Genomic DNA, 57,671 nt, shown 5'->3' on the forward strand with positions numbered 1-57,671 from the left:
AAAGACCTTTATAAAATGGACTGTTTTGTAAAATGAATCAAATCGTATTTTTCTATCGAATCAATCGATTTAAAACCATGTTCAAGATTTAGCTTTATTTATGTAGTGCTCCTATAGTTTTAAACAACAGGAACTTTTGAGTTATTAGTTATTCAAAACCAATAGAAATCTTTATTTATGATGATGCTAAGTAAACTAGCTTTCGTCGTATTTTAAGCTTATGAGGAGCAAGCAATGAGTAATGGAAAAACGGGCCAGTGCCCAGTAATGCATGGTAGTAACACTGTCACCGCTCAATCAAATACTGACTGGTGGCCAAACGCACTCAATTTCGACATTCTTCACCAACACGACAGCAAAACGAACCCTTACGGCAAAGATTTTAATTACGCTAAAGCATTCAAATCTCTTGATCTTGAAGCCGTTAAAACCGACTTAAAAAGCTTAATGACCGAAAGCCAAGAATGGTGGCCAGCTGATTGGGGCCATTACGGTGGTTTAATGATCCGTATGGCGTGGCACTCAGCGGGTTCATACCGTTTAGAGGATGGACGCGGTGGCGGCGGTACAGGTAACCAACGCTTTGCACCATTAAATTCATGGCCAGACAACGCAAACTTAGACAAAGCACGTCGTTTACTTTGGCCAATTAAAAAGAAATACGGTAACAAGCTTTCTTGGGCCGATTTAATGATCCTAGCCGGTAATATGGCTTATGAGTCAATGGGTTTAAAAACCTTTGGTTTCGCGGGAGGCCGTGAAGATATCTGGCATCCTGAAAAAGACGTTTACTGGGGCGCTGAAAAAGAATGGCTAGCACCAAGTGACGAGCGTTACTCGAATGTTGAAAAACCAGATACCATGGAAAACCCATTAGCAGCGGTACAAATGGGCTTAATTTACGTAAACCCAGAAGGGGTGAATGGTAACCCTGATCCACTTAAAACAGCAGAACAAGTTCGCGAAACTTTTGCCCGTATGGCAATGGATGACGAAGAAACTGCCGCACTTACAGTTGGTGGTCATACTGTGGGTAAAACCCATGGTAATGGTAGCGAAGAAAACGTTATCCCTGAGCCAGAAGCCGCGGATGTGTTTGAACAAGGTCTTGGTTGGAACAACCACAACTCACGCGGTATTGGCCGCGATACCATGACCTCGGGCATCGAAGGCGCGTGGACTACTCATCCAACTAAGTGGGATAACGGTTATTGCTACTTATTGCTTAACTACGAATGGGAACTTAAGAAGAGCCCTGCAGGTGCGTGGCAGTGGGAACCAATCGATATTAAAGAAGAAGACAAACCAGTTGATGTTGAAGATCCATCAATTCGTTTAAACCCCATCATGACCGACGCCGATATGGCGATGAAGATGGACCCAACCTATCGTAAAATTATCGAGCGATTTAACGATGATTTTGAATACTTTAGTGATGTGTTTGCACGCGCATGGTTCAAACTGACGCACCGTGACCTAGGCCCTAAATCACGTTATTTGGGTGCCGATGTACCAAGCGAAGATCTGATCTGGCAAGATCCGATCCCTGCGGTTGATTACACATTATCTGACAGCGAAATTAGCGAACTTAAAACCAAGCTACTTAACTGTGGTGTAAGCCAAGCAGATTTAATCGCAACAGCATGGGATAGTGCCCGTACTTACCGTGGCTCAGACCATCGCGGTGGTGCAAACGGTGCTCGTATTCGTTTAGCACCGCAAAAAGATTGGCAAGGTAACGAGCCAGAGCGTTTAGCTAAAGTATTAAGCGCACTGGAATCAGTGCAAGCGGGTTTAAGCAAACCAGTAAGCCTCGCCGATTTAATTGTACTTGGTGGGTCAGCAGCGGTTGAACAAGCAGCAAAAGCAGCGGGCGTTGACATCACCGTGCCATTTGCGCCGGGTCGTGGTGATGCCACAGACGAGATGACAGATGCAGACTCGTTCGACGTACTTGAGCCAATTCATGATGGTTTCCGTAACTGGTTGAAGAAAGATTACGCGGTATCAGCAGAAGAGCTAATGTTAGAGCGTACGCAATTAATGGGCTTAACAGCACCAGAAATGACCGCTCTTGTTGGTGGTATGCGTGTACTTGGCACTAACCACGGCGGCTCTAAGCATGGCGTGTTTACAGATAATGTAGGCACACTTAGCACCGACTTTTTCGTAAACCTAACCGATATGGCTTACACATGGAAGCCAACAAGTAAGGGTCTTTATGATATTGTTGAGCGCAGCACAGGTGCAACTAAATGGACAGCAACACGTGTTGATTTAGTGTTTGGTTCAAACTCAATCCTTCGCTCTTATGCAGAGTTTTACGCACAAGACGACAACAATGAACGTTTTGTAAAAGACTTTGTCGACGCATGGGTGAAAGTAATGAACGCCGACCGCTTCGACATTTAATTTAAAATTCCGTTAAGTACAAAGGCCACACAGTTTAACTGTGTGGCCTTTTTTATTTAGAGAAGTTAGCGAGTTACAAGGGGAAAGTGACGAGATGTAGGTGGCGTTTTAACGCCGAACAAGTAGCAGCGATTTCACATCGCGTCCTAGCGCCCATAACCTAGCACCTAATGTTTCCCTTGTAGGTCGGGCTTTAGCCCGTCAGACTTTAAAATCGGAATGGTACTGATTTGTGAAGCAGCGATTTCATATCGCGTCCTAGCGCCCAGAACTCGCTGATGACGCGGGATAAACCCGCTTCTACAACGTAGGCGTGAAACTTGTTTCGCGCACCGCTGTAAGCTACTTTATTTCTCAATCCCAAACCAATAGCTATTTTGAAAAATACTCTCTTTTAATTCTCTTTCGCTGTAAGCATACGTACTTTGCCAAAACAGGCGGTCAAAAAGGTATTTATTACCGTCTTTAGCAAGAATTTTGAAATTAAATAATGATGAATAGGCAACTTCTTGATTTGCTAATACTTCATCTTTACAGCTAGCGTAATCAACTGCATTTGGGCACTGCGACATCATTGCAAAGCTAATGCTGTTGTCAGCTTCTAATTGCCAATAGCTACTTGGTGTAAAGTCAGCTCTATTTTCAAGGCCATATTGGTCAGCATAATAGAAGCTGCCTTTACCATCATCATTTATATACCAGTATATTTTCTGGCTACTGCTGGTATAATTTTGACGTAAGTAGCTAAATAGATGCTTATAATCATCGAGTGTGATGCTTGAATCATCAACTACTTCTATGAACTCATACCCTAAGCGAGCTTGGCGCTGCTCTTTATTACGCTCGCGTGCCATGATCATTTTGCCATCAGGCTGAGTGAAAAATTGTAAGCTCGTTTCTATGTCATTACCCATTACTTTAACGGTTTCGCCGTTATTGTCTAAGTTGTAATGCCATTTAAATGAGTCAGTACTTTTAGGTGTATTGAATGTGACCGTTGCTGTGTCGGCTGCAGTGATTGTAAAAAATGTGGGTACATAACGGAACGTTAAACCTTCGCCCGTATCTGAATTTTTATTATTTAAACGACCAGTATATGATTTACCTACTGTCAGCTCAGGAACTGTAACAGGGGTAAGTTTTCGAAGTGCGCTAATCGATGTTTTTTCTAGCAGAGCTTCAGCCAGTTCGGTTGATTCATTAATAATATTCTGTGCACTTTCATCTTTATAAGTTAAAACATGACGTAGTTTTAGCACTAAAAAGTCATCAAACTGAGCAATAACTTCTGCATCAATTAGATTAAAGATCAAATGCGACATCTACTTCATGACCAAGGTTACTCAATTGCTTTGTGTTTTGAGTCGTAACTAATGTATCACTGTTAATTTTTAATGCTTTACCCTCTAACGTTGCCGAAAAGTCAGCATAAGTATACGACGTAGTGCTTCCTGAAGCCGTTGGAATATAGCTTGCTAGCGATACTTCAAAGTAACTTTCCTCGCCCGTTGTACTTAAATAATTAACAGAGTGGAACGAGCTTTGATCCACATCAGCGTAGTACTCAGAGCTAAACTCTGCATTTGATTTATAAAGGGTGACAACTTCGCCTTTATCGGTTGAAACATTAAATAGCTCAACACGAATAGCATCATCGCGCTTAGCTAACACTTCCATTTCAAGTAAGGCTTGTTGATTACACTCATGCAAGCAATCAATCGCTTGGGTATTTAACGCAATGACATCAGGGTTCGACCATTCAAAACGACTTAACTCACCATTTTGAGCGATTACACCTGCATCTTCGCTAGCAAATACCAACCGTACACTGCCATCGCTTGATTGCCAGTTACCTATCACTTCGTTATTGCTAAGCTCAATAGGTTGCCATGCTGCACGGTTTTCAGCGACATTTACGGTTAAAGTGTATTGATTACTTGCTTTACCGTCAGACACTTCTACAGTAAAAGAATGGTTAGCTACTTCAAATAGGCTCGGCTCAGCATTAAAAGTCACTTGATTGCTGCTGGTCGTGACACTTAGCCACTCTGGCTTATCAATAATCGTGGTTGTCACACTGTCGTTTTGCTCATCTTTAATATCAACAACTAAGCTGGCTGATTCAAGTGCTTTGGTAGAGAGTGTGAGTGATCCAGATAGAGTAGGGGCGGTATTTTTTGTCGTTTCTGCATCTGGCTTTTTGTCTGTTGATGACCCGCCACCACAGGCTGTTAGAGCCAGAGTCAATGCCGATACGCTAAGTAGCTTATTCATTTACATCCTTTAAAATGTTGTTTTCTGTGTAAAAGAAATGCAAATTACCCAAATAAGGTAAGTCAGTCAAAGGTATTATGTAACTGAACGTAAACAAAAAGGGTGAGCAAACTTGCTCACCTATTTGAAGAGGGGGTTATTGCGCTTGTTGCGCGACATGATCCATATATTCGTCAAACGTGCCCTGAAAATCGATAAGCTGTTGATCTTTAATATCGATGATGCGAGTAGCTAATGACGATACAAACTCACGGTCGTGGCTCACAAAAATAAGTGTGCCTTGGTAATCTTTTAATGCGTTATTGAGTGCTTCAATGGCTTCCATATCCATGTGGTTGGTTGGCTCGTCCATAATGAGCACGTTGATGTCTTGCATCATGAGCTTACCAAACAATAGGCGGTTCTTTTCACCACCCGAGCAGTTACGTGCTTTTTTGTTAGCGTCGTCTGCGGTGAATAATAAACGCCCTAACATAGCACGTACCATTAAATCGTTGTGCTTAGCGGTGCGCCACTGCGACATCCAATCAAATAAAGTTAAGTCGTTATCAAAGTCTTTACTGCTATCTTGTGGGCAATAACCAATGCTGGCATTTTCAGACCACTTAACCACACCTTCGTTACTTTGTAATTCATTCACTAGGCAGCGTAATAGGGTGGTTTTACCAACACCGTTTTCACCAATAACCGCAAGCTTAGCGCCGGCTTCTAGTAATAAGTCACCACCGCTGAACAGGGTTTCACCCTCAAAACCATGACCTAGCTTGGTAAGCTCTAATGCTTGGCGATACATCTTTTTGCCTTCGTCAAAACGAAGTGATGGGCTAATACGGCTTGATGCTTTTACTTCATCAAGCTTAATTTTATCCATGCGCTTAGCACGAGAGCTGGCTAATTTTGCTTTTGATGCATTGGCACCAAAGCGATTTACGAACTCTTGTAGCTCGTCTATTTCAGCGCTCTTCTTTGCGTTTTCAGCAAGCAGTTGTTCGCGTTGCAAGCTTGAAGCTTCAATCCACTTTTCGTAGTTACCAGGATAAATTCGTAGCTCACCGTAATCTATATCGGTCATATGTGTACATACCGAGTTTAAGAAGTGACGGTCGTGCGAGATAATAATCATCGTACACTTACGCTGGTTAAGCTCGTTAGCTAGCCAAGTAATGGTATGAATATCAAGGTTATTGGTTGGCTCATCAAGTAGCAAAATATCTGGGTTTGCAAACAGCGCTTGTGCTAAAAGCACACGAAGCTTCCAGCCCGGCGCAACGTTTGCCATGAAGCCGTAATGAAACTCTTGCTCAATACCCGCTTGGATCAAAATTTCTTCTGCACGGCTTTCTGCTGTGTAGCCATCCATTTCGGCAAAAATGCTTTCAAGTTCAGCGACTTTCATGCCGTCTTCTTCACTCATTTCTGGCAGCGAATAGATACGGTCGCGCTCTTGTTTAACTTTCCAAAGTTCTGCATCACCCATGATCACCGCATCAACCACAGTGTATTGCTCAAACGCAAACTGGTCTTGGCTTAGCGTACCTAGCTTTAAACCCGGTGCAATCGACACATTGCCAGACGTTGGCACAAGCGCACCACTTAGAATTTTCATAAAGGTCGATTTGCCGCAGCCATTCGCGCCAATTAGACCATAGCGGTTACCGTTACCAAATTTAGCTGAAATGTTCTCAAACAGAGGCTCTGCACCAAATTGCATGGTGATATTTGCGGTTGAAATCAACGAATTATTCCTAGAAAAATACTGACAGGGTTATGGGCGCAGCAACTGCGAAAATAAACAAGCAATAGGGTAAATAATAGGCTGCGGATTATACAGTTCAGCCCCTAATAACGCTATTAAAAAAGAGAAAGTTGCAAGGGAAAGGGTAAAGTTACGACAATGTTTGGCCAGGAATGGTTTAAGTTAGCGAATCTCAAGTTACTAGATGCGAGGTAGCAGTGATTTCACATCGCGCCCTAAAACCTAATGTTTCCCCGTAGGACTGGCTTTAGCCGGGAAATGACTAAGTTAGCGAGTTTCAAGTTATGAGGGGAAAGGTGCGAGTAACGAGATGTGAGGTAGCAGCGATTTCACATCGCGTCCTAGCGCCTAGAACTCAGATCCTAGCGCCCATGTTTCATTCGTAGGCGTGAAACTTGTTTCGCGCGTCTGAGAGCTGAAGGTTGAAAGCTCATTATTTTTGGTTCGGCACTGAAGTACCTCCTACAAGACTTCCACAAACTGAACGAATTACGAAAAAAACCTGAAAATATATAAATATAGTTAATACTTTAGGGAAATCGGGCGATAATACTAAGTAATATGACAGCAAAGGTGGATTCAATGTCTGCAGGTATTTCTTTCAATAACTTGAGCATCACAAAAAAAATACACGCCATAACATGTATTGCCATTACGGCATTCGTGATCATAGTAGTAACCAATTTTATAGCCATGAATGACAACAAGATCTCGCTCGACGAGCTGGAAAAGTCATCATATCAGGTCGTTAAACTCACTTCAGCAAACGTTGCGCTACTCGAAAAACTAGATGAGTTATACACTCAAGCGGTAACATTTGGTGAGTCAGATTTAGTTGATAGTGCAGCGCAAACGTATAAAACGATTAATGAAAATCTACAAAATATCATCAGTATCAACGACAGCTACGTGCATGCCGATACCAAAAAACAATTAGAGCTTTATGCACAAACCTCGTCAAGCATAGCAACTTCAATGATCGACGGCACCGCTGACTTTAGTAAAATTCAGCAACAAGCACAGCAAAAAACGCAGCAGTATGAGGCCGTTCTAGCTGGCTTTAAACGAGCACAAACCCGCGCAGACGACCGCTTTTTTGAACTTGTACAAGCAACCAAAGCGCGTTCAGACAACGCACTACACTTAATGCTTGTAGTGTCTGTAGTATCACTTATTTTATTGGTGGTTACCTCAATTTGGATTGCCCGTGGGATTGGCTCATCAGCTAGCGCTGCGGCAGATAACTTACGCCTATTAGCAGACGGCAAAGGCTCTCTAAGCACACAACTAGAAGTACACGCTAAAGATGAAATCGGTCAAGTTTCGATTAACTTCAACGCGTTTATACAGCTGTTAAAAGCTGCTGTACTTGAGGTTATAGCGGTTTGTGAGCCATTAATGGAGAACTCAACACGACTTGTACAAGGCATGGAGCGTGCCGAGCGTGCCACAACTAAACAAACATCAGATGCTGAAATAGTTAAGCAATCAATGGAAGAAATGCGCCAGAGTGTCGCTGATATTTCTCATTCAGCAGCAAATGCATCACAAGCTGCGCAAACAGCCGAGCGAGAAGTTGAGCAAAGTCGAACGCAAATACAGCGTTCTGTGACAGAATCAAAAACACTAAGTGAAGAGATAAATCAAGCAGCATCAACTATTAATCAACTGGCCACTGACACCAAGAATGTGACGCAAATTTTAAACGTTATTACCTCGATTGCAGAACAAACTAACTTACTCGCGTTAAATGCTGCGATTGAAGCTGCACGTGCAGGTGAACAAGGCCGAGGCTTTGCGGTTGTAGCTGACGAAGTGCGTGAGCTTGCTTCAAGAACATCGCAGTCGACGAATGAAATCAGAGAGCTGCTTTCTACATTAACCACAGCAGCAAGCCATGCAGTAAATGCAATGAACTCAGCCCGAGATATGGCTACAAATAATGCAGAGGCCGCTGAAAATACAGGGCAATCGATTGATAAAATCTCTGAACAGATATTAGAAATTAACGGTATGAATTCGCAAATTGCCGCAGCTACCGAAGAGCAAACATCTGTTGCTAGTATGGTAGTTGATAATGTGACGAATATGCATATGTCGTTTGAAGAAACAATGGATTCATTATCGGCAGTACGTGATGTAGCGAAGAACCTTCATTACCTCTCTGATTCGTTACTCGACGCCACAGCTAAATTTAAAGTCGAGTAATTTTAGCGCATAAAAAACCAGGCATCGCCTGGTTTTTTATTAACCGTAGTCGAACTTAAAAAGTACCAACCACTTTAACTTTATCAGTTACTTTTGCTGCATCGATATAACCAATACCATCAGCATTACCTGCAACAAAGTCAATCACAGCTTGATCGTTTGCTAGTTTCTCAGGCGGAGTACCTTTACCAGTAAACACCAGTTTTGACCAATAAGCATTTAGCTGGCTGCTCGATTTACCAACCACCTTATCGTTAAACTCATCGCTTACGCTGGTGCCATCTTGGTTTACTGGGTTTACTTTTGTGCCATCATCAAACGACTTTGCCTTACCAAGGTAAATCTTTTTGATCATACCTTCGTCAATAGCACTGCTATTTGCTGGGTTCACAATAACTGCAACATCAGCAAGTACAGCGTGCGAGCATAGCGTTAGTGCTGTCGCGATTAACAATTTTTTCATTATGAACTCCAATTAAAAAACTAAATCAACAGCAACAGCTACAACGTCGGTTTCTGTATCTGAAATGTCATCTTTAAAACGGCTGAAATCTACTTTTAAAGCAGCAGATGGGTGGAAGTCATAACGCGTACCAATGGTATACACGTTGCTTTTTGCTTTCACGCCCTCAAGCACTTGATTAATACCCGCATTTAAAGCTGGTACTGCAGGTAGCGCGTTGTAGCGGTTGCTATCGTGTTTGTCGTCATTATTTTCGTAAGTTAAGTGCACAATCCACTCATCCATACGGTAACCAATAGACGTGTAGTATTGAGTTTGTTTAGCAAGAGCACTGTTTTCTACTTCAAACTCAGTGTATTCAGCATCAAATAGAATGTCGTTGTAATCAATTGAAAAGCCCACAGCGAAGAAAGAGCCATCATCTTCGTTTACAGCAATATCATCGGCTTGATCAACAAAACCGGCTGCTCTAAGAGTCTGCTCAAGGCCATTAAGTGCAACACCTGCATCGGTGTCGTTTTCAATATCAATTGTTGTATCTGCAACAAAGTATGCAGCACGAGCGCTAAACCAGTCATAGCTCATTGTCCAATTGATACCAGCAATATCATTAAGCTCTGTATCGCCATTAACCGATACCACAGCAATGTTGCCATCGAAGCTACCGTAAATAACTTGAACGGTTGAATCCCAATCACCTAATTGTGTGTTGTGTAACAGGCTAAGACCTTCATACGTTGAAAACGGAAGGTTATAAACAGATTGCGGTGGACGAACCCAGCGGTAAGTGTAACCAACGTCTAAGAAGTCTGAATAACGGTAAAAAGGTACACGCATTTTACCAGCACTTACTTGAAGCTCATCGCTGAACTCATAAGTTAGATAAGCCCATTCGAACTCAGCATCAAAATCATCACTACCACGCGCCACAATTTGTGCCGTAGCGCTTAGCTTTTCTTGTAAGTCTGCAGAAAGCTGCAATGCAAACATACTTTCGTTTTTAAATGAAATATCGTCATCGTAGCCGTAAAGGGTTGCGTCGTCGTCAAGGGCTTTACCGCCAACAATAGAAGCAAAGCCGTTTATGCGAACCTCTGCCATTGTGTTTGCAGACACAAAAGCAGCACATAGAGCCAATGCAATAGGAAGTTTTTTCATTGTGTATCCCTAGTATTTAGTATGAAAATGTTGATTTCGCTTAATATTATAGTAGTGCGTAGCGAAATGGGCGACACAAGTTACATATAAATTGTAATTACATCAATGAATAAGTCGTTATTTTTCACAAAAACGGTACTAAAAGTGGATAAAGTTGCTAGATAAAAGCGATAAGGGGAAAGGGAAGTTAAAAGATGCGAGTCTGTAGCAGCGATTTCACATCGCGTCCTAGAGCCTAGAACCCTGACTAATGACGCGGGATAAACCCGCTGCTACACGTAGGCGCGAAACTTGTTTCGCGCGAGCAACATTAAAATGATAAAGCTTTGTCTAATGCGCCTTTGAAGCGGTCAAAATCCTCGATGTGAGGTAAGTGGCCAATATCATCTAATTCAATTAATTGCGATTTTGAGATCATACTTGCCGCGGCTTTGCCTAACTTATCGTAACGGCCAAGCTCATAGTCAATATTTGCTTTTTTCCAATTACGGCCAGGGCCAGTCCTATCGCGTGTGCCTATAATTAATGACACTGGCATGCTTAACTGAGCAAACTCAGTTATTACAGGTTGCGTAAAAATCATATCGTAGGTTTTAGCATTAACCCATGCGACCTGCTTGTGATCAGGGCCTTGAATTTGACCACCGATAAAGTGGGTTAATTGCTCGTAAGTGTCATTCCATTTACCGTCATAATAGTTTTTCTTCTGGTAAGCAATAACCTTATCAGGTGTTTTAGTCAATTCATTTTTATAGAAAAAATCGGTGTCTTTGTATTGCACATAATTTAAATAGTTCTCTAAACCAATTGGGTTTAGCAAAATAAGTTTACTAACTTGGCTAGAAAACATCAGGCTGTAACGACTTGCCAGCATGCCGCCCATTGAGTGACCAAGTACAATAGGGTTTTCAATATTTAAAGATGACACTAGCTGATGAGTGTTATTGGCTAATACAGCAAACGAAAATTGATAATCAGCAGGCTTTGACGATTTACCAAAACCAATTTGATCCGGTATCAATACGCCATAGCCTTTGCTATTAAGGTAGTTGGCAGTATTGGTCCAATAATGGCCATTAAAGTTTTTACCATGCATCAGTATAACGGTTGGCATGTTATTGCTTGGTTTAAGGTAAGAATAAGCCATTTTTAATGGCGTATTTTGTGATGAAAAATTAAAAAATTGAACGGGTAAGTCGTATTGATAATTGCTTAATTCAGCATCAAAACTAAGAGGCTGTTCTTTTGCGATTAAGTTAGCAGAAGAGCATAAAACAAGTGCTGAGACTAACAGTATGCGTAAAAACATCATTATCCTTTCTCAATATGCTTAAAGAATATTCAGCCTAGCATCCTAAATAAAAATTTATAATATAAATACGATTAAATACTAAAAGAAGTTAGCAAGTTTCAAGCATGGAATTCGTAGGACTGGCTTTAGCCGGGAATGGTTTAGGTTAGCAAGAATTCAACGAAAAAGAGTAAAGTTATGAGAAACCAGCGACTTTACATCGCGTCCAAGCGCCTAGAACCTAGCACCTAAAACCTAGATGATGACGCGGGATAAATCCGCTGCTACACGTAGGCGTGAAACTTGTTTCGCGCGTTTGAAAGTTGACAGCTCTTGCCTTGTCTAAATTCGATTCTCGTTATAACCACTTAACCCAACTTACTAAAGTCAACGTCTGGCAAGCTCTCAAACCCAGGGTGGGCGAAAAAATAGCCTTGCATTAAGCTAACACCAGCTTGGCGCAACCACTGGTATTCTTCAACTGTTTCTACGCCTTCTGCAAGAGCAACAATATTGAGCTCTTCAAACATGGCTATACAATGGTTAACAATAATTTGTCTTGCTTTGTGAAGGTGTATATCTCTAATTAAATTCATATCGAGTTTAATTATATTGCTCTGAAAATCAGCCAACAAATTTAACCCAGAATGACCTGACCCAAAGTCATCGGTCGCAGTAATAAACCCCAAAGATTGGTAATAATCAACTACACGTTTGATATGTGTAGTATCTTCAACTTTTTCAACCTCGGTAAACTCGAACATAATCTGTTCTACCGGAAAATCATATTGCTTAGCAGCTTCAAGTGTCGTTTTTATACAACGCTCAGGTTTATAAATTGCATTAGGTAAAATATTAATGCTCACGATTGAATCAATTTTCAGTTGGGCAGCAAGTGAAATAGCTTTAATACGGCAAAGTTGATCGAATGTGTAGCGATTCTCGTCGGTTACTTGCGAAATGACAGAATAAGCCGACTCATTATTAAGGCCTCTAACTAATGCTTCGTAGCCAAAAATATGTTTATCGGTGCAATCAACGATTGGCTGAAAAGCCATTGTAAAATCAAAACCAAGTGCTAAATGGTCTTCGCAATGTTTACAACCTGTTGGCTGACATTGAGTTTGCTCTTTGTGCATTTAGCACCTCTGAATGAAGTCTTAATAACTCAATAGTGCTAGTAAATTATCAATTGTGCAATGTTAAGTGGAATAAAAAGACTCAAGTACATCGAAGTTTAACTTTTCATCATTTTGGTAAATCCAAATGATAAGTAACGATCTACTTTCGTAAATCGTTACTTACTATAATGGCTAGCTAATTACTAATTTATGGACTTAATTAATAAGCGCCCTCACTGTAAGTTAATTCGTAGCTGTGGCTATAAATTTCTAAAATATTGCCAAACGGGTCTTCCATATAAATCATGCGGTATGGTTTTTCACCTGGGTAATAATAACGTGGTTTTTCCATACGTTTCTTACCACCTGCAGCAACAATGCGTTCTGCAAGCTCTTCAACATTAGGCTCTTGAACACAAAAGTGGAAAATACCTGTTTTCCAATACTCAAAGTTATCTTCTGGATTTTGTTGGTTTTTAAACTCAAAAATCTCAACCCCAATTCGATCACCCGTTGATAAGTGAGCAATTCGGAACTTATCCCAGTTAGCACCAAAAACATCAGTACACATCTGGCCAATAGGGCTATCATCTTCGGTAATTTCCGTTGGCTCCATAATAAGATACCAGCCTAATACTTCGGTATAAAACTTAACGGTCGCATCAAGATCCGGAACAGAAATACCAATATGCGAAAAAGTACGTGGGTATGTATTACTCATAATTAACTCTCCTAAATAAGAATGAGTTTATAGTTTACGAGTGCCTAGGTATTAAGTTAAATTATCATTTAACATTCAAATAAGTATATTTTGTTATGATAAATCCGGTTTGGTTAAAAACATTTTGTGAACTAGTCGAAGTCAATCACTTTACAAAAACAGCTGAGCGACTGTTTATGACCCAATCAGGCGTGAGCCAGCATATTAAAAAGCTAGAACAGCAAGTTGGAGCTTTATTGCTAGAGCGACACGGCAAACAATTTACACTTACTCCACAGGGCCAAAGCTTATACAACAGAGGTAGCCAGTTACTAAAAGAATGGCAATTTTTGGAGCAACAAATAAAAAATGATTCACCTTTTGAAGGCCGAGTAAAAATACAATCGCCGGGAAGTTGTGGGCTTAAGTTTTATAACGAATTGTTAAGCTTGCAATCAAAGCACCCAAAACTTTATATAGAATATGCATTTGCGCCTAATTCGGGGGTCGAAAAGGCCATAGCGAGTCATCAAATAGACATTGGTTTTATGAGCCAAGCACCTACAATGCTTGAGGTTACAGGGCACAAAATCGCTAATGAACCCTTGTTATTGATAACGCCTGCCCAGTTCAAAACTTTAGATTGGCAGCAACTTTGCCAATTAGGTTTTATTAATCACCCAGATGGAAAACATCATGCACAACAGTTATTAAGTGCGAACTTTGCAGAGTTTGAATCAATAGCTCAGTTTGAGTGCAGTGGTTTTTCGAATCAAATCAACTTAATTCTAGAGCCAGTAAGTTTAGGGCTTGGCTTCACTGTACTCCCTGCTCATGCTGTTAGTGCGTTTCATAATCAAGAAAAAATACACGTGCACACACTAACGCACCCCGTTTGTGAAGATATATATGCATGCCATCATCGCAATATGTTATTAGCCAAGCGAATGAAAACAGTTATAAATGAAATAAAAAGCCTTTAATCAAGCGATACTAAAATTGATCATCTTTTTTATTCTCGCACCTCGTAACTATAATCTCCTATTTCTCTCCAACTAACTTCTAATGCCTACCCTAAAACCCTTGATTTTTAGCATTTAAAATCACATTTCATCCTTTGCGTTACCTTGCTTTAATGGTATTTTAGCGCCAAGCAATCTTGCCCCTATAAAGGAAGTAAAATGGCATCCAAAACCGTCGAATACTACAACCAAAATGCGCAAGCATTTGTCGATGCCACACTCGATGTAGACCTCAATGAACTTTACGACGAATTCTTACCGCTGATCCCAAAAAAAGGCGCTTTACTCGATGCCGGTTGTGGCTCTGGCCGCGACGCTTTCATCTTTAAAGAGCGTGGTTATAGCGTAGATGCATTCGATATCAGCCCAGCTATGGCAAAGCTGGCGTCAGAATACTTAAACCAAGACGTAGCTGTAAGCAGCTTCATAGAGCTAAACGACGTTGCTAAATACGACGGCATTTGGTGTTGCGCAAGCCTTATTCACGTAGCAAAAAATGACTTAACCGACGCATTCAATAACCTTGCCCGAGCATTAAAGCCACAAGGCATCGTGTATGTATCGTTTAAATACGGCGACGGCGAGCGCGAACACAACGGTCGCGAATTTACCGACCTAAACGAACAAGCCCTTGAAAGCATTGTTAAAGGCACCGACCTATTTATCCTCAAGTCATGGCAAAGCGCCGACCAACGCCCAGAGCGCGCCACAGAAACATGGCTAAACGCCATTTTGCATAGAAGAACGATTTAATAATTTATATGCGGTATAGCAGGCTATACCGCGACTCTCCCAATATTGTATGGGTTTTAGAGTATAGCTCTACCTAAAATCCTATATTTTCAATAGCTTTTCATGCTAGATTGTTCCTAAACTAAATCGCCAATATTCAAGCTACAACAATGCGTTATGAGCATAAGAAGAAAATATGTCGGCGTAAACAGGGAACAGTTCATGAACTTTAAAGCACTTTTCAAAAGTACACATAAGGCTTGATTGATGATGGCCATGCAGCAGCAACTCGATTTTATTGCTTACATCCAGCGTATGCTGGTGGAAGGTGATTTTAGTGCTACCTATAAGTTTGCACTATTGCATGCGTTGGCTGATGTTTGTGTTGAGCAACCAATGATGTATGAAGCTAGCGAGTTAAACATTGACCTTGCTAAGCTAGCTGAAAAGTTAATAGAGCTTTATTGGCACCATGCTGTGCCATTTTCTTCTGCTCATAGTGGTGAAAGTGCTTTACTAAAACAAAATTCGGGTGCGCAATCAAAAGTAATTGCGGTGTTATATGAGTGCCAGCAAAACAATATTCGTAGCTTACGCCAACTCAAATTAAGCCCTTACTGGCACACCACTTACAAAGCAGCTTTAGACACGTTAAAAACAGGCCCGTTGTGGCGCTTACAAATTCTCGCCAAACAAGAAGAGTGCTTTTTATATCCGCACACAAAAGGCAAAAGCTATATCACTCTAAATGCGGGCATAGCCGCTTGCTTTAGACGCTTTTATGATTTAGTTGTCTATTTAGCTAAGAATGCATGGCTACAAAAGATTCAAAGCATTAAGCATAACCAAGCGCTTATTGGCCCTCAAAGCCAACTGCATGACTTTTTATTTGGCTTTGACCGTACAGCACTTAATAAAGCAAAACCAGTTTTAGTCGAAATACAAAAAGGCCAGTGCTTTTATTGTCAAAAGCCACTCACAAGTGCTATTGAAGTTGATCACTTTATTCCTTTTGCTCGCTACGCTAACGATTTAGGCCATAACTTTGTTGCCGCCCATCGAAGTTGTAATAACAGTAAGCGTGACTTTTTAGCAGCCCAGCTGCACCGCGAACGTTGGCAAGACCAAAATCTAGATCGCCACAGCCAGCTACTCACTGATGAACTAACTCGCTATTTTCATTGTGATGTAGATAAATCCCTTGCAGTAAGCAACTGGGCATACCAAGTAGCCAGCAGCAATGGCGCGAAACTCTGGCTTGCAAAAGATAGATTTGAGTTGGCGGGGAGTAAAAATGTCCAAGCGTTAGATTTAGTCGCGCAGACAAAATACAAATATGATTCTTAATGAGCTTAGATACAAATTTCACATAACTTTTTTAAATGAAAACAAGCAATAACTCAATGCTAAAATTAAAAGCTGCTGTTAAAAATATTCCCCGTGTTCAAACCCGAAATTGAATTAATTTAGAGGCATGGATGCTGTAAAAAGCGTAGCTTGGCCACGGGTGAGAAGCGAAGCTTTGAACGAGAGGATATGGATATCCGAACTGGGGTGCGTACAGGGATGTGTAAGTTGTGCCTATCTACGCTGTTTACGTTCATTTAATTAATTCAAATTGAGGGAACAGTGTGAACCTCGGGGCGCCGAGAGATTCCAAAGAGGAGTCGGCGTTTACTTCTCTTTGGTTGCAGTCGCCAACGCGACATTATTAAATAATTGATGTATAAAGAGGGAGTTAACAGAACAAGGATCTGAAATGGATAACTTCATAGCACAAGGACTCAGCCTCTTATTTGTAATAGGAGGAATATATTCAATATTAGGTGTTATTTTTTTAAGAGTATGGCTTCATCAGAAGCAAGCCAAGTTACCTGTAGATCGAAAGAAATTTACTCGAGTAGCCGCACAAACACTTAACGATCAAGTAAACGATAAGGTCTTTAATGTTGTTGGTTACATAGGTTTAGCTGCATTGATTATTACAATGCCGTTTGCCCTCAAAGGGATTACCGAAATGTTGGCAAGCGGTCAATTGAACTACTTTTTTATAATTGTAATTATTGTCGGCTTAATTTACACCGCCAGAAAATCGTGGCTTGAATCAGACCAATTAATCAAACTAAAACTAGGGCGAGACGCTGAATTAGCTGTTGCATCTGAATTAATTGAGCTTCAATCTCATGGGTATCAAATATTTCATGATATTCAAGCTGATGGGTTTAATATTGATCACTTAGTTATTGGGTTTAATGGTGTTTTTGCGATTGAAACAAAAGGAAGGCATAAGCGCGTTAAAGATGATACAAACTACAAAGTCCAATTCGAAAATAATCTACTTTCCTTCCCATCTTGGAATGAAAACAAGCCAATTGAACAAGCAGAAATACAAGCAAATTGGGTTTATAAATGGTTAAGTGAAGCAACTGGTTTTCAAACAAAAATAACACCAATATTGTGCTTTCCAGGTTGGTTTATAGAGTTGAAGCAGCGACCACCATTTCCTATTGTTTCCCATAGACAGTTAGCAAAAACTATATTGTCGATGCGCCAAAACCAAATAGATGGAGCTATGCAAAAAGCTATTTGCTATCAAGCTGTGCAAAGAAGCTTAAATATTTCTAAGGTTTAATTGATAGAGACTAAATTTAATGCTTATTTTGAGTAGGCAGTTTGCATCGGAAGTTTTCTAAAGCAATTGTTTTGGCTAACTTTTATCGAATAAATATCTCCCTAGCTAACACATAGGGAGTAATTACAACCAAATTACACAGAAGTAATGTTATGAATAAATGGATTTTAATACTCGCTACTTTGTTTGCGAGTTTCAACACGGTTGCTGATGAGCAATATTCAAAAAGTCGCTGCGATAGTATTGAGGCTGAGCGCGAGGGCATTCGTAAAAGAATGAACCGTAGCTACACGGCTAAGCAAGGTGAACGGTGGAATCAACGTTTAGATGAGCTTTTTACGCTGCTGGCTAGACACTGTAAACACCCAAAAAGAAGTTCTGGTAATGGCGGTAATTATACGTATCGCTCTAACCCTACCGCACTTTTAAACACCAAAGTACATAACTCTACGGTGTATTCAAATTCATATAATGACGATAAAAAGCGCCAAGCTTGGGGGCAATTTTATCAATTACCAAAACGTTGTAGAGCGAAGAAAATTCAGCAAGCTGATTTTGTATGGTGTAGCGAAAATAAAGCTGAGCAAAAGGCGCTATTTGAATCTGCTTGGAGCGGTAATTCAAAAGCAAGCCATAAAGATATTGTTATTACAGTAAAGCCAACTATTACAGAAATTAATGCAAATAAAACCACAAGCCAAGTTGCAATAAAAAGCCCGATAATCGAAGCACCCGTTAAACAAGCTTCAATTCCTTTAAATGAGAGTGTTGGTCCGCAGTTGACGAAGTTGAATGACCTTAAAATTTGGCAATTAGCCTTGGCAGGCATTGCGGCCATGTTGTTTGTGTTTGGTCTTTATCGTTGGTTTAAAGATTGAGTTATTTGACGGGCTAAAGCCCGACCTACGATGCCTCGCAACTACAGTTTCAACACCTCTCCTTGTAAACTCGGTGAGTTTGCAATACTGGTTTGGAGTTGTTCTATCAACAACTGGGCATTTGTTGATGGCGTGCGTGAATGTGGCCAGAGGGCGTAAATTGGCCTTGCGGGAATATCGTGGGGGGAGTCGATATAACTAAAGTTGCTGGTTTCGTCTATACAGCAAATTTCGCTCATCGGCAGTAAGCCAATGCCATAGCCTGCTTCAACCATTCTTCTGGCGATTGTAATATCAAAGCAAAAGCTTGTATGTTCATACTCGGTTTTTAGTTTGTTAAGTAAGCCGCTGGGGAGTTGTGACACTGAATAGGGCAATATCAACCTTGATGCTGGCGAATCTTTCTTTTTAATTAGCTTAATTGCGATCATGCCTAGGCGCTTTTGAAAATAGCTTGAGTCTTGTTGTTCGCCGATGCGAATAGCTAAGTCAAAACGTTTTTGGCTTAGTTGGCTGTTGGCATTACTTGGGTAAATGTGGAGGTTTAGTGCAGGGTTTTCCATCGCAAACTGATTAACTGCCCCCATCAGTGGGCCCGCAATGATGTTTTGTGGGCACAAAAGGTAAAACTCTTTAGCGGTGGGGGAGTCATTTAGTTGCTCAAGCTGGCTGGTAAGAGCAAGCACCTGCTCGCCTAATTCGTTATAAAGAGATTCGCCTTTGGCGGTTAACACAATGCCGCGGGCTGTGCGTTGCAGTAATGGCTCGGCGAGTTTTTCTTCTAATGCCTGAATGCGCCTTGATAGGGTTGATAGATTCAGTCCTAAATCTTTTGCTGTTTGGCTCATGCTTTTACGGCGCGCTATTTCAATAAATAAATGCAGATCATCCAGCATACGACTCCCTCAATCTTAGTTTGCATTTTCGTGACTGTTGCCACTTGGCCTGTGCAAATATAGTAACGCCAAGGAGGACATATGAAAATTCATTTTACCTTTACTGCGGCATTTTCGTTTTTAATGTCGTTTTTACTTTCGGCATGGGTCACTTATGTCAACTTAGGGCTGAGCGATACATTTTTTCTAAGTTGGATGAAGGCGTTTGCTAATGCATGGCCTGCTGCGTTTGTGGTGGCTTTTACGGTTGCCCCGCCAATTAGGGCATTGGTTTTAAAGTTATATAGTAAGGAGTCAGTATGATTAATATCGTGGCAAAAATTACCCCAAAGGCAGCATTATTTGACGACTGTAAAGGGCGTTTACAGGGCATTTTAGCAGCCACTCGTGCAGAGCCTGGTTGTAATCGTTTTGAGTTGTTTGCGAGCAAAGAGCAGCGTTGTTTGTTTTTAGTTGAGCAGTTTGAGTCGCAAGCCGCCCTTGATGAGCATTATGTTCAGCCTTATACCAAAGCTGTGTTCGCGTTTTATGAAAATGCCTTGGCAGAGCCGGTTGAGGTAGAGAAAGTGGAGGAGCTTTAGGTTTTATTTGCACAAAGAGGATTAAGAGGCGCTGCGCTTTAGAGGAAAATAGCTAATTGGTTGTATCTCATTGTCTTCTCGTTCAGTTCTCTTTGTGAATAAAAATATTGGAACCACAGAGGGCACCGAGGCGCTTTGCACTACATAGAGAAACTTAATGCACAAAGAGGATTAAGAGGCGCTGCGCTTTAGAGAAGAACATTAATTGGCTGTATCTCATTGTCTTCTCATTCACTTCTCTTTGTGAATAAAAATATTTGAACTTTAGGGAGCACTGAAGCGCTTCGCGCTGCATAGAGAAACCCATTTAAACCTTTCAAATTTCATACTCTCAAAGTACAAAACAAGTTTCACGCCGACAGGTAAAAAACTAGGCTACTGGGGAAGTACTGCTATTCGTAGCCTAGTTTACAAGGTTGAAATGGTTAGAGCATATGCAGGGTTTGTTTGGCTTTTTCGCGGGTTAAACACGCGGCCATTGGGCGTTTTGCAAACAGTTTGGCTGAGACTGTTTGTTCTTTGCCTATGTATTGGTTATGCAGCTGTTTAAAGTGTGGTTACTTGAGCAATTTGCATTGGATGATAAACAGTTTTACTTTGGTAAGAATTAATATTCAGATTTGTTATTGCTCTTTCACTTTGTGAGAACATAAATCGAACTAGCAATTTATCAGTCTTTCAGATGAATTTAGCGCAGATTTGTTGCAGTTTTATTTGAAGCTGTTAGTCTGTACCTCTAAATTTTACAGTGACGTAAATTCATGTTTAAACGGACTTTAATGCTTACAGTGCTATTGCTAGTAGCTGTATCTACACGGGCGAAAGAGCCAATCCTTTCTAATGAGTGCAAAAGTATTCAAACTGAGCGCGCTGAATTGCAATCTGCGTTAAGAAAGTCTCATGTACTTGATAAAATAGAAATTTATAAACAGCAAATTCAGAACTTATCTGCTCGATTTGCTGAAACATGTTTTACCAATGAACAAATAGCTGACCGTAAAGCTGCGCTTTTTAATCCTGATATTAGTTTACTTGAAAACCAACTAGCTAAACCGTTGTCTCAAAAAGCTTATTTAGAAAAACAAGCTGCGTGGCAACGTTTTTACGTGATGCCAACACGCTGCTTTAATCAGCCTCTTGAGCTTAAATATCTAGATTGGTGTATTGACAATAAACAGTTTCAATTTCAGAAATTTGATACGCTCTGGCAGCAAAAGAATACACAAATCGCGCGTTCTGAAGCTAAGCTGACAGATTCGTTTCATGAGTTTGTACTGCCAAGTAAAACAGAACGAGCAAAACTGAGTGCGCAACAGCAATTAAAGCGCTACAGCAACACAACAGATTCCTTCTTACCGACCAATATAATTGTATTATGTGTTTTAGCGGTATCAGTGTTTTTTGGGCTGATTTTTATATTTCATTGGTTGATGCGCCCACGTCCTGTGGTGAAGTGAGTATTTAGTAGGCGTGAAATTTATTTCGCGCGCCATGCAAGCATAGGCATTGGGCTTTAGACGCTAGGACGCGATATGAAATCGCTGCTACAAATTCGTCTCTCGAAACTCACTTTTCGTTACTTACTCAAACCATTCCCGGCTAAAGCCAGTCCTACGGGGGAAACAATAGGCACTGGGCTTTAGGTGCTAGGTCGCGATGTAAAATCAGCTACAGGTTCGTTTCTCGTTACTTAATCACTCATCTGTTTTAAGCTGTTTAGCGCGTTCTTCTGCATCAATAAGAGCTTGTGATTTTGGCTGTTTGGTTTTACTTTTTATCACAGGCTTTTCGTCAGAATTTGGATCCCACGTAGGATCAAGTGATAAGTTTGCAAATGGATTATACGGCTTATCATCTTGTTGCTCGGTCTCTAAATTTGTTTCTTTATCAGCTTCATCAGAGTCACTAGCCATCTCTTCTAGCATATCATCGTTACTCAGTTCGACAGACAAATCAACCGTATCTTCAGCAGGTTTTGTTGGTTCTTCAGGGCTAAATGACGCAGGTTCGTCCTGTAGCTCTTGTTCAAGCGCTTGTAAGGCTTTTGCTAAATCATCATCGCTGATGTCGTCGTGATCGTCTGTTGTGCTTGGAGCCGTGACTGTTTGTTTATCTTCAGCAAAATGATCAGCAAACGATAAATCATCACCCATCAATGACGATAAGTCATATTCAGGCACGTCATCTTTAGACGGTTCATCGTCGGCAATAGGTTCTTTAGCTTTATACTCATCAAAACCAAACGATGACGAACTCGTAAAGCTTGGCTCGTCAATTTCTGGCTTCTCAAGCTCATCAATTTCAGGTTTTTCTAGCTCTTCTATCTCAGCTAAAACAGGTTCATCGTCGGCAATAGGCTCTTTTGTTGAATACTCATCAAAACCAAATGATGACGAACTCGTAAAGCTAGGCTCGTCAAACTCTGGTTTCTCAAGCTCATCGATTTCCGGCTTTTCGAGTTCTTCTATCTCGGCTAACACTGGTTCATCGTCAGCAATAGGTTCTTTTGTTGAATACTCATCAAAACCAAATGATGAAGAACTTGTAAAGCTTGGCTCGTCAATCTCTGGCTTCTCAAGCTCATCAATTTCAGGTTTTTCTAGCGCTTCTATCTCAGTTAAAACAGGTTCATCGTCAGCAATAGGTTCTTTTGTTGTGTACTCATCAAAGCCGAATGATGACGAAGCGGAATCTCTCGGTTCTTCTAGTTCAGGTTCATCTTGTTTAGATCCCTCTGCTTTTGGAGCTGTTTCTTCATTGATGCTGTAAGATGAAGCAAGGCTCGCTAATTTTAGCTCTTGCTCTAGGATTCCGTTGCTCATCTAAGAAGTCGTCCTCAGAGTCGTTTACGTCTTTATCGTCGTAACCAAGTTCAAGGTCATTAAATTGCTTGGCGTCAGCAAAATCATCAGCTGTTTGTGTAGATGGGGTTTGTGGCTTTTCACTATCATGCTGTGTACTAAAGTGCATTAGTTCAGAGAGATCGTCGTTATCATTTTTCTCGGTTAATTCGTTTGTGAAGTCAGGTAATGAATCAGTGTCTTGCTGTGACTGCTCTGAGTTTTCATCTAGCACGGCAGCCGTTGCTGCTTGAAGTTCTTCGGCTTCTTTTTCTGCTGAAGCTTGCGCTTGGGCCGCTGCTTTTAGGGCTTTAGCTTGCATTAAACTTTGCTCAAGCTCTGAGTCTGCGTCAGTATTTTTATTTTGACGAATACGAACAATCACTAAGCCTGCAACAAGTAGTACTAGCAAGACAATTAAACTTGGCATTAATAATGAGCTTGAAGAACTATTTTCACTTTCATAAGGAGCAGCAGGCTCCGGTGTAAATGCTGGCTCAACAGGTTCTGCCTCGACAGCTTTTCTTACATCTGTAGTTTCACTGTTTTGCGAACTGTCAGGCGCTGCGTTATCAAGCTGTTGTTCCATCACAGGAGAGGTTACAGGCTCGGCCACAGTTTCTGTCGGGGTATCAGAGATTATAATGCGATCAACGTCAGCGGGCTCTTCTGTTTGCTGCACTGGTGGTGTTAGCTGTGTATTTTGCGTTTCTAGTGGTTCTGGCTCTATTTGTAATTGTTCTGCAGGCTGTTGCGGCTCAATAATCTCTGATGCTTGCTCAACTGTAGGCTGTGTTGGTTCTTCAGGCGTACCTTGTATTGCTCCTGAATGTTGAGTTGAGCGGGTGTTATTACTCTGAATTACTGGTTCAACGGGTTGTGTTGGCTGTTGCTGAACTTTAAGGTTTGAACCATTATTGAGTGGGGTAGGATTTTGGCAATTTTTTTCGTAATTTCTGGCAGCTGAACGATAATTTTTGTTGCTAGTGTTGTTACGATACTCATGCATTTGTTGCTTTAACAAAATACACATAGCTTCGTTGTACTGTGCTTTTGATGTAAAGCTCAGACTTGCAAGTAATAGTAATAAAGTTGTTTTTATAATTGGCATAGTTTCCTGACCAGTAAGGTTTATCTGGTTACCCAAACAATGAGTTAATTCTAAGCCCAGTAGGGCAATTTATCCACATTCATTAAATAATTTCAGCGAAATAGCAAAGTCAATCGATCACCATGAGCGCTCGATATTCGTCATAAGCAAATTGGTCGGTCATTCCGCTGATGTAATCTTGAATTAAGCGGCAGCGATAATAGAACTCGTAGGCGGTAAAATGATCCGGTTCGGCTTTTAGAGCATCAATGGCTTTTTGATAGCTATTTAAATGTTTGTTAGATAGTTTTTTCACCAGACGAGTTTCAATTAAGTAGTGTTGATCGCCTTTTAAAACCCGTTTAAAAGCATCGGCGTCAAGGGCTAGTAAGGGCTTGTAGCAATCAAGTAAACCGCTAATGATTCGATAACCTTGCAGCTCTAAGCGCTCTACCTCTTTGTGGCAAAAAACGTGCTTTGATGCCACTTGTTTTAAGGTGAGCGTGACAGCGTGCAGATGGCTACGATCTTCTAATAACGCTTGATTAAAATCACCATGGTAAATGGCTTCTATGTTGCTGATAAACCGTTCTGCTGCGTAGCTTACTAATGGGTGTAGCAAGGTCACACGCAGGTAAATAAAAAATTCGCTGTTAAAATTGTATGGCTGCTCTTGCGCTTTACTTAACGCATAATCAATGGCTTTTTCGGCAAAGTCGCTGTGTTTGGTATCGTCAATGGTTAGGTTTGTGAGTGTGCGGGTGTATTGCTCTTTTAGCTTGTCGCAAAGCGACTCGACACTAATAATGCCTTTTTCGACCGCATCTTCTATGTCGGCTAAACAATACGAAATATCGTCAGCGGCTTCCATAATGTAGCTTGCAGGATGGCGGCAATATTGTTCAATATCTAACTCATTTTGCAGTGCTTCAACAAAAGGCTTTTCGCTAAAATAGTAACCCACTTTTTTCATCAAGTAGTTTTTATCTTGTGGGCTGTCTTTTTTTGCCATGCTGGCCGGGCGGGTATATTTTAAAATTCCGGCACTTTGGCTGTAGGTTAAATTTAGTGAAAGTAATGAATGAATTATACGAATACCTTGGGCATTACCTTCAAAGCTTTTTATATCTTGGGCTAAGTGTTTAAAAATCACGCTGATGCCAATGCCTTTACAGCGCTCTGGGGTTAGTGAGTCTAAGTGTTTCTCGAACCACTGATTAATGGCTGCTTCGCCAAAGTGACCAAACGGTGGGTTGCCAATATCGTGCATTAGGCAGGCCATTTCAACGAGGCTTTCTAGTGGCCGCTCAAGTCCTGCTAGGCCATATTCTTTTTGCTTTGCATCACTGAGCTTATTAAAAATGGTTTGCACAATAAAGCGGCCTACCTGTTGCACTTCAAGTGAGTGAGTCAGCCGTGAACGCACTGCAGCATTGCGCTCAAGTGGAAATACTTGGGTTTTTTGTTGTAAGCGGCGAATTGCTGCACTGTTAATAATGCGGCCCCGATCACTTTCAAGCGCAGTGTGTAAATTATTGGTAGAACGCATTTCGCGTGCTGGGGTAATTTTTTTACCAAAATCAATCATTTTTCGTTCCCACAAAGCGGTAAAAATAGGGCTTTTATATGTTGTTAGCAAAACTTTGCTAGTTATTAAATTTAATCTAACAGCTTGTATCTTAAATTAAAATATTCATTTTTATTAAAGTTATTACTTTAAATTAAGTCCTTTATTCATATATTATTCAGTTTCACGCACTTCTTCATTATCTTGAATTAGAAAGGAAAGCCTTTTGGCTGTATAGCAATGATGCAAACTCTGTCTAAAAAAACATGGCTGCTAGCCAGTATTCTTTTGTATTGTATTGGTTTAACTGCTTGTAAAAGTACCCCTGAAACAAGTACTGAAAACACCTTAACAGTAGTCGAAAAAAATGCCATTAAGGCCAAACAGGATGCACTTCGCGCCCGTGGTTTTTACGAAAGTCAGCTAGGTAATATCAATTACGCTACAACGAGGCAATGCAGTAACTTTAATTTACAAAGTCACCGTGGCTCAATTCGCTACGCCGAAAACTCGCTTAACGCAGTAATTGATGCTATCGACAACAACTTTGATGTTGTTGAAATTGACGTGCGTATTACCCGTGACGATGTGTGGGTTGTGCATCATGATGCTCGCACCGGCCGCGAAACAGGCACGGTTGATAATAAGCGTCGTAAAATTGAGTCGATGAACTACAAAAAAGAGTGGGGCTATTTACGTCATCGTAATCAAGATACTGGGCTACTTACCGACAAAATGCCGCCATCATTTAGAGAGCTAGCAGCTACGTTTGCACGCTATCGTAAACCCCATCAAAAACTGAATATCGAAATAAAATCAAAGGCCTCAGTTAACGATTTAAAAATGCTTGATTACTTGGCATATGAGTTTGTTGGCGGCGGAAACTACTTTTTTAGTAGCTTAGAAATGCGCAACCTTACTCGTATGCGCGATATTAACCCAGACATTTATTTGGCATTTATTCAATCACCGGCAAAAGCCTCAATGAATAAGCTAGCAAGTGATCTAAAACGCGGTGCTGGGAGTGATCCTATTTATGAGCGTAACAAAGAAGAACTTGAAAGCTTGCAAGCACTTGGAAATCGTTACCATCGTGAAAAGCGTTACGACAGCCCTGTTAAGCTTGATAAATTGGCAAAGCAGCTAAAACGTAACTTTGGCTATGTGCTTGATATTCGTCATTACAAGCAAAGTGCAGCTCGCTTGAAACCAGTTGCTAAAGCGCGCGGCATTATGATTGCTACATATTCAATTAATGGTCACGACTATCATGAGCGCAGCTTATTAGCGCAGTCACGTTCGCTGCGTCCAGACTCGGTGATCATGGACGACACCGTATATGGTTTTTGTTCTGTGTTCGAGTTGCCAAAAATGCAGCCGTTTTTTAGCGATGACCCAGAAGCTAAGTTAATTGCTAGTATGCCTGCAGAACTTGATTTAGAACGCTTAGATGAGCTGTATGCTTATAAAGCTAATCAGCTTTATCCTGCGGTGGGCGGCACGCTTAAATCAACTCAAGCACAAACTTATATTCCCAAAGTAACATCGACTCCTTCAGCGCCTAATTTAGAAATAGGGACTCGCCAAGCCGATGAAGACTTTAGCCTAGAAACAGATCCTGCTGTTGAACTAGAACTACGTAAAAAACAATAAGAACAAAACTATGACTGATTTAATAAAGCCGTTTTGGTGGCGCTGCTTGCTACTTGTTTTAGCTACTTTATATTTATTACCCGAAGCAATTTTTAATGCCCAATTAGTGTCATTAGTAGGGTTAGGTACCCCTTCGGCAGAAGATCTTGAACACCTTGAAATTTATGGCCGAGCAGTGTCTGGAGTAGGTGTTGCGCTGCTGTTAGCTGACTTTTTACCTAAAGCCATGGTTGCTAAAGTTGGCCGCGGACTTATCTCGTTTATCGCTTTACTGTGTTTAGTTTGGCCAGTGGTGTTTTTTGGCCAGAAGTATGTAATTGAAAAGACCTTGATTGAGCCCTCTACAGCAGAGCAACGCCAGTTTGCTACGTACAGTGCAGCACTGCGTGATGCTCTAGCAATTAACTCGATTAAAGTGAATGATCTCGATTATAACCCTGAGCAATTACATAGTTCAGAGAACTTAACCTTTTTGGCGCTATTTGGTGGCTTACTGTATAGCGATGCCGCACTTTCAGATAATTTAGAGCAAGATAAACGTAAGATCATCGCTGCTTTTGTGCAGAAGAAAGCGTATCAAGATTTTGATAAACATTATAAAAACTACAGCCAGCTATATGATGAGCTGGTGGTTAAATACAAAGCCTATGCTGATGGCAGTAAAAAGTATAACAACACTTTGGCTGGAATAGGTGAACGTGAACAAGGTTATTGGCAGCAAGTTGAGCAAGAGATCAACAGTGGCTGGAGCAAGTATCAGCAAGCACAAAAAGCCCACATTGCCAAAGCATCGGCACGAGCGCAAAAGTATGGCCCTAAGATTTATGATTACCATCACAGTATCGCTAAATGCCGTGAGCGTTATGATAAGAGCAGCGAAAAAGATCGCCGTAATCGCTGCTATGAGCGCGAAGCAGCAGACTACCGAAGCACTATTTTAAAAGCGGGTATTGGCTATATAGAGCCTGATTACTGGCTTATCGAAGAAGAAATCTCGGCTGCAGAAAATGCCGCAGGCACTATTTTGATGGGGGTGCTCACTGGCGGTGTTTATACAGCTCTGCAAGCGGCAAGTTTAGCAACAGGTGGCGATGGTGGTCTTAAGGATAAACGCTACAAATACACCGATGATCCCGATCATTATCAGTTACGCTTTTTACAGCATCCGAACTTTCATAAGATGTTTGTTAGCGAGACAGGTTACCCGTTTACGGTTGAAAACTTAGTGGCGTTTCGTACTCACGAAACAACGCAAAACAAGCTTAGAGCACACTTTGCTAGTAAAGGTTTACAACTTGAAAGCAATTGGAATGTGAATCAACGCCAAGCGTTTGCTAATGCAGTCGCAACCAAAGTTACCAACGAAGCGAATGCACATTGGCAAAGCGAAATGCGTAAACGTGGTATGAGCTTAGAGCCAAACTTAAGCTGGGTTGCGTTTCAGTTACACCCGCAAATTCAAGCTAAAATTGCCGACAGAATGGGCGATTTATATGTGAAAAACATTCGCGCCGATTGGAACAAAAAGAACTTCAAAGACAAGGTATTAGATCCAAACATTGCAAAACGCACCGACAAATACCTAGCTATGCTTAATAGCTCAGAAGGTAAATTTGCAGATGGTGGCGAGTATGCTGAGTACGGTAAACAAGCACTCCGTTCGGTGATTATTCCGCCTATTTCGATGTCGTTGTCACTGTTTTTGATTTGCTTAACCTTTAGCAAGCTGCCGTTAAAACTATGGCAATTGATTAAACCTCAGCAAGAAAAGCAACCAACCACTGCTGTATCTGTTTTGCAAAAGCTGATTATGCCAGCGCTGATTTTGATAGTGCCAGTAATGTTTGTGCATAACACCTTTACTGAAGACGACCAAAGCCCTGTTAACTACTTTTTAGACAAGGTCGATGAATCGAGCAATCCGGTGTTTAGTTATGCGATTCGTTGGACTTTGCATGCGCAGCCTTTGCTGCACCCTCTAGGCTTAGAATTTGAAGAAAAACTGCATATTTACGAGAGTTTTAGTCCAGTGAGCCATGCTTTAGCTAAGGTTGATATTTTGCGTCATGGCGATGCCAACTTAAGTGCAGAACAACAGCAGCGCAGACAATACATGGTTGAGCAAAAAACTAAGTTAACAATCTCCACGAATGCGGCGAATGCCACAATTCGTATCATGAATATCGGCCCGAAGTATCGTCCTGGCATGACGTTAAAAACGGGTGCTTATGATATTCAAGTATCGGCGCCTGGATATAAAACGTATCGACGTTGGCACCAAGTTGATGCTGGTGAACAAACATTAACCATTGATTTAAGCAAGTAATTAGCAAGGAATGAAAATGCAACATTGCCAAAATACGGTGTATGCCACCGACCTCCACTGTTGTGATTGTGGAGAAGCACTTGAGCAAAAAAGACAAATGCACACGGTTGAGGAACTCAACCCTGATTTACTGGTTGATGTAAAAAACTATGCGCCACAAGCGGGTACGATCACAGGTGTTGTGAAGTCAATGTATTACTATAAGCGCCGCTATAAAACCAATAACGACAACATGTTATATGGTTATTGGTGGCTAGAAGTAGAAGACAAAGACGGCATTATTCATGAGTTTAGTGTTGATGCAGAAAAAGATGTAATTGCTAACCTACAAAAGGGTAATGTGATCACTGCTTTTCAGGAAACACCGTTAACGCTTAATTATCGCATTGCTGATGGCAATGCTAGGCGGGTAGTTAAAAATGACCGTTTTATGCCAGTTGTGATTGTGCATTTTGCCGATCAACAATATCGCAGCTGGGACAAAACCATTAGCCGAAACTACACTGGTGGAACGATATTGTGGCTGGTGCTAAGTGTTATTACATTCTTAATCATGTTGTTCGCTGCAAAGCTTGAGTTTTTGCCTGCGCTACTTGCGTCATTGCCTGTGGCAATTGGGGTGTTTATGGCAGAGCAAAACTACCATAAAAAAGCAAAAGCCAAGCAAGAAGCAAAGTATGATGTGATTTTAGCGGCAACAGATGTGATGCTATCGACCACCCTAAATCAATTGGGTTATAACATGCTGGCAAGAACGCCGAGTAAGTCAGATGTTATTTGTATCTCGTGTCAGCAGCGTATCAGCCAAGATGCGGCACATTGCTATTGCTGTGGTGCTAAGCAACATGTTGAAGCGATTGCTGCAAACGAACAGTCGCTTGCAAAAGATGATGAGCAAGCTATTAGCATTCAAAAAGCGTTAGAGCCAACTATAACCAAACCAACTAGTATCGCTGAGCTTGAGCATGCCATTATGGATGAATATAGTCTTGCGTATGAAAACGATTACGTGCATAAAAATGTTTGGGCACGTAACGAAAAAGGCACTATTCGTCATCGTGCTGTGCTTGGTAAAGTATTAGAAAAAGAGCAAAGCGCACATGCCAATGAAACACGTGAAACAGTAACCACCACTGAAACAACAACCACCTATCGAGGTGGCATGTATGTGGGTAGCGATGTAAAAGAGCGCGTAGAGGTATATCGCAATCGTAGCACGACTTTAAAAGGCGAAATTATGCTTGAAACGGCCACAGGTGAGCCGTTTGTTTTTAAAGCCGGTGAAGATTTATTGGGCTCAGTTGATATCGGCGATTGGGTGTATTACGCCTACAGCAGTGTAGACACAAAGCGTTATTATAAGTATTACCGAGAGTATGCGGTTAATGTGAGTAAAGACATTGCCTATGGCAACACATCAGTACGTAGCTTTGGTATGGTACATGGTTTTAACCGTATGGTACTGCTTGGCCTTACGTCAATAGGGCTAGCGTGGTACTTTGATGCTCAAGATTTTTACCCGTTGATAAATACACTCGTACCAGAGTCGGGATTGATTTACTCAATAATTACCCGCAAGTGGTCGAACATTTAGATGGGCTTCCGGTTGCTGTGTTTATTGTATTAAGTGTGGTTACAGGCGTTTGGGGCTTTATTTATAGCCTAATAAACGGCTCACGTTTAAAGCGTAGTGTGAAAAAGCTTGAGAGCATGATCACAAAATTTTCAAAACAGTTTGGTAACGTTTCTGAGCAAATTAAAAAATTGAACTAAAAGGGTTTCGCATGCGTATTTGGCAATTAGTTTTAGCGGGTATATTAATGTTTAGCTCGGCTGTAAAAGCGGAGCAAGAGCAATCTGTGGTCCTTATTTCGATAGATGGCTTTCGTTGGGATTATATTGAAAAACACCATGCAAAACACTTAAAAGCAATCAGTGAGCAGGGCGTACGAGCTAGCAAAATGCGTCCTGTTTACCCGACCAAAACCTTCCCGAATCATTTGTCGATTATTACCGGCTTGTTGCCGGTTAATCATGGCATTGTCGAGAACCGCTTTTGTGATACTGAGCGCAACGACTGTTACAAAATGGGGAAAGGGAAAGATGATAGCACTTGGGTGAGTGGTATTCCGCTTTGGAACCTAGCGCAAATGCAGGGTTTAAAAGCCGCAACCTATTTTTGGCCTGAATCAGATGCGCGCTTTAACGGTATGTTGCCTGATTACTTTTATCATTATTCAAAACACAGTGATTACCAAAAGCGTGTTGATCAAATTATTCAGTGGTTGAGCTTACCAAAAGCGCAGCGTCCACGTTTGGTTATAAGCTACTTTTCGCTGGTGGATAGCATGGGGCATGAGTTTGGCCCAGATGCCAAAGAGACTTATGACGCAGTGCAAAAGCTCGATAGTTTAATGGCTGATTTATCGAGCCGTTTAAAAGCGCTTGATGAAAACATTAACTTGGTGATTGTGTCTGATCACGGAATGACCTCTGTTGATCCAAGCCTTAGCATTAAAATTGATAGCTTGCCGCAAGATGAAAACTTCATAGTGCAAAACACTGGCCCTCGGGTTTTATATTATGCAAAACCAGATAGCAAAGCAGACATCAACGGGTTCAGCAAAAAGCTTGCTAAAGCCGCAGATGGTCGTTACGTCGTGCTAAGCGAGCAGCAAAAGCGTGATTATCACTATAATAAAGGCCCGCGCGTTGGCGATATTATTTTACAAACCGACGCACCTCGTGTGTTTACCGACAGTAAAATGGCTGGTTACCTAGGCACTCATGGTTACGCTTACAGCGAAGATATGGCCGCAACCTTTATCGCCACTGGCCCCGCCTTTAAACAAGGCCTTCGTTTAGACGAAGTAAGTAATTTAGATGTGTACCCGCTGATCGCCAAAATTCTAGGCCTTGAGATTTTAAGCCCAATCGACAGCGACGGCGCAAGTTTGTGGCCGGCTATGAAGCAGTAAGCTTTGAGTTAGTTTGTGCCAGCACATTACTAAGGCTAAATACGATACCGTAGGCGTGAAATTTATTTCGCGCGAAACAAGTTTCACGCCTACGAATTAATACATTAGGCACTGGGCGCTAGGATTTAGGTTCTTGGACGCGATGTAAAATCACAGCTACAGACTCACACCCGTTACCTACAACTTCGTTACCCACCCGTACTCACCATGGCTTTGAAACTTGTAGCTTTGATTACCGGCATCAAATTGGCCTTGTAGGGTGTTTTCTGTGAGGGTCATCACGGCTTGATGGCCTGCTTTAGCATGATCATTGACTTTGCCAAATACACTTCTATCGCCATTGCTGGCTTCAATAATGTTACTAATTTCTACGGTGTAACTAAGGTATTCATCGATCACTAAAATAAAGTGATCGCCAGGTTGTAAGGTTTTTAGGGTGTCTAAATCAAATTCGCTGAATGCGGTGTTTGCTAATTGGTCAGGCAAACGGCCTTGTTTATATAGATAATCGTGGGCATGATTAGATAGCTGATTAAGCGGCGCAGTTAAGTTCACAATGGGCTGTGGGGCTATTTGGTCGGCCTGCGCTTTGTATGAGGCAACAAACTGCTGTGTGCTTGGTTTTGTTTTAAAACCATCACTTTGAATGTGCCATTCATTCAGTGCAAATGCTGTAAGTGGCAGAATGAAGATTAATGCAAGCGTCCTGTTCACATGTTTCTCTTACGGGTTTTTATGTTAACTCATTGTTAGTTTTTACCTTAAGTTAACAACCCGGTCAATGGTTAATCACTAAGTAGTGGTTTTTATTATCGTGTCGATAAAATTAATTTGTTTTACTCGGCTTTGAATGCTCAGCATAATCCGCATTTTTTTGTCACCGAAACTCAAAAACCAGAGGTACCAAGCATGCGCGGGTGGATCATTTATAAAGATAGCCAAGGCTTGTTAAAGCAAGAAACCTATGAAGTAGAACGTTTACTTGCTGCAGCCAAAGAAGAGGGTATAGATTTACAAGTTTACTCGCCAGATCAATTTGATCTAACTATTACCCGTGAAGACGGTAAAAGTATTTTAATTGATGGTAAGTCAGTTGAGCTCCCCGATTTTGTTATCCCTCGCATGGGGGCAAGTACAACTTATTTTGCGCTAGCGATTATTCGCCACCTTGAACGTTTAGGTGTGTACTGTGTTAACAGTTCGCAATCCATCGAAACAGTAAAAGACAAATTATTTGCACAGCAAATTCTTGCAGAGTGTAATTTACCAACGCCAAATACCATGTTGGTTAAATTTCCGGTGAATATTGATTTGGTTGAAAAGCAAATTGGCTTTCCTGTGGTTATTAAAACCTTATCGGGCTCGCAGGGCAGTGGCGTATTCTTATCAAAATCAAAAGAAGAGTTTGATGACTTAATGCAGCTGATTGAGGCTGCAAATCCACAAGCAAACATCATTTTACAGCAGTTTGTTAAGTCCAGTCATGGCCGTGATTTGCGAGTACTTACTATCGGTGGTCGTGCTGTTGCATGTATGGAACGTAACTCACAGGGTAAAAACTTTAAAGCCAATGTTAGTGCAGGTGGCACAGGTAAGTCATTTCCTATTACGCCAGAAATTGAATGGCTTGCAACCCAAACAGCGAACGTACTCAACCTTGATGTAGCAGGCATCGATTTATTGTTTGATGAGCAGCACTTTAAAATTTGTGAAGCAAACTCAAGTCCAGGCTTTGAAGGCTTAGAAGGTGCGTTGGGTATTGATGTCGCTAAAGAGATTTTGCACTTTATTCGCATTCGTTTAGGTATTTTTGATAAACCCACAAAACCAGAAGCGCAAGAAAAAGCAGCTGAGAGCGCAGCTTAATCTTCGGTTATTTTTGCACAAAAGCCATTTTCTGAACTTAGAAATAAGTTGAGTGAATGGCGGTTGCAAATTGCTTGTACGGTTGCAAAACGTTTAAACCAAACCCTTCTTTTTGACGCGCCGGATCGCTGCGATAAAAGCGTTTTGTGAGCTGTTGTAAATCATGTTCGTTGACACCCTTACCATTGTCGACAACTGATATACTTTTTTCAGCAATTATTATTTTAATCGTTGCGCCCTTACCAGCGTACTTTATAGCATTTTCGACTAGGTTAAAAATTGCTTGAAACAACAGGTTTCGATCACCGCTTAATTGCCAAGGTGAAGAAATAGCGACATCAATTGATTGACCGTTTTGTTCGGCACTGGGTTGTAGAATTTCACTAATATCATTGGCAAGTTGACTACTATCAATTGTTTCGAGCTGTAGCGGAAACTGTCCATGTTCTAAACGTGTGAGCTTTAGCATGGCGTCAAAGGTGTTAATGATACTATTGAGCTGTTCAAGCTCGTAGCCCATTTCTGGCAGCTTTTGTAAACGCTGCTCTAAATTAAGTTTTAATCGTGTCAGTGGGGTTTTTAGATCATGAGCGATATTATCGGTAATTCCCTGTACCAAAGCGAAATTTTCCTCTACTGCATCGAGCATTGTATTGATGTGAGCTGCTAAACGATCAAATTCATCACCTTTATCTTTATGGGATAAACGCGCGCTTAAGTTGCCATTTTGGACTTGTTCGGCTGTTGCATTGAAGTAGTTTACACGACGCAAGTGTCGACGAGAAAATAGGTAACCAAACAAGCCTGTTAACGCTATTGCTAAGATAAAAGTCCAACTAGCGATTGATTTGAAATCGATGATTAAACGTTGTAAATGCTCTGTGGCAGTGGCGAGCACGATATTGCCATAAACGGTTTTAACTTTGCCTGTTGTGAGTAGGCGTATTTGACCTCGTCCGGTATCAAGAACAGGAAAAACAACTGTTTCAGGGAGTGAGGGGATATTATCGGGTAAAAAGCTTAGCTGCTGGCTTTGTTCATAATCACTCTGCCAAAAAATTAAAACATCACCTTCGCTTCTGAAAACATCAAGCTGTTGAAAAAAGCTTTGCTTGTCAAATTCGGAGGCGAGCGCTTCGATACGTGTTTTTTCGGCATCAAGGCGCCGTTCAACTTGACGGCTTTGCTCGCCAAGTAACAGTTGGTAGATTAAAGTAATCGCAAGTAATAAAGTAACAGCGGTAATTGCTGCAAGGTCAATGTTAAACGCCAAACTGAGCTTTTTCTTGGGTCGAACAAACGTAGGTTATTTTCGTACATTAACTCTCACTAGCTTTTAAGCGGTAGCCGACACCGCGAACAGTTTCGATTTCTAATTGCGCGGACGCTTCTGTGAGCTTTTTACGAAGCCTCGCAATATGCACGTCAATAACGTTGGTGCCAGGATCAAAATGATATTCCCATACCGATTCAAACAATAAGGTACGGGTGACTAATTTGTCTTGGTGATCTAATAAATACCTAAGCAATTTAAATTCTTTGGGCTGTAAATTAACAGTTTTAGTGTTTACTTCAACTCGTTGATTACTGTAGTCGAGCGTTAAATTGGCAAGACTAATTTTAGTGCTCAGTGGGGCATGAAAGGTATGCCGTTTTATTAAGTTTTCGACTCGAATAGCTAATTCAGAAAAAGAGAAGGGTTTTGTTAGATAATCATCACCGCCGGCTTTTAAACCTGTCACTCTGTCGTCTACTTTATCTAGCGCAGATAGTATTAATACTGGCGTTGTTTTGCCGGTTGCTCTTAATGCTAACAATACCTGTAAACCATCAAGCTTAGGAAGCATACGATCTAGAATAATCGCGTCGTAATGTTCACACGTCGCTAGCATAAGCCCTTGTTGACCATCTTCTGCGCAATCTAATGTGTAGCCTTGCTCAATAAAAGCCTTGTATAAAAACTCGCGATTTTGCTGGTCGTCTTCAACTAATAATAGTTTCATTAATTGCCCCAACGAAGCAAAGGTAAGTTCTTACCCGTCTCAAGATCAATCGCTTTTTTGTGACGCCCTTTGCTGGTTACGAATGTGGCGACCATGTATGTGATACCCATGTCTTGCTCTAATTGGGCTTCAATTAGGTAGTGTGTTGGCTCACTATCTAGTTGTGTTACTAAACCATGTAATGTGTAACCTTTACGGCTCATCAAATTTGCAGCTGCTATTTCTTCTTGTTCATCAAGCTCCGGAGCTTCATATTCAAGCTCTATTACTTTTCCCGCACTGTCTAAAAGTAATTCGATAAATCGTTGTTTTTTAGCTTCATATAAAGTGACTTCGAATACGCTTTGACCATTTTCAATTTCCAGCTCAAACTCAACAATAACGGCATTCTTCGCATAGTGTTGTTCTATGTTATATAAAACTTCAGTCGGGGCAGGGGCTGTGCTTGAATCTAGCATATTAAAAATGGCTGAACTTGCAGCAAAAGCAAGGCCAGAAATTAAGCACAGGCAAGTTAAAACTAGTTTTTTCATAATATTTCGACATTAGTTTGGCAGCACGTTTAGTGCTGCCATTGTTGTATTTTGTTGTTAATCATCAAGCTTACATGCACGTACGATGTTATCTTGTACCCACTGGCATTCTAGATCAACATATTGTTCTGTAAAACTCGCTAAGCTGTTATCTTCACTGATGTAGCCGAATAAACTAGCCTGTTGCGATTCAGTTACTGTTACTATGCCTTTTAATTCAAGAGGTTCATTGCTGTTATCACGTTCGATTTCACTGACAATATAGCTTTGTCCATCAATAAGACCTTCAAGCTCTAACCATTCACCTGAAAGAGTATCTGCTGTTAACCCATCTTCAAAAACGGTTCTATTTGTGATTTTCAAGCTGATGCCATTGATAATAATGTTGCCATTGCTGTAATTGGCAAAGCCAGAAACACTAAAATTACTGCTTAAATTAGGCGAAGTGTGGCTTTTCTCCAGATCTATTTCGTGGGCTAAAAACCAATTATTAGCTTGCTGCCAGATGGCATCTACTTCTATCGTATCTCCTATGGTTAATGTAGCGCGAGTGGTATCTTCAAATTTAGTTTGATCGGTAATACTCACTTGCCATTGATTGTTCAGGGTAACCAAGGAAGTGTCATTGTTGATGAAGGTAATTGTACCAAAAAGCGCTGTATCTAGATCGTCATCAGCTGTAAAGTTATGTTCAGCGTCAACCTCTTGTGCCATTAATAAGTTACCTTCTAAGCGGCCCTCTACTTCAACGAATTGATTGTTTTCTAATGCGCCGTCGATGTCTGCCTGTTGATATTGAACAGTTAAATCACCTAGTTTAAAAGTATAAGAGGCAGTGTTTAGATCTGTTATGAAACCTTCGAGTTCTAATTCTGCGCTGTTAGATAATGGTTGTTGGTAGGTAACCGTGAATTCACTATGGCTATTGTTATAACCGCTTAATTCAACCAGGCTACCATTTGAAAGGTTTTCGGTATTTAAATTATTTAACTTGAAGCCCGCAATTGTAGCGCCTTGTTCATTGATACTAACAGGTCCCTTTAAAACTTGGATCATAATCAATCTGAGTTGCTTCTTTACCATTTGTTTCAACTTCAACCATCATACCTACTTTTAGATCGCTGATTAATGCGTGGTTGTCATCCACCTCAATGTCAGCATTATTTGTGGCTATTTGATGATGGTTAACTGTAATACTGTTACTTGATATCGCACTTACCTCACCGACTAATAAGCTTGGCAAAGTGAGAGTATTTTGTACCGGTTCCTCACTCTTACTACTACTGCCACAGCCTGAAAGTAGTGCACTGATTGTTGCTAACGAAATAATAGATAGGCGATTTTGATTGATTAGTTTTGTCATGATTGGTCCTTAAATTAGTCAGTGTTTGCAGTTTAACTAAGTAAGGATTGCTTGAAGGTGGAGAGAAAATTAAATTTTGTTAATGTTTGGCATTGCAGTAAATGCCTCTTCTGTATAGTAAATTAATCTTAAAATACTACAAAAGTGTACAGTGCCATCTGGCAAATCATAGGATATGGTAGATTTTTAATTGCAAGGAGTGTGTGTACATGAGTCAGCTCATCAGTCGAGCAACTGCGGGGTTAGTGGCCGTTATTATTGGCTTTACTAGCTCAATTGCGCTTATTTATCAGGTCGTTATGGTGTTAGGTGGCACACCTGATTTGGTTGCTAGCTGGGTATTAATGCTTGGTCTTGCTATGGGCGTCAGCTCAATTGCGTTGTCTTACTACTACAAGGTGCCTATTCTTATCGCGTGGTCAACAACCGGAGCGGCACTCCTTATTTCAAGTGCCCAAGGCTATAGCTTAAATCAAGCTGTTGGCGCGTTTATGTTCTCCGCTGCGCTGGTGTTTTTGTCAGGCATTACTGGCGTGTTCGAAAAAATGATGAATAAGATCCCAAGTCAACTGGCCTGTGCAATGCTTGCAGGCGTGTTGGTGAATTTTGGTATTGATGTGTTCAACTTTATGAACGAGCTGCCTTTAGTGATTGGGTTAATGGTGGCTGTTTATTTATGTGGAAAACGTTACTTTCCACGCTTTGCTATGCTCGCAGTGGTTGTGGCGGGATTTTTAATAGCAGGTGTAACTGGGCAAATTGATACCTCTAGCTGGCAGTGGAAAATGAGCGAGTTTGCTTACATTGCACCTGAGTTTGATTTAAACGCCATGATAAGTGTTGGTTTACCGCTGTTTATTGTGACTATGACGTCGCAAAACTTACCAGGTATTGCTGTATTAAAAGCGCATCACTATAAAGCCCCTGTGTCGGCAGCGTTAAATGTAACCGGGCTATTAAATGTATTTATTGCACCACTTGGTGGTTATGCCATTAATCTAGCGGCTATCACCGCTGCCATTTGTATGAGCCCTGAGGCTGATAAAGATCCAAGAAAACGTTATTGGGCAAGCATTGCTGGTGGGGTGTTTTACATTATTATGGCGCTCCTCGCGGCAACCTTGGTTGGTTTGGTAGCAAGCTTGCCACAGGCATTGATTTTGGCGTTGGCGGGTATCGCACTATTTGCCACTATTGCCAGTAGCTTACAGCAAGCTTTAACTGAGGCGTATTATACCGAAGCCGCTATCGTGACCTTTTTGGTCACAGCGTCTAATCTAACTTTGTTCTCGGTTGGTTCTGCATTTTGGGGAATTGTTGCAGGTACGGTGACTTTGGTTATGACACGCAAAGATTAGTGACACGCTTCAATATTAAAAAAGCCCTAGTTACTGTATATAATAGCTAGGGCCTTTTGTTATTTAAGTAGTGGTTTTATCACTTCAAACATTGCATTGATATGGTCATCGCGGGTATTCAATGCTGGAATGTAGCGGTACTTTTCACCGCCTGCATGCTCAAAGTTTTCGCGGTTTTCGCCTTCGAGCTCTTCTAGTGTCTCTAAACAGTCGGCACTAAACGCAGGGCTTAAAATTGCAACGTCTTTAATGCCTTCAGCAGGGTAGCTTTCAAGGGTTGCGTCTGTGTATGGCTTCAACCATTCAGCTTTACCAAAACGGCTTTGAAAGGTTGTTACAGCAAAGTCTTTTTCAAAGCCAAGTTTCTCAGCCACTAAACGGGTGGTTTGCATACAAAAACAGTAGTAAGGGTCGCCGTTTTCTAAAAACAGTTTAGGTGTACCATGGTACGAAAACACCAACTTTTGTGGCGTGCCATGGGCATTTAGATCTTCGCTAATGCTAGCGGCTAGAGCATCAATGTAAGTCGGGTTGTCGTGATAACCATTAATAAAATGCAGCTCTGGCACCCAGCGCCACTTGCGAAGCACATTTGATACTGCATCAAATGTTGAGCCAATGGTCGTGCTTGAATATTGTGGGTACATAGGCAGCACAATCACGCGAGTGATACCTTTTTCGCGCAGCTCTTCAAGGTCGCTTCAATTGAAGGGTTACCGTAGCGCATGGCCATAACTACTTCGGTGTCGTGGTGTCCTTTGTCTTTTAAAAGGGCTGCTAACTTTTTGCTTTGCTCTCGGGTAATATGAGTAAGCGGTGAGCCGTTTTCAGTCCAGATACTTTTATAAAGTGCTGCTGAACGTTTTGGGCGTAACGTAAGTACAAAGCAATAAAGGATGATCATCCAAATGAAACGCGGGATCTCGACAATTCGTGGGTCTGATAAAAACTCGCGTAAATATGTTCTAAGTGCCGCGGTAGTAGGGGCGTCTGGGCTCCCTAAGTTGGTCAGTAAAATGCCCGTTTTTTTGTTGAATCGGCCGTCGTGCGGCTTATCGGTAATGGCGGAAAATCGCGACACTGAGTGCTCCTGTATGAAGTAATCGTAATATAAATCACATTGTAACGAAGTAAGCTGACTATGTGATCACTTTATTCGCTAATTTTTGATCATGATCCTGAAAGGGTTCGGTTTTTTCGATTCTAGTTGTTGCAGTTTATTAATCGATTTAGGGCCAAATACATGCCCTTTTGGCAACAGTAAAATACCGTCGTAATTTCTGAGCGCGTGACCAAGCACCATGCCATTTTTAAGGTTTTGTGCTGAAAGAATTTTCATAGTGCCAACATTTTGAACACTCGCACAGTTAATTTCTAAGCTATTAAATATTTCTAAAATTTTTGGGTGGTAGTATGTTCCGCTATAGAGCTGTAATTGATCGCGAGCCCTTTCAAAATTACTACTCTCTGAGCTTGAAAGTTGTGCAACGGCTTGCCAAAAATCACGGGCTACAGCTAATATCATCGCGGCTTTTGGAATCTCATTCCCTTTTAACCCTTTCGGTTTTCCTGTCCCATTATAGTGTTCAAATTGGTAATAAATTGCTTCAGATACATCACTTAAGTGAGGCGCAGGCATGAGCATTAATTGTGCTGTACTTGGGTGCGTATAAAATAGTTTTCGTTGTGTTTCAGTGAGCTCTTTAGTTGGTTTTTTATAAAGCTCTGGCTCCATTGCAAGTAGACCTATTTGTGATAAGTATCCTGCCATTTCTGTCATTTCTATAAGTTGATTGTCTAGACCTAGGCGCGTGGCTAGTTGTTTACAGGTAGCAGCAATATTTTGAGCTTGTGTTCCATCTAGGTAAGGGTTGGCATTTATAAAGTTATATAAAATCTCAAAAGTAGCGCGATGCTCATGCTTCTCTCGTTCATTTACTGTTTCAAGTTGTTTTAATACTTTACGGATTTGTTGTGTGCGCTTTTCTACCATTTGCTCAAGGTTGTTGTTTAGCTCTTTTAGTTGGCTGTTTTGCGCTTTAATTTTTTGCTCTAACTGTTGATTCTGGCGTTTCAAAGATGTTTTTTCTATCGCATCATTTATATTGCTTAGTAGTAATTCGTTTTGCCATGGTTTTTGTATGTAAGTATGAATTTTACCGATATTGACTGCAGCAATCGTGTTTTCTATATCTGAGTAACCGGTTAGCAAAATGCGCTGTGGTTCAGGAGCAATGGTGAGTGCCTGTGCGAAAAACTCAGCCCCATTCATGCTTGGCATACGCATGTCGCAGATAATTACATCAAAACTATAATTAGCTAGAGTTTTAAGTCCATCTTTGGGATCTGAGCAGGCTTTTACGGTGATATTGTTAGCTGATAATAACCGCAAAAGAGTTCGCAGCACTATTTCATCATCATCAATGCATAAAACCTGAATATGTTGTTTGCTAATTTGCTCTGCCATGCCATTTTACTATGAATCATCGTTAATCAATAACATAGCCTTAAATTAAGCCTTGTGCTAGGTTTTAAAAGAGACAAACACAGTTTGAGATTAAAATGGATGATTTTAAACAAGCTTATTTATTAGAGAAAGCGATCAGAGAAGAGGCCGAACAATTGCTTGCCGATAAAAGCCGGATTCTGGTAGCTGTTAATAGTGAGCTTGAACAAAAAGTTGCTGATTTAGAGCATCATCAAGCTATGTTTATTCAAGCTGAAAAAATGGCAACTTTAGGCACATTGTGTGCTGGAGTCGCACATGAAATTAATAACCCGCTTGCTTATAGTATGAGTAACCTTGATAGTTTGAAAAGCTACTGTGGTTTCTTCAGCAAGCTACTGAAATTATGCAGCGAGTTTAGTGAAAATCACATAGACAAAGAGGCTTTTCATCAACAGCTGGTGGATCTAAACCAAGTACACTCTTTTGCGTTTGTTGCTGATGATTTACCTGATTTAATTGATGATACAGAACAAGGTTTGCAACGGATTAGTAAAATAGTGTCGAACTTGTTGAATTTTTCTCGCCCTAAAAGTCAGGATATGCAGTTTGCTGATATGACAGATGCAGTGACAAGTGCGGTGAAACTTCTTACTAATCAATTAAGAAATTGTCATTTGCAATCGCAATATAGCCCAATATCCCAAAGCTGGTGTAATCTAGCTGCTATTAGCCAAGTAATTGTTAATCTTTTAATTAATGCTAAACAAGCTTGCGATAATCAAGACTCTCAAACAAAAATTACTATCAATGTTTATGAGCTAGAGCAACACATATATATCGACATTGAAGATAATGGCATTGGTATGTCAGCAGAGACCATCGCTAAAATATATGATCCTTTTTTCACTACTAAACCAGTAGGAGAAGGTACCGGCATGGGTATGACGATGGTGTATGCTATTGTGCATGAACATAAAGGTCGAATTGATATTCAAAGCTCGCAAGGAATTGGCACAAGAATGAGTTGCGTATTTCCTGTTTTGAGTCAGGTAACTAGTTGACAATATTTCAGTTGTTGCAAAAATTTGTGGATTCGCTAGTGTAGAACTAAACCCATTTAAAATTATTGAAAAGGCACGTTATGCTCAATCAACAAAGTTCAGATGTTTTTAACAACTATCTCGCCAGTCAAAGTACAACGAATCAAGTGAGTTTGGATCAAGTGCTTGGCTATATGTCTGGTTTGTTAGCCTGTTCAGAGTTTTTTGGAGAGTCAGAGCTTGCCAATTACATTGCTGATAATGATGAAGCGGTATTCAACACCTTAATGACGGATTCTGAGCCACGCGATGCAATGATTGAGCTGCTCGATAATGTGACCGAAGCACAAGTTGAACAAAAGAAGATTTTAGCCGAGTTATATCCAAATGAAGTAAACAGCAATGAGCCAAGCCAAGCACTGCAAGATTTTTGTAGCGGCTATATTGCAGCTTATATCGTGAATCAAGAAATTTGGCACAGCGATTTACAATTTTTACTGCAAGCGGATGGTCAACAAGAAAATGAAAGCGAAGATGGTCAATTGTTTATTGATAATTTTGAAGCAACTCTCGATTTGCTTACCACCTTTGCAATGTGGGATCAGGCGCTAGCAAATCACCCTGAACCAGATAAACTAGGCGAAGGGTTTGTGACCTTCTTTAACGCACTAGACGAGAGTTTATCTGAAATTGCCACTATGGCGTTAATGCTTGAAGATGAAAAGCTGGCGATGTTGGAACAAGATAAGTAAATACTCCTCACCTCAGTAAAGATAAGCTGATAGTTGCATTATTTTGCTTATTTCTGCTGTAAAGTGAATAATTCCCACCACTGAAACTCTATTAATACTATAAATAGAAATATTTATACCTAAGTCGTACCTCTTTTTTCTTTCATTTTGTGGATTTGTTGATAGGATGTTTTGTAAAGGTTAACTCGCAGGCTTGAGTTAGCTTTCAAACTTGTGATTTTAAAATCAATAATACGTGCTTAGTGCTTTTCTAAATTTCTCCAAAAGGGGCGTCTTTTGTTTTAAGGAAAGCCAGAATATCAACAGGATACACATGACAACACATTCTTTAAGTATGCTGGCCGTTGCGGTCAGTGTGGCTGTTTCTGCGACTTCAGTGCAGGCAGCTGAGCAAGCACCTGCTGCCAAAGCAGATAAAAACATCGAACAAATCTCTGTATTAGGCTCTCGGGTTGCTAATCGTACGGCTACCGAATCAACATCACCCGTTGATTTAATTGATGCAGATGACCTAAACAAAGGTGGTTTTACTGAGCTCGGCCAAAGTCTGCAAGCGACGGCTCCTTCATTTAACTTTTCACGCACGCAAGTGTCAGATGGCTCTGACTTATTTAGACCAGCGACTCTTCGTGGTTTACAGCCTGACCAAACGTTAGTGCTTATCAATGGTAAGCGCCGTCATAACCAATCTATTTTTGGCTTAAATGGTACTGTAGGTGCCGGTGCTGCAGGTACCGATATGAACGCGATTCCGCTTACCGCTTTAAAAGGCGTTGAAGTACTTCGTGATGGTGCTGCGGCGCAATATGGCTCAGATGCGATTGCTGGTGTTATCAACTTATCGTTAAACGATTCAACCGGTGTTACAACGGGTTATGTGCAAGCAGGTAGCACAGGTGAAGGCGATGGTGACACTATTTCAATGGGTTTAAACCGGGGTTTTGATTTAGGTGATGAAGGCGGCTTCATTAACTTTTCTTTAGAATACCGTGATGCTGATGGCACCAACCGCGCAGAGCGTGATACTGGTGGCTCAGTTGATGTACCAGCAGGTACGCTATCTGACGAGGTTCGTTGGGGGCAAGGTAACGCAGATAGTGAGTTTACTTCGGTTTTTTACAACATGGCGTTACCATTTGGTGAGACTGAGCTTTACTCATTTGGTGGATACTCAAACCGTACAGCATTGGGCAATGGTTTTTATCGTAATTTTGACCAAGCGGCGAAGAACGTTGTGCAAGTATACGGCGATGGTTTTTTACCTCGCATCGATAACGAAGCCGAAGATATTTCGTTTTCACTTGGTTTGCGCGGTGAGTTAAATCCAGATTGGAGCTATGACGTATCTGCCGTATATGGTGAAAACAGTTATGATTTCACGTCAAAAAACACCCTAAATGCGTCGTATGCTGCTGAATATGTTGCGAATCACCCTGATGCAAGCGATGCTGATATTGTTGCAAATGCAGGCCCTAATGGTGGCTACTCAGGTGGCTTTAGGTTTGATCAAACAACAGTAAATGCAGACCTGAATGGTATTGTTGATATTGGCCGCAGTGAGCCTTTATATGTATCAGTGGGAGCTGAATACCGTAAAGAGAATTATGAAATCGTGCCGGGCGAAGAAGCGTCTTATGCGTGTGGTTTAGCTAATTCAGATACTTCATTCCCAGCGGTAAACGACAGCAGCGTATTTGCTGAGTGTGGTTTCCAAGCTTATAACGGTTTACGCCCTGAAGCGTCAAATAAAGAGAGTCGTCACAGCTATGCATTTTATGTGAATGCCGAAACGTTGATCACGGATGCATGGCAAGTAAGTACAGCGCTTCGTTATGAAGACTTCTCTGATGCCGGTGATGACATCATTGGTAAGCTAGCTACGCGCTATGAAATTACCGATGACTTTGCCGTGCGTGGTGCGATTTCGTCTGGCTTTAGAGCGCCATCATTGCAACAAAGTGCGTACACTGCTTACACTACAAACCTAGGTGCTGGTGGTGTGTTATTGCAGTCATTCACAGCAACTGCGGGCTCTGATTTCCCATCAGCACTTGGCGTTGATAGTCTAGGCCTTGAAAGCTCTGAAAACTTAAGTGCAGGTTTTGTTTATAACGTAACCAGCGATTTATCATTAACTGTTGATTTTTATCATGTAGAGATCAAAGACAGAATTACCCTTGGCAGCTTAATGTCGGCGGACGATGTGGCATTTAGTGCCGAGGCTGTGGCTGCGCTTAATGCAACAGGGGCACAGCAAGCCAACTACTTCTCAAACTCAGTTGATTCAACCACTAAAGGGGTTGATATTATTGCTTCGTACCGCACCGATTTATACGACGGTAATTTCTCAGCAACCTTCGCGGGTAACATTAACGAAACTGAAATTGATGATGTAAATGCACCAGAGGGTATTCCTGAATCAATCGCCCTTGATGATTTACAACGTAGTTTCTTGACAGACGGTCAACCAGGTGAGCGTGCAACGCTAACGTTTGAATACGATCGTGGCGATTTCAACAGCATGCTACGCTTTAATTACTATGGTGAAACAGACGTTAAATACTTTGGTAATGACCACATTGGTTTGCCTGATGAGCTATCACCTACCGGTGAGTTTAAAGACACAAGCACGGTAGAATCGGCGGTATTAGTGGATGTTAATGTGGGCTATCAGCTAACTGACGAACTCATGCTATCGGCGGGTATTGATAATATCTTTGATGTAACGCCAGACGAACTAGGCGAAGATGAAGCGCTTGATTTTATTACAAATAAAGCATTCAAATACCCTGTTCGTGCACTACCTTATGGTTTTGATGGTATGACCTACTACGCAAAATTAAGTTTTAGTTTTTAATTCCTAAGTTGATATGAAACTTAAATAGCGCCTAACGGCGCTATTTTTTTGCTTAATTGTAGTATCCGACATTTGTCTTTAATTAGAGAGTTGCAAGGGGAAAGTTTGCGAGTTTCGAGATACTAGATGCGAGTCTGTAGCAGCGATTTCATATCGCGTTTTATTTCGCTTTTTTGAGTTTTCATCTGCATTTAAGCACTCCAGAATCTATTTAGTAGAATGCTTCCAAATAACAAAATCCAACCTGCAACTATAATTGTGTAGTAGACAGTCGAATTAATTATTGGCTCTAAAGTGAAGCGTGGTGAAAATAATTTTTTTACCGGTTTAAAGAATAGCTTTGGGTTTAAGCTACCCGCTAAAATTATAAGTGAAATTGCTAGACAACTAATGAACTCTAACCAGTCTAGGCCTTGTAATATAAGCGAATAAACACCGACAGTTAAATTAATAATTGCTGCCAATCCGAACAAAATTGATAGCAGCTTTTCCTTTTTATTAAGCCTTTCCATGCTGTAATACTCCTTATTACATTATTTAATATCTTCACATTCAGGTAAGTTACGAGAAACGAACTTGTAGCTGCGATTTTAATCTCGCACCTTATAATTCGCATCCATCACCAATGTCGCGGCATAAAGCCGCTGCTACGTAGGCGTTATGCTTGCATGGCGCGCGAAATAAATTTCACGCCTACGTCTAGTCGTTTTACATAGGTGTGGTGTTTGAGAGTTCATGGCTGAAGCCATTCCTACGAACGACATCAAATTTGTAGCAGCGATTTCATATCGCGTTTTATCCTATTCAATGCGCAGCCTCTTTGAGAGTTTTTGTTTTCTCTGTGTACCGCGAAGCGCCTCTTTGTTGTCTGTGATTAAAATTATTTTCACAAAGAGAAGTTAATGAGAAGAAAAAGAGGAAGTGAAAACACCTCCTCCATAATTGTAATATTTTTGCTATTTCGAACCATTAACCACTCGGTCGCAAATCTCGCGCATTTGTTGTTTTATTTCGGGTTCTTTTTCATCGAATATCTTGTTGATCCGCTCGATATAGGCATGGTTTTCTTCGAATGGCACGCCGATTTCGTAGACATCGGCGGCTTCGCGTAGCATTTCTTTATCGAACTCACTGAAAATATCGACCATCTCTTGGGCTTTCTCTTGCTCAATACCGAGTGCTTCAAAAGCTGAGCGACCATACGCATGGTACTGTCGTATGTTTCGCGAATAATATCTCGACAACCGTAAGCCCATAAATCGTATACATGATGGCGGTCTACAGCGCGGGCAACCACATGTAAATGCGGGTAATTTTGCATCGCATAACGAACTAATTTAGTGATTTGTTCGGCATCATCAAGCGCAACAACCAGCAGTTTTGCATCTTCAATGCCTGCAGCACTGAGTAAGTCTGGTCGAGTTGCATCACCAAAGAAATTACGAATACCAACACGCTCTAAGGCTTCGAGTTGCTTGTAGTTGTAATCAATCACAGTCGTTTTATAGCCGCCAGCTTGTAAAATACGGTCAACCAGCCCACCCATTCTGCCTGAGCCTGCAATGATCACATGGCTATCATCGGGAAACTCGTCTGTTTCTTTTCCTGGTTGCTCACAAATGAAACGGGGTGCTATCACACGCTGATAAAGGATATATAACCCAGGTGAAAGTAGCATGGATAAAGTAACAACCAGTAAAAGTTGGTCGGCGATGTTGTCTGCCAATACATTATTAGAGACACTGTAAGCAAGTAGTACAAAACCAAACTCACCAGCTTGAGCAAGCCCCAGTGCTAGCAACCAGAGTGCGGCGCCTCTAAGACCAAAAATACGACCTAAAATAAGCAGTACAGCTGTTTTTGTTACAATCAATGCACTGGTTAAGAGCACAATGGTAGCTAGGTTATCTGCGAGTAATTGAAAATTGATACTAGCGCCAACGGTGATAAAGAATAATCCTAGCAACAGCCCTTTAAAGGGATCGATATTACTTTCGAGTTCGTGTTTATAAGGTGAATTTGCAAGCACAACACCCGCTAAAAAAGTACCAAGCGCAGGTGATAAGCCTACTAACGACATCATCAAAGCGATACCAATAACAAAGAATAGGGCTGTTGCAGTAAATAATTCGCGAAGCCGTGCTTGTGCTACAAATCTAAAAATGGGTGCGGTTAAGTAGTTACCACCAAAAACAACGAGCGCTATCATACCTAAAGTAACCAGCGCTGCTTGCCAGCTCTCAAGACCCGCCACCAAGCTTAAACTAGCATGAGTGTCTTCACTTGTATGGGCTGTATCTGCAATGGCTGGCGCTAGTTCAGGTAAAGCAAGCAAGGGAATAAACGCAAGCATAGGAATAACGGCTATGTCTTGAGTAAGTAATACGCTAAATGAGGCTTGACCACCATCTGACTTTAATAGCCCGCGCTCTGAAAGCGTTTGCAGCACAATCGCGGTCGATGAAAGTGATAAAATTAAGCCTATTGTAAGTGCTGTTTGCCAAGCATGACCAAATGCTAAACCAATACCCGTAAAGGCGGCAGCTGATAAAACTACCTGTCCGCCACCTAGTCCAATAAGCTGTTTTCGCATTGACCAAAGCGCTTTGGGTTCAAGCTCTAAGCCAACAATGAACAGCATCATTACCACACCAAATTCAGCAAAATGCTGGATGGCAATCACATCAACATTTAAAAATGTCAGTGTTGGCCCAATAACAATACCAGCGAGTAAGTAGCCAAGTACTGAGCCTAACCCCAGTTTGCTGGCAATAGGCACGGCAATAATGCCTGCAATAAGGAAAATATAGGCGATTAAGAGAAAGTCAGTCATCGTAATCCTGTTTGTTTTTAATTAACTATGGATGGTTTCGCTAGTTTTGCCAGTAGTTAGGTAGTGAATGCAATCAAAAAGCGAATTTAGTCAGTAAAATGACAACAAGGAATGGTGTTTAGTCAAAACGAGTAAGACAAAATAAGGGGTAAAAAATCATCGTTTTTTTATTAAAAATACTTGCGTAGAGCTTGGCTAGGTATATACTCGCAGCACGTTTAATAGGAGCAAAAAATGAGCAAAAAGAAACAACGCGCACAAGGCCAAGTTGATACTGGTCGTGGTGTAATCAACGACAATGTGTACGCCGCAATGGTGACATCTAAGCTGTTCACAGCAAAAGTAGAGAAACCTAAAAAAGGTAAAGGTGCATATCAACGTAAGGCTAAACATGCAGGACGAGAGTCCTATTTAATCGCTGCTTAATTAAGTTGTGATCAAATAGGATTTTTGTGAAAAGCAAACACTGAGTGTTTGCTTTTTTTATGACTAAAATTCGTGTTAAGAATAAATTTTCCCCAATTTTGATAGAAATTTTTACCTGAAAACTAATTTATTCGTTATATACCCAGAATCGATACGGTAATTATTTTTGTTTTTCCTCACATAACCTCTGACTATTTTGTGCGCAAACCAGATAAACCGTACTTTTGTGGTTAATTTATTGTTAATTTTGTGTTCATTTTTACTCTGTAGAATCATCCTCGTTTTTGCTTTTCAATAAAAATAATTAATTCTTTTTTAGTGCCTATATTTAAATTTTGCATCAAAAAGTGTGTTTATTTTACCTTTTGTGGGTAAATGCAAGCTTGACGTAACAGTGCTTTGTGTTACTTTAAAGTTGGATTTGTAAAATAAATGTTATTGAAACTTTGGGCGGAGGGAGCGAATGAGCTCGCATAAATTAATAAAAAATGCCTTTAAACTGAGTGCGCTGTCACTAGGTTTATACGGCTTTACAGCACAGGCTGCGATTGATTGCAGCAACTTAGAAGTGTGGCAACAAGGGCAAACACATGTTGGTGGTGATCAGGTTCAAGCACAAGGTAGCGCTTATGAAGCCAAATGGTGGACGCAAACCAACCCTGTGGAGACTTCTGGTGTCGATCAAGAGTGGCGTTTATTGGGTGTTTGTGACAGCGTTGTCAGTGAAAATCAAGCACCTCAAATTAGCAGCTTAACACCCGCAGAGGGTTCTTTATTTACCACAAGTGACAGCGTTGTCATAAGTGCGATCGCTGCTGATCCTGATGGTAGTGTGGCAAGTGTAGAGTTTTTTGTTGATGGTACTTCGCTGAGTGTTGTGACAAGCGCACCTTATTCAGCGAGCTGGCAAGCAACCCAAGGCAGCCATGTTATCAGCGCGGTCGCAACGGATGATTTAGGGTTAACCTCTACAGCGGTTGCACATTCAGTGAATGTGTCTGATGACGTTGAGCCGGTCAACCAAGCACCGGTGGCAAGCATTGAATTTAGCTCACTGCCGTCACAAGTAACGGTGGGTGACAGTGTGGTGTTTGCGCTTTCTGGCACTGATAGCGATGGTCATGTGACCGCGTTATCGTTAACTGAAAACAGCACTGAAGTTCATCAAGCAAGTGCTGCTTCTTCAAGTTACACGTGGCAGGCTCCAGCACTTGGGCAATTTTCATTTACCTTAACGGTGACCGATAACGAAGGCGCGACGGATACACAAAGCAAAGCTGTGAATGTTGTTGAAGCAACAGAGCCAGGCAAAGATTGTAAACCGCAAGGTTTATACCAAACGCCGGGTGTAAATACCCCATACTGTAGCGTGTATGATGCAAATGGCCGCGAGAAAATGGGCCCAGATCATCCACGCCGCGTTATTGGTTATTTTACGAGTTGGCGAAATGGTGCCAATGGTCAGCCAAGCTATTTAGTTAACGATATTCCTTGGGACAAGATCACCCATATCAACTATGCCTTTGCGCATGTTGATGGTAATAACAAGGTCTCGATTGGTGATCCAAATGCAGCTGGCAACCCAGCGACAAACATGACTTGGCCGGGCGTTACAGGCGCTGAAATGGATCCAAGTTTTAGTTACACAGGTCACTTTAACTTACTCAATAAATTCAAAAAACAACACCCAGATGTAAAAACCTTAATCTCTGTAGGTGGCTGGGCTGAAACAGGTGGTTATTTTGGTGAAGACGGTACTCGCGTAAACAGCGGTGGTTTCTACACGATGACAACCAATGCCGATGGCTCAGTGAACCAAGCGGGGATTGATGCCTTTGCGAAAAGTGCCGTTGAGTTTATTGAAACCTACGGTTTTGATGGTGTCGATATTGATTACGAATACCCATCGTCAATGAATGACTCAGGCCACCCTGATGATTTTCCTATTTCTAATGCTCGTCGCGCAGGTCTTAACGCCTCGTATCGTGTATTGATGCAAAAACTACGTGAAGAGCTTGATATTGCAGGTGAAAAGGCAGGTAAACATTACTTACTAACGATTGCTTCGCCATCTTCAGGTTACTTATTACGTGGCATGGAAACATTCCAAAGCGTGAAGTATCTCGACTACGTTAACATTATGTCTTATGACTTACATGGTGCATGGAATTCACATGTAGGCCATAACGCAGCCTTGTTTGATACCGGTCTTGATTCTGAATTAGCGCAATGGGGCGTTTATACCACCGCTGAGTTTGAAGGAATTGGCTACTTAAATACGGATTGGGCTGTGCGTTACTTCCGCGGTGCGGTCTCTGCAGGTCGAATCAATATTGGTATTCCATATTATACCCGTGGCTTTAAAGATGTATCCGGTGGTACTAATGGTTTATGGGGCCAAGCAGCGCTGCCAGATCAATCAAAATGTGCGAAAGGGACTGGCGTTGGTGAGAAAAATCAATGCGGTAATGGCGCACTCGGCATTGATAACCTATGGCACGATAAGAACGATGTTGGTGAAGAAATGCCAGCAGGTTCTAACCCACTATGGCATGCGAAAAATCTTGAAAATGGCATTAACCCTTCTTACCTTGAAATCTATGGTCTAACGCCAGAAACTGATGCAGATGATGTATTAACGGGTACTTATACACGTTTTTACGATGATGTAGCGGTTGCTCCATGGCTATGGAATGCAGAGAAAAAGGTATTCTTATCAATTGAAGATGAGCAATCAATGGCAACCAAAGTTGATTATGTTATCAACAATGGCCTTGGCGGCATCATGTTCTGGGAGCTTGCCGGTGACTATGATTATGACTCAGCGAAAGGTGAGTACTTCATGGGCTCAAGCTTAACCACACTTGCTTACGATAAATTTAACCAAAGTGGTGTGGCTTACAACACTCATCAAGGCAATGTTGATTTCACCCTGCCAAGCGAAGCGGTTGACGTAAGCTTTACAGTGAAAGACTTCCCAATTGGTGATGATAACTACCCAATCGCACCTACATTCGCATTCACCAATAACTCAGATATCGACTTAAGCGGCGCGAAAATCAGCTTTGATGTGCCCGTTTCTACCTCGGCAATTTTCAAATCAAATTGGAATGCACAAGAAAAGCTCGGTATGGCTGTTGAAGCAAATGGCTCTAATGCGGCTGGCGATAATATCGGCGGCTTTGAAAATGAGTTTCATCGTTTTTCAATCACCTTAGTGAATGAGTGGGGCGGTATCGAAAAGTCATTTAACACAGGTGAAACCGTTGAGGCGCAAGTTATGTACTACATGCCAATTACGGGGCCAACTAACTTCACCATTGAGAAAAATGGCAAAACCTATGCCTTCAAATACGAATACCCAATGCTACCAGATGGCACAGCTGGCAGTGGTGATACTGGCGGTGACACCGGTGGTGATACGGGTGGCGATACGGGTGGTAATACGGGTGGCGAGGGAAGCTGTAACGGTGTTGATGTAGCAAGCATCCCTGTGTATCCAAATTGGCCGCAAACTGACTGGGCTGGTAATCCAAGCCACGCTGTTGGCGGCGACCTAATGAATCACAACAACGTGATTTACGAAGCAAAGTGGTGGACGAGCACAGAGCCAGGCACATCTGCTGACTGGACGGTGAATTGCACGCTTTAACCAACTAAGCGGAGCAAGCACTTTGCTCCGCATTTCTACAGCGAGAACAAAAATGAAAGTAATGAAATCAAAGGCATTGTCTTTATCGGCAGTGGCAACCAGCATGCTGCTTGCCTGTGCATCAAGCCATGTGAATGCCCACGGATTTTTAGAAAGCCCGAAGGCTCGTCAAGCGATATGTAATGCTGATGGTGGGTACTGGTGGCCTGCTGATGGCAGTGGTATTCCTAACCTAGCTTGTCGTGCAGCGTTTGTTGAAGCAGGGCATGTACAGTTTGTTCAAGACATTGAATTTTCAGCTAATACCATTGATTACACAAGCCTTGATGCAGTAAAGCAAAGCGTGCCTGATGGCCGATTATGTGCCGCAGGCGACCCTGAAAAACGCGGTATGGATTTACCTTCAGCGCATTGGCAACGCAGTGAGGTTATTCCTAATGCGAATGGCGATATTTTAGTGCGTTTTTTAGCAAGTACGCCGCATAACCCGAGTTTCTGGCAGTTTTATTTAACAAAACCGGGCTTTGATAGTGCGACTCAAGTGCTTACTTGGGACGACCTAGAGCTTGTTGAAGAGTACGGTAATCTTGATTTTAGCATTGATGCTAACAACGGTTGTTACTATGAAATGAGCGTATCTATTCCACAAGGGCGCAGTGGCGATGCCATTTTATACACGCGTTGGCAACGAGATGATGCCGGTGGCGAAGGCTTCTACAACTGTAGCGATATTAATATTGTCAGCGATGCGACCCCGACAGAGCCAACCGATTGGGCAGCAATTAGCTACTTTGTTCGTCAAGGACAAGACGCTGAGGTTGGCGGTAGAGTGTCAGCGAGGTTATTTGATGAAAATGGCCAAGAGTTACTCACTCAACAAATGCAGATCACAGCTGATAACCAAGCTAATTGGCAGGCTGAATTTGCAGCACTGTTAAACCTTAATTACGCGCACTTAGTTAATATTGGCGTGCAAAATAGCGCTGGAGATATTGCCTTTGATGCGTCTGATTTAATGACTAATCAGGTCTTTACAACGAATGCAAATTACAGCTTTGCACTAAGCGTACAAGCGGCTCCTGACAATACCGCGCCAATTATTCATCAACCAGATGACCTTCAAGTCGAAGAAGAAAGCAGCACCGCGATACACCTACACGCCTTTGATGATCAACAAAGCACATTAACTTATAGCTGGGATGTACCTGCACCACTGAGCTTTACGGGTAGCGATGCCAACATCACGCTAAATGCCCCCTCTGTAGATGCTGATACAAGCTACACCGTAAGAGTATCGGTGTCAGATGGCGAGCTCACAAGCCAAGTAAGTTTTACCGTGACTGTGCTCAATAGCACTGTGGTCGACCCTGATCCAGTTGATCCGAGCGTGCCTGCTTGGAATAGCACAAGCCAATACAACACGGGCGATAAAGTGAGTTTTAACGGCGGAGTTTACAGTGCGAAATGGTGGAACCAAGGCGCACAACCAGACAGTAGTGATGCATGGCAGCTTGAATCAGGCAGTGCATCAATCGAGTGGAACAGCGGCAAAGCCTATCAAGGCGGCGACGAAGTAACCTATCAAGGACAGCGCTATCGAGCGCAGTGGTGGACCCAAGGAGATGTACCGGGTGCCAGCCAAGTATGGACAGAAATCTAAAGTTTTGTAGTTCAAACTTTATCAATAACAGCGTAACGCTATATAAAAACAGATAAGAGAGAATCATGAATATAAAACAATTAAGCGCAGCCATTGGTGTTGCACTCTTTGCAAGTGCAGCGAATGCAGCACCTTCAACACCAACCATTATTTGGGAGCCACAAGAGTACTCATTTGTTGAGGTTGATCTTGAAGGTACAGGCTCATACAAGAGCTTGGTGAACCGCGTTGATGAAGTCACTATCAGCATTGAATGGAACGCATGGAGTGGGGATGGCGGCGACAGCTATAAAGTGTACTTCGATGATATGCTAGTAAATGAAGGCTCACTGGCAGCAGGCACTAAAAGTGGTGTTATTAGCTTCCCGTATGATAAAGCAGGTCGTCACACATTATATGTAGAACTATGTGAAGGCGGTACCACCTGTGCTCGCAGTGAAGGTAAGCCAATTGTTATTGCCGATACAGATGGCGGTCACTTAGCGCCATTGCCGATGGATTATGATCCAAACAACCAAGATATTGGTACCAAAGACGGCCTTGTTACCGGTGCCTACTTTGTTGAATGGGGTATTTATGGTCGCGATTTCGACGTAACCAATATACCAGCACAAAACCTCAGTCATATCTTGTATGGGTTTATTCCAATTTGTGGACCTAATGATTCGTTAACAGGTGGGCCTAAAAACGCGCTAAATACTGCCTGTGCGGGTTCGCAAGATTTTGAAGTGGTGATCCACGACCCATGGGCTGCGATTCAAAAAGCGCTACCGGGTGTTGATAGTAATGACCCAATTCGTGGTACATATTCGCAGTTAATGGCGTTAAAGCAGCGCTATCCTGATCTGAAAATTTTACCATCAGTGGGTGGTTGGACTTTATCAGACCCATTTGCCTACTTTACCGATAAAGCAAATCGCGACACGTTTGTGGCATCAATGGAAGAGTTTTTAAGAACGTGGAAGTTCTACGACGGTGTTGATATTGACTGGGAATACCCGGGTGGTCAGGGTGCTAATCCAAACTTAGGCGACCCAGTTGCTGACGGCCCTGCATACGTTGCGTTAATGCAAGAGCTGCGCGCAATGCTTGATAAGCTTGAAGCCGAGACAGGTCGTGAGTATGAATTAACATCAGCGATTGGTGCGGGTTACGACAAAATTGAAGATGTCGACTACTCACAAGCTCAACAATATATGGATTACATTTTCTTAATGAGCTACGACTATTATGGTGCATGGAGTAATGTAACAGGCCATCAGGCTGCGCTTTATTGTTCATCGCATTTCCGTGTTGGTCAGTGTGATGGAACAGGTGTCGATGAAGAAGGCGTTCCATATAAAGGCCCTGCTTACACAACTGATAACGCAGTGCAAAATCTACTTGCGCAAAACGTACCATCGAAGAAAATCGTGGTAGGTGCCGCTATGTATGGCCGTGGCTGGGAAGGCGTTTATCCAGAAAATGCCACTATCGCTGATAACCCTATGACAGCACCGGGCAACGGCAAACTTAAAGGCACTACAGCGCAAGGCGTATGGGAAGATGGTGTAATTGATTATAAAGGCATCAAAACTTACATGCTGGGCGCTGCAGAAAATGGCATCAATGGGTTTGAAACAGGTTATGACGAACAAGCCGAAGCCGCTTATGTATGGAACCGCAGTAACGGTAAATTAATTACATACGATAACCGTCGTTCTGTTTTGGCAAAAGGTGCTTATGTTAATCAATATAATCTAGGTGGTCTGTTTGCATGGGAAATTGACGCTGATAATGGCGATATTCTTAACGCTATGCACGAAGCGCTTGGTGGCACAGTAACTGAGCCTAGCAATAGAGCGCCGGTGCTATCTGTATCAAGTACCGTATCTGTGAATGCGGGCGAAAGTGTATCTATTAGTGCATCGGCAACAGATGCTGATAACGATCCGCTAAGCTTTAGCTGGACAGCTGACAGCGCGTTAACAGTAAGCGGTGAAAATTCAAATACCCTTGTTATCACAGCGCCATCAGTGACTGCTGATACGCAATACACGGTTGCTGTGAGTGTGAGCGATGGTGAGGCAAGTGTAAGCCGTAACGTCACTGTTAATGTTGTAGCACCAACAACAGGTGAGAACCAAGCACCAGTTGTTGCGGCAATTGCAGATAAAACCGTAGCAGAGGACGCGAGTGTGGCTGTGGCGGTTTCGGCATCTGATGCTGATGGCGATGCACTCTCATACAGCTGGACAGTGCCAGCAGGTTTAACGTTAGTGGGTTCAGGTGCTGATGTGAGCTTACAAGCGGGCAGCGTTG

The 57,671-nt window shown here is 41.7% G+C and carries 43 protein-coding genes and 2 pseudogenes (1 of these 45 cut by a window edge); 23 read left to right on the plus strand and 22 right to left on the minus strand.

From position 1 onward, the window contains the following. Nucleotides 1–234 precede the first annotated feature (234 nt). A complete protein-coding gene (gene katG / locus ACRWSG_RS18100) occupies nt 235–2,412 on the plus strand; it encodes a catalase/peroxidase HPI (protein WP_462167081.1) in 2,178 nt (725 codons plus the stop codon). A gap of 347 nt (nt 2,413–2,759) precedes the next feature. Here katG and ACRWSG_RS18105 read toward each other — a convergent pair whose 3' ends face one another. The 3 genes from ACRWSG_RS18105 to ACRWSG_RS18115 form a co-directional block, all read right to left on the minus strand. Continuing rightward, a complete protein-coding gene (locus ACRWSG_RS18105; protein ID WP_462167083.1) occupies nt 2,760–3,734 on the minus strand; it encodes a hypothetical protein in 975 nt (324 codons plus the stop codon). Then, the gene (locus ACRWSG_RS18110) at nt 3,715–4,686 is read right to left on the minus strand and encodes a hypothetical protein (RefSeq protein WP_462167084.1); all 972 of its coding nucleotides are present in this window, start codon (nt 4,684–4,686) and stop codon (nt 3,715–3,717) included. Before ACRWSG_RS18110 ends, ACRWSG_RS18105 begins: the two co-directional genes overlap by 20 nt. Before the next feature lie 136 nt (nt 4,687–4,822). Continuing rightward, nucleotides 4,823–6,421, minus strand: coding sequence for an ABC-F family ATPase (locus tag ACRWSG_RS18115; protein WP_462167085.1), 1,599 nt, complete (start codon nt 6,419–6,421; stop codon nt 4,823–4,825). Nucleotides 6,422–7,024: 603 nt separating this feature from the next. Between ACRWSG_RS18115 and ACRWSG_RS18120 the strand changes: the two genes are divergently transcribed. Next, on the plus strand, nt 7,025–8,650 hold the full coding sequence (locus tag ACRWSG_RS18120; RefSeq protein ID WP_138618986.1) for a methyl-accepting chemotaxis protein: 1,626 nt from the start codon (nt 7,025–7,027) through the stop codon (nt 8,648–8,650). A 55-nt stretch (nt 8,651–8,705) separates the two neighbouring features. Here the strand turns inward: ACRWSG_RS18120 and ACRWSG_RS18125 are convergent, their stop codons facing one another. The 5 genes from ACRWSG_RS18125 to ACRWSG_RS18145 all read right to left on the minus strand — a co-directional run bounded on the left by ACRWSG_RS18125 (nt 8,706) and on the right by ACRWSG_RS18145 (nt 13,404). Next, nucleotides 8,706–9,113: a type 2 periplasmic-binding domain-containing protein gene (locus tag ACRWSG_RS18125; protein WP_054553412.1), complete on the minus strand. Its 408-nt coding sequence runs from the start codon at nt 9,111–9,113 to the stop codon at nt 8,706–8,708. A 12-nt stretch (nt 9,114–9,125) separates the two neighbouring features. Further along, nucleotides 9,126–10,271, minus strand: coding sequence for a porin (locus ACRWSG_RS18130; RefSeq protein ID WP_054553413.1), 1,146 nt, complete (start codon nt 10,269–10,271; stop codon nt 9,126–9,128). A 310-nt stretch (nt 10,272–10,581) separates the two neighbouring features. Continuing rightward, nucleotides 10,582–11,583 (minus strand): alpha/beta fold hydrolase, encoded by a 1,002-nt coding sequence (locus ACRWSG_RS18135; protein ID WP_462167086.1) that lies wholly within the window; start codon nt 11,581–11,583, stop codon nt 10,582–10,584. Between the two features lie 347 nt (nt 11,584–11,930). Then, entirely contained in the window at nt 11,931–12,701 is a 771-nt protein-coding gene (locus tag ACRWSG_RS18140) for an EAL domain-containing protein (RefSeq protein WP_138600153.1), read from the minus strand. Nucleotides 12,702–12,903: 202 nt separating this feature from the next. Next, entirely contained in the window at nt 12,904–13,404 is a 501-nt protein-coding gene (locus ACRWSG_RS18145; RefSeq protein WP_462167087.1) for a lactoylglutathione lyase family protein, read from the minus strand. A 95-nt stretch (nt 13,405–13,499) separates the two neighbouring features. On the opposite strand from ACRWSG_RS18145, the gene ACRWSG_RS18150 reads away from it, so the two are divergent. From ACRWSG_RS18150 to ACRWSG_RS18170, 5 genes are all read left to right on the plus strand, one after another. Further along, complete coding sequence (locus tag ACRWSG_RS18150; protein ID WP_462167088.1) at nt 13,500–14,366, plus strand: LysR family transcriptional regulator; 867 nt, start codon at nt 13,500–13,502, stop codon at nt 14,364–14,366. A 198-nt stretch (nt 14,367–14,564) separates the two neighbouring features. Next, a complete protein-coding gene (locus tag ACRWSG_RS18155) occupies nt 14,565–15,158 on the plus strand; it encodes a class I SAM-dependent DNA methyltransferase (RefSeq protein WP_462167089.1) in 594 nt (197 codons plus the stop codon). A 255-nt stretch (nt 15,159–15,413) separates the two neighbouring features. Beyond that, on the plus strand, nt 15,414–16,484 hold the full coding sequence (locus ACRWSG_RS18160; protein WP_462167537.1) for an HNH endonuclease: 1,071 nt from the start codon (nt 15,414–15,416) through the stop codon (nt 16,482–16,484). Nucleotides 16,485–16,896: 412 nt separating this feature from the next. Then, nucleotides 16,897–17,769: a nuclease-related domain-containing protein gene (locus tag ACRWSG_RS18165; RefSeq protein ID WP_462167091.1), complete on the plus strand. Its 873-nt coding sequence runs from the start codon at nt 16,897–16,899 to the stop codon at nt 17,767–17,769. A gap of 152 nt (nt 17,770–17,921) precedes the next feature. Then, entirely contained in the window at nt 17,922–18,647 is a 726-nt protein-coding gene (locus tag ACRWSG_RS18170) for a hypothetical protein (protein ID WP_462167092.1), read from the plus strand. Between the two features lie 41 nt (nt 18,648–18,688). On the opposite strand, the gene ACRWSG_RS18175 is transcribed toward ACRWSG_RS18170, so the two are convergent. After that, on the minus strand, nt 18,689–19,543 hold the full coding sequence (locus ACRWSG_RS18175) for a LysR family transcriptional regulator (RefSeq protein WP_462167093.1): 855 nt from the start codon (nt 19,541–19,543) through the stop codon (nt 18,689–18,691). An 81-nt stretch (nt 19,544–19,624) separates the two neighbouring features. Between ACRWSG_RS18175 and ACRWSG_RS18180 the strand changes: the two genes are divergently transcribed. From ACRWSG_RS18180 to ACRWSG_RS18190, 3 genes are all read left to right on the plus strand, one after another. Next, nucleotides 19,625–19,846, plus strand: coding sequence for a DUF2798 domain-containing protein (locus ACRWSG_RS18180; protein WP_054563225.1), 222 nt, complete (start codon nt 19,625–19,627; stop codon nt 19,844–19,846). Continuing rightward, nucleotides 19,843–20,124, plus strand: a complete 282-nt coding sequence (locus ACRWSG_RS18185) for a putative quinol monooxygenase (protein WP_462167094.1) — start codon at nt 19,843–19,845, stop codon at nt 20,122–20,124. The genes ACRWSG_RS18180 and ACRWSG_RS18185 overlap by 4 nt, the downstream gene beginning before the upstream one ends. A 761-nt stretch (nt 20,125–20,885) precedes the next feature. Next, nucleotides 20,886–21,581 (plus strand): hypothetical protein, encoded by a 696-nt coding sequence (locus ACRWSG_RS18190; protein ID WP_138618960.1) that lies wholly within the window; start codon nt 20,886–20,888, stop codon nt 21,579–21,581. 237 nt (nt 21,582–21,818) lie between these two features. Here ACRWSG_RS18190 and ACRWSG_RS18195 read toward each other — a convergent pair whose 3' ends face one another. The 3 genes from ACRWSG_RS18195 to dgt form a co-directional block, all read right to left on the minus strand. Continuing rightward, nucleotides 21,819–22,946 (minus strand): hypothetical protein, encoded by a 1,128-nt coding sequence (locus ACRWSG_RS18195; RefSeq protein ID WP_462167095.1) that lies wholly within the window; start codon nt 22,944–22,946, stop codon nt 21,819–21,821. Further along, entirely contained in the window at nt 22,879–24,075 is a 1,197-nt protein-coding gene (locus ACRWSG_RS18200) for a hypothetical protein (protein WP_462167096.1), read from the minus strand. The genes ACRWSG_RS18195 and ACRWSG_RS18200 overlap by 68 nt, the downstream gene beginning before the upstream one ends. A gap of 109 nt (nt 24,076–24,184) precedes the next feature. Continuing rightward, nucleotides 24,185–25,642, minus strand: coding sequence for a dGTPase (gene dgt, locus ACRWSG_RS18205; RefSeq protein WP_235372665.1), 1,458 nt, complete (start codon nt 25,640–25,642; stop codon nt 24,185–24,187). Between the two features lie 219 nt (nt 25,643–25,861). Here dgt and ACRWSG_RS18210 point away from each other — a divergent pair, with 219 nt between their 5' ends. The 4 genes from ACRWSG_RS18210 (at nt 25,862) to ACRWSG_RS18225 (ending at nt 32,578) form a co-directional block, all read left to right on the plus strand. Beyond that, entirely contained in the window at nt 25,862–27,274 is a 1,413-nt protein-coding gene (locus ACRWSG_RS18210) for a glycerophosphodiester phosphodiesterase (RefSeq protein ID WP_462167097.1), read from the plus strand. A 10-nt stretch (nt 27,275–27,284) separates the two neighbouring features. Further along, nucleotides 27,285–29,600, plus strand: a complete 2,316-nt coding sequence (locus ACRWSG_RS18215; protein WP_462167098.1) for a carboxypeptidase-like regulatory domain-containing protein — start codon at nt 27,285–27,287, stop codon at nt 29,598–29,600. A 16-nt stretch (nt 29,601–29,616) separates the two neighbouring features. Next, nucleotides 29,617–31,194 (plus strand): hypothetical protein, encoded by a 1,578-nt coding sequence (locus ACRWSG_RS18220; RefSeq protein WP_462167099.1) that lies wholly within the window; start codon nt 29,617–29,619, stop codon nt 31,192–31,194. Between the two features lie 190 nt (nt 31,195–31,384). Beyond that, a complete protein-coding gene (locus ACRWSG_RS18225) occupies nt 31,385–32,578 on the plus strand; it encodes an alkaline phosphatase family protein (protein ID WP_187489853.1) in 1,194 nt (397 codons plus the stop codon). Between the two features lie 177 nt (nt 32,579–32,755). On the opposite strand, the gene ACRWSG_RS18230 is transcribed toward ACRWSG_RS18225, so the two are convergent. Further along, nucleotides 32,756–33,292 carry a hypothetical protein gene (locus ACRWSG_RS18230; RefSeq protein ID WP_138619797.1) on the minus strand — a complete coding sequence of 179 codons (537 nt, stop codon included), beginning with the start codon at nt 33,290–33,292 and terminating at the stop codon, nt 32,756–32,758. A 195-nt stretch (nt 33,293–33,487) separates the two neighbouring features. On the opposite strand from ACRWSG_RS18230, the gene ACRWSG_RS18235 reads away from it, so the two are divergent. Next, nucleotides 33,488–34,444 carry an ATP-grasp domain-containing protein gene (locus ACRWSG_RS18235; protein WP_371351512.1) on the plus strand — a complete coding sequence of 319 codons (957 nt, stop codon included), beginning with the start codon at nt 33,488–33,490 and terminating at the stop codon, nt 34,442–34,444. A 37-nt stretch (nt 34,445–34,481) separates the two neighbouring features. Here the strand turns inward: ACRWSG_RS18235 and ACRWSG_RS18240 are convergent, their stop codons facing one another. The 5 genes from ACRWSG_RS18240 to ACRWSG_RS18260 are packed head-to-tail and all read right to left on the minus strand — an operon-like array spanning nt 34,482 to nt 38,343. Continuing rightward, on the minus strand, nt 34,482–35,717 hold the full coding sequence (locus tag ACRWSG_RS18240; RefSeq protein WP_462167102.1) for a sensor histidine kinase: 1,236 nt from the start codon (nt 35,715–35,717) through the stop codon (nt 34,482–34,484). A 46-nt stretch (nt 35,718–35,763) separates the two neighbouring features. Then, on the minus strand, nt 35,764–36,447 hold the full coding sequence (locus ACRWSG_RS18245) for a response regulator transcription factor (protein WP_138599367.1): 684 nt from the start codon (nt 36,445–36,447) through the stop codon (nt 35,764–35,766). Beyond that, the gene (locus ACRWSG_RS18250; protein ID WP_054553439.1) at nt 36,447–36,980 is read right to left on the minus strand and encodes a hypothetical protein; all 534 of its coding nucleotides are present in this window, start codon (nt 36,978–36,980) and stop codon (nt 36,447–36,449) included. The genes ACRWSG_RS18245 and ACRWSG_RS18250 overlap by 1 nt, the downstream gene beginning before the upstream one ends. Nucleotides 36,981–37,037: 57 nt before the next feature. Next, the gene (locus tag ACRWSG_RS18255; RefSeq protein WP_462167103.1) at nt 37,038–38,036 is read right to left on the minus strand and encodes a DUF5666 domain-containing protein; all 999 of its coding nucleotides are present in this window, start codon (nt 38,034–38,036) and stop codon (nt 37,038–37,040) included. Beyond that, entirely contained in the window at nt 38,008–38,343 is a 336-nt protein-coding gene (locus ACRWSG_RS18260) for a DUF5666 domain-containing protein (protein ID WP_462167105.1), read from the minus strand. Before ACRWSG_RS18260 ends, ACRWSG_RS18255 begins: the two co-directional genes overlap by 29 nt. Before the next feature lie 209 nt (nt 38,344–38,552). Here ACRWSG_RS18260 and ACRWSG_RS18265 point away from each other — a divergent pair, with 209 nt between their 5' ends. Further along, complete coding sequence (locus ACRWSG_RS18265) at nt 38,553–39,701, plus strand: benzoate/H(+) symporter BenE family transporter (RefSeq protein WP_138599365.1); 1,149 nt, start codon at nt 38,553–38,555, stop codon at nt 39,699–39,701. Nucleotides 39,702–39,760: 59 nt separating this feature from the next. On the opposite strand, the pseudogene hemH reads toward ACRWSG_RS18265, so the two are convergent. Further along, nucleotides 39,761–40,782: pseudogene (gene hemH / locus ACRWSG_RS18270) on the minus strand (ferrochelatase). Nucleotides 40,783–40,860: 78 nt separating this feature from the next. Then, a complete protein-coding gene (gene nosR, locus ACRWSG_RS18275; RefSeq protein WP_138599364.1) occupies nt 40,861–42,168 on the minus strand; it encodes a response regulator c-di-GMP phosphodiesterase, NosR family in 1,308 nt (435 codons plus the stop codon). Nucleotides 42,169–42,263: 95 nt separating this feature from the next. On the opposite strand from nosR, the gene ACRWSG_RS18280 reads away from it, so the two are divergent. From ACRWSG_RS18280 to ACRWSG_RS18290, 3 genes are all read left to right on the plus strand, one after another. Continuing rightward, the gene (locus ACRWSG_RS18280; RefSeq protein ID WP_462167106.1) at nt 42,264–43,211 is read left to right on the plus strand and encodes a sensor histidine kinase; all 948 of its coding nucleotides are present in this window, start codon (nt 42,264–42,266) and stop codon (nt 43,209–43,211) included. 80 nt (nt 43,212–43,291) lie between these two features. Next, on the plus strand, nt 43,292–43,942 hold the full coding sequence (locus ACRWSG_RS18285; RefSeq protein WP_054553445.1) for a UPF0149 family protein: 651 nt from the start codon (nt 43,292–43,294) through the stop codon (nt 43,940–43,942). Between the two features lie 313 nt (nt 43,943–44,255). Next, nucleotides 44,256–46,799, plus strand: a complete 2,544-nt coding sequence (locus ACRWSG_RS18290; RefSeq protein WP_462167107.1) for a TonB-dependent receptor plug domain-containing protein — start codon at nt 44,256–44,258, stop codon at nt 46,797–46,799. Nucleotides 46,800–46,990: 191 nt separating this feature from the next. Here ACRWSG_RS18290 and ACRWSG_RS18295 read toward each other — a convergent pair whose 3' ends face one another. Both ACRWSG_RS18295 and ACRWSG_RS18300 read right to left on the minus strand, forming a co-directional pair. Then, nucleotides 46,991–47,311: a hypothetical protein gene (locus ACRWSG_RS18295; RefSeq protein WP_054553447.1), complete on the minus strand. Its 321-nt coding sequence runs from the start codon at nt 47,309–47,311 to the stop codon at nt 46,991–46,993. 494 nt (nt 47,312–47,805) lie between these two features. After that, nucleotides 47,806–49,632 (minus strand): monovalent cation:proton antiporter-2 (CPA2) family protein, encoded by a 1,827-nt coding sequence (locus tag ACRWSG_RS18300; RefSeq protein ID WP_462167108.1) that lies wholly within the window; start codon nt 49,630–49,632, stop codon nt 47,806–47,808. Nucleotides 49,633–49,866: 234 nt separating this feature from the next. Between ACRWSG_RS18300 and arfA the strand changes: the two genes are divergently transcribed. From arfA to ACRWSG_RS18320, 4 genes and pseudogenes are all read left to right on the plus strand, one after another. Continuing rightward, on the plus strand, nt 49,867–50,058 hold the full coding sequence (gene arfA / locus ACRWSG_RS18305) for an alternative ribosome rescue factor ArfA (RefSeq protein WP_054553449.1): 192 nt from the start codon (nt 49,867–49,869) through the stop codon (nt 50,056–50,058). 463 nt (nt 50,059–50,521) lie between these two features. Continuing rightward, a complete protein-coding gene (locus ACRWSG_RS18310; RefSeq protein ID WP_462167109.1) occupies nt 50,522–53,710 on the plus strand; it encodes a glycosyl hydrolase family 18 protein in 3,189 nt (1,062 codons plus the stop codon). A 52-nt stretch (nt 53,711–53,762) separates the two neighbouring features. Beyond that, nucleotides 53,763–55,370: a lytic polysaccharide monooxygenase gene (locus ACRWSG_RS18315; RefSeq protein ID WP_462167110.1), complete on the plus strand. Its 1,608-nt coding sequence runs from the start codon at nt 53,763–53,765 to the stop codon at nt 55,368–55,370. A 65-nt stretch (nt 55,371–55,435) separates the two neighbouring features. Further along, nucleotides 55,436–57,671 (plus strand): annotated as a pseudogene (locus ACRWSG_RS18320) (glycosyl hydrolase family 18 protein) (it continues 397 nt past the right edge of the window).

This window comes from Pseudoalteromonas sp. GB43, from assembly GCF_054923805.1.

What these genes read in the sequence shown, in the direction of transcription:
- katG (WP_462167081.1), top strand. Translation starts at nt 235, where the DNA reads ATGAGTAATGGAAAAACGGGCCAGTGCCCAGTAATGCATGGTAGTAAC.
- ACRWSG_RS18105 (WP_462167083.1), bottom strand. Translation starts at nt 3,734, where the DNA reads ATGTCGCATTTGATCTTTAATCTAATTGATGCAGAAGTTATTGCTCAG.
- ACRWSG_RS18110 (WP_462167084.1), bottom strand. Translation starts at nt 4,686, where the DNA reads ATGAATAAGCTACTTAGCGTATCGGCATTGACTCTGGCTCTAACAGCC.
- ACRWSG_RS18120 (WP_138618986.1), top strand. Translation starts at nt 7,025, where the DNA reads ATGTCTGCAGGTATTTCTTTCAATAACTTGAGCATCACAAAAAAAATA.
- ACRWSG_RS18125 (WP_054553412.1), bottom strand. Translation starts at nt 9,113, where the DNA reads ATGAAAAAATTGTTAATCGCGACAGCACTAACGCTATGCTCGCACGCT.
- ACRWSG_RS18130 (WP_054553413.1), bottom strand. Translation starts at nt 10,271, where the DNA reads ATGAAAAAACTTCCTATTGCATTGGCTCTATGTGCTGCTTTTGTGTCT.
- ACRWSG_RS18135 (WP_462167086.1), bottom strand. Translation starts at nt 11,583, where the DNA reads ATGATGTTTTTACGCATACTGTTAGTCTCAGCACTTGTTTTATGCTCT.
- ACRWSG_RS18140 (WP_138600153.1), bottom strand. Translation starts at nt 12,701, where the DNA reads ATGCACAAAGAGCAAACTCAATGTCAGCCAACAGGTTGTAAACATTGC.
- ACRWSG_RS18145 (WP_462167087.1), bottom strand. Translation starts at nt 13,404, where the DNA reads ATGAGTAATACATACCCACGTACTTTTTCGCATATTGGTATTTCTGTT.
- ACRWSG_RS18150 (WP_462167088.1), top strand. Translation starts at nt 13,500, where the DNA reads ATGATAAATCCGGTTTGGTTAAAAACATTTTGTGAACTAGTCGAAGTC.
- ACRWSG_RS18155 (WP_462167089.1), top strand. Translation starts at nt 14,565, where the DNA reads ATGGCATCCAAAACCGTCGAATACTACAACCAAAATGCGCAAGCATTT.
- ACRWSG_RS18160 (WP_462167537.1), top strand. Translation starts at nt 15,414, where the DNA reads ATGCAGCAGCAACTCGATTTTATTGCTTACATCCAGCGTATGCTGGTG.
- ACRWSG_RS18165 (WP_462167091.1), top strand. Translation starts at nt 16,897, where the DNA reads ATGGATAACTTCATAGCACAAGGACTCAGCCTCTTATTTGTAATAGGA.
- ACRWSG_RS18170 (WP_462167092.1), top strand. Translation starts at nt 17,922, where the DNA reads ATGAATAAATGGATTTTAATACTCGCTACTTTGTTTGCGAGTTTCAAC.
- ACRWSG_RS18175 (WP_462167093.1), bottom strand. Translation starts at nt 19,543, where the DNA reads ATGCTGGATGATCTGCATTTATTTATTGAAATAGCGCGCCGTAAAAGC.
- ACRWSG_RS18180 (WP_054563225.1), top strand. Translation starts at nt 19,625, where the DNA reads ATGAAAATTCATTTTACCTTTACTGCGGCATTTTCGTTTTTAATGTCG.
- ACRWSG_RS18185 (WP_462167094.1), top strand. Translation starts at nt 19,843, where the DNA reads ATGATTAATATCGTGGCAAAAATTACCCCAAAGGCAGCATTATTTGAC.
- ACRWSG_RS18190 (WP_138618960.1), top strand. Translation starts at nt 20,886, where the DNA reads ATGTTTAAACGGACTTTAATGCTTACAGTGCTATTGCTAGTAGCTGTA.
- ACRWSG_RS18195 (WP_462167095.1), bottom strand. Translation starts at nt 22,946, where the DNA reads ATGAGCAACGGAATCCTAGAGCAAGAGCTAAAATTAGCGAGCCTTGCT.
- ACRWSG_RS18200 (WP_462167096.1), bottom strand. Translation starts at nt 24,075, where the DNA reads ATGCCAATTATAAAAACAACTTTATTACTATTACTTGCAAGTCTGAGC.
- dgt (WP_235372665.1), bottom strand. Translation starts at nt 25,642, where the DNA reads ATGATTGATTTTGGTAAAAAAATTACCCCAGCACGCGAAATGCGTTCT.
- ACRWSG_RS18210 (WP_462167097.1), top strand. Translation starts at nt 25,862, where the DNA reads ATGATGCAAACTCTGTCTAAAAAAACATGGCTGCTAGCCAGTATTCTT.
- ACRWSG_RS18215 (WP_462167098.1), top strand. Translation starts at nt 27,285, where the DNA reads ATGACTGATTTAATAAAGCCGTTTTGGTGGCGCTGCTTGCTACTTGTT.
- ACRWSG_RS18220 (WP_462167099.1), top strand. Translation starts at nt 29,617, where the DNA reads ATGCAACATTGCCAAAATACGGTGTATGCCACCGACCTCCACTGTTGT.
- ACRWSG_RS18225 (WP_187489853.1), top strand. Translation starts at nt 31,385, where the DNA reads ATGCGTATTTGGCAATTAGTTTTAGCGGGTATATTAATGTTTAGCTCG.
- ACRWSG_RS18235 (WP_371351512.1), top strand. Translation starts at nt 33,488, where the DNA reads ATGCGCGGGTGGATCATTTATAAAGATAGCCAAGGCTTGTTAAAGCAA.
- ACRWSG_RS18245 (WP_138599367.1), bottom strand. Translation starts at nt 36,447, where the DNA reads ATGAAACTATTATTAGTTGAAGACGACCAGCAAAATCGCGAGTTTTTA.
- ACRWSG_RS18250 (WP_054553439.1), bottom strand. Translation starts at nt 36,980, where the DNA reads ATGAAAAAACTAGTTTTAACTTGCCTGTGCTTAATTTCTGGCCTTGCT.
- ACRWSG_RS18255 (WP_462167103.1), bottom strand. Translation starts at nt 38,036, where the DNA reads ATGATCCAAGTTTTAAAGGGACCTGTTAGTATCAATGAACAAGGCGCT.
- ACRWSG_RS18260 (WP_462167105.1), bottom strand. Translation starts at nt 38,343, where the DNA reads ATGACAAAACTAATCAATCAAAATCGCCTATCTATTATTTCGTTAGCA.
- ACRWSG_RS18265 (WP_138599365.1), top strand. Translation starts at nt 38,553, where the DNA reads ATGAGTCAGCTCATCAGTCGAGCAACTGCGGGGTTAGTGGCCGTTATT.
- nosR (WP_138599364.1), bottom strand. Translation starts at nt 42,168, where the DNA reads ATGGCAGAGCAAATTAGCAAACAACATATTCAGGTTTTATGCATTGAT.
- ACRWSG_RS18280 (WP_462167106.1), top strand. Translation starts at nt 42,264, where the DNA reads ATGGATGATTTTAAACAAGCTTATTTATTAGAGAAAGCGATCAGAGAA.
- ACRWSG_RS18285 (WP_054553445.1), top strand. Translation starts at nt 43,292, where the DNA reads ATGCTCAATCAACAAAGTTCAGATGTTTTTAACAACTATCTCGCCAGT.
- ACRWSG_RS18290 (WP_462167107.1), top strand. Translation starts at nt 44,256, where the DNA reads ATGACAACACATTCTTTAAGTATGCTGGCCGTTGCGGTCAGTGTGGCT.
- ACRWSG_RS18295 (WP_054553447.1), bottom strand. Translation starts at nt 47,311, where the DNA reads ATGGAAAGGCTTAATAAAAAGGAAAAGCTGCTATCAATTTTGTTCGGA.
- ACRWSG_RS18300 (WP_462167108.1), bottom strand. Translation starts at nt 49,632, where the DNA reads ATGACTGACTTTCTCTTAATCGCCTATATTTTCCTTATTGCAGGCATT.
- arfA (WP_054553449.1), top strand. Translation starts at nt 49,867, where the DNA reads ATGAGCAAAAAGAAACAACGCGCACAAGGCCAAGTTGATACTGGTCGT.
- ACRWSG_RS18310 (WP_462167109.1), top strand. Translation starts at nt 50,522, where the DNA reads ATGAGCTCGCATAAATTAATAAAAAATGCCTTTAAACTGAGTGCGCTG.
- ACRWSG_RS18315 (WP_462167110.1), top strand. Translation starts at nt 53,763, where the DNA reads ATGAAAGTAATGAAATCAAAGGCATTGTCTTTATCGGCAGTGGCAACC.